52 protein-coding genes, 1 tRNA gene, 1 other RNA gene and 2 pseudogenes (1 of these 56 running past the window's edge) are annotated in these 56558 nt (G+C 69.6%); 24 read left to right on the top strand and 32 right to left on the bottom strand.

The window, feature by feature from the left end; translation table 11 throughout:
- The 3 genes from pulA to ffs all read right to left on the bottom strand — a co-directional run.
- A protein-coding gene (gene pulA, locus K340_RS0113550) for a pullulanase-type alpha-1,6-glucosidase (protein WP_084614420.1) crosses the window boundary here: on the bottom strand, nt 1–2562 show its start. It extends 3297 nt beyond the left edge of the window; only the first 2562 of its 5859 coding nucleotides appear in the window; it begins with the start codon at nt 2560–2562; its stop codon lies off the left edge, out of view.
- A gap of 159 nt (nt 2563–2721) precedes the next feature.
- Complete coding sequence (locus K340_RS0113545; RefSeq protein WP_029137114.1) at nt 2722–3393, bottom strand: hypothetical protein; 672 nt, start codon at nt 3391–3393, stop codon at nt 2722–2724.
- Nucleotides 3394–3431: 38 nt separating this feature from the next.
- Nucleotides 3432–3528: signal recognition particle sRNA small type (ffs, locus tag K340_RS35170), an RNA gene on the bottom strand.
- A gap of 96 nt (nt 3529–3624) precedes the next feature.
- Between ffs and K340_RS0113540 the strand changes: the two genes are divergently transcribed.
- The 4 genes from K340_RS0113540 to K340_RS0113525 all read left to right on the top strand — a co-directional run bounded on the left by K340_RS0113540 (nt 3625) and on the right by K340_RS0113525 (nt 10441).
- Nucleotides 3625–3714, top strand: a tRNA-Ser gene (locus tag K340_RS0113540).
- A 225-nt stretch (nt 3715–3939) separates the two neighbouring features.
- Nucleotides 3940–8652 (top strand): beta strand repeat-containing protein, encoded by a 4713-nt coding sequence (locus tag K340_RS0113535; RefSeq protein ID WP_029137113.1) that lies wholly within the window; start codon nt 3940–3942, stop codon nt 8650–8652.
- Between the two features lie 43 nt (nt 8653–8695).
- Complete coding sequence (gene gluQRS / locus K340_RS0113530; protein WP_029137112.1) at nt 8696–9664, top strand: tRNA glutamyl-Q(34) synthetase GluQRS; 969 nt, start codon at nt 8696–8698, stop codon at nt 9662–9664.
- A gap of 51 nt (nt 9665–9715) precedes the next feature.
- Entirely contained in the window at nt 9716–10441 is a 726-nt protein-coding gene (locus tag K340_RS0113525) for a queuosine precursor transporter (protein ID WP_029137111.1), read from the top strand.
- 33 nt (nt 10442–10474) lie between these two features.
- Here K340_RS0113525 and tgt read toward each other — a convergent pair whose 3' ends face one another.
- Nucleotides 10475–11722, bottom strand: coding sequence for a tRNA guanosine(34) transglycosylase Tgt (gene tgt / locus K340_RS0113520; protein ID WP_029137110.1), 1248 nt, complete (start codon nt 11720–11722; stop codon nt 10475–10477).
- A gap of 50 nt (nt 11723–11772) precedes the next feature.
- Between tgt and K340_RS0113515 the strand changes: the two genes are divergently transcribed.
- The gene (locus K340_RS0113515; RefSeq protein WP_029137109.1) at nt 11773–12276 is read left to right on the top strand and encodes a DUF6328 family protein; all 504 of its coding nucleotides are present in this window, start codon (nt 11773–11775) and stop codon (nt 12274–12276) included.
- A gap of 9 nt (nt 12277–12285) precedes the next feature.
- Here the strand turns inward: K340_RS0113515 and K340_RS0113510 are convergent, their stop codons facing one another.
- The 7 genes from K340_RS0113510 to K340_RS29925 form a co-directional block, all read right to left on the bottom strand.
- Nucleotides 12286–13146, bottom strand: coding sequence for an SMP-30/gluconolactonase/LRE family protein (locus K340_RS0113510; protein ID WP_084614416.1), 861 nt, complete (start codon nt 13144–13146; stop codon nt 12286–12288).
- Between the two features lie 17 nt (nt 13147–13163).
- The gene (locus tag K340_RS0113505) at nt 13164–15308 is read right to left on the bottom strand and encodes a glucosidase family protein (RefSeq protein WP_037364642.1); all 2145 of its coding nucleotides are present in this window, start codon (nt 15306–15308) and stop codon (nt 13164–13166) included.
- Between the two features lie 22 nt (nt 15309–15330).
- Nucleotides 15331–16302 (bottom strand): acetylxylan esterase, encoded by a 972-nt coding sequence (locus K340_RS0113500; protein WP_029137106.1) that lies wholly within the window; start codon nt 16300–16302, stop codon nt 15331–15333.
- 88 nt (nt 16303–16390) lie between these two features.
- Nucleotides 16391–17680 carry an enolase C-terminal domain-like protein gene (locus K340_RS29930; RefSeq protein WP_051266225.1) on the bottom strand — a complete coding sequence of 430 codons (1290 nt, stop codon included), beginning with the start codon at nt 17678–17680 and terminating at the stop codon, nt 16391–16393.
- Between the two features lie 72 nt (nt 17681–17752).
- Nucleotides 17753–18583 carry a carbohydrate ABC transporter permease gene (locus K340_RS0113490; RefSeq protein WP_029137105.1) on the bottom strand — a complete coding sequence of 277 codons (831 nt, stop codon included), beginning with the start codon at nt 18581–18583 and terminating at the stop codon, nt 17753–17755.
- The gene (locus K340_RS0113485) at nt 18584–19501 is read right to left on the bottom strand and encodes a carbohydrate ABC transporter permease (protein ID WP_029137104.1); all 918 of its coding nucleotides are present in this window, start codon (nt 19499–19501) and stop codon (nt 18584–18586) included.
- 89 nt (nt 19502–19590) lie between these two features.
- On the bottom strand, nt 19591–20691 hold the full coding sequence (locus K340_RS29925; protein WP_154674252.1) for an ABC transporter substrate-binding protein: 1101 nt from the start codon (nt 20689–20691) through the stop codon (nt 19591–19593).
- Here K340_RS29925 and K340_RS35900 point away from each other — a divergent pair.
- Nucleotides 20675–21061, top strand: a complete 387-nt coding sequence (locus K340_RS35900; RefSeq protein WP_154674251.1) for a hypothetical protein — start codon at nt 20675–20677, stop codon at nt 21059–21061. The genes K340_RS29925 and K340_RS35900 overlap by 17 nt on opposite strands.
- 72 nt (nt 21062–21133) lie before the next feature.
- Here the strand turns inward: K340_RS35900 and K340_RS29920 are convergent, their stop codons facing one another.
- Together K340_RS29920 and K340_RS29915 are read right to left on the bottom strand one after the other, a co-directional pair.
- Entirely contained in the window at nt 21134–22453 is a 1320-nt protein-coding gene (locus K340_RS29920; protein WP_154674250.1) for a DUF4185 domain-containing protein, read from the bottom strand.
- Nucleotides 22454–22484: 31 nt separating this feature from the next.
- Nucleotides 22485–23264, bottom strand: coding sequence for a FadR/GntR family transcriptional regulator (locus K340_RS29915; protein ID WP_084614415.1), 780 nt, complete (start codon nt 23262–23264; stop codon nt 22485–22487).
- 220 nt (nt 23265–23484) lie between these two features.
- Between K340_RS29915 and K340_RS0113465 the strand changes: the two genes are divergently transcribed.
- On the top strand, nt 23485–24183 hold the full coding sequence (locus K340_RS0113465) for an EcsC family protein (RefSeq protein ID WP_029137103.1): 699 nt from the start codon (nt 23485–23487) through the stop codon (nt 24181–24183).
- Nucleotides 24184–24258: 75 nt separating this feature from the next.
- Here K340_RS0113465 and K340_RS0113460 read toward each other — a convergent pair whose 3' ends face one another.
- Nucleotides 24259–24474 carry a KTSC domain-containing protein gene (locus K340_RS0113460; RefSeq protein ID WP_029137102.1) on the bottom strand — a complete coding sequence of 72 codons (216 nt, stop codon included), beginning with the start codon at nt 24472–24474 and terminating at the stop codon, nt 24259–24261.
- The gene (locus K340_RS0113455; RefSeq protein ID WP_029137101.1) at nt 24464–24874 is read right to left on the bottom strand and encodes a nitroreductase family deazaflavin-dependent oxidoreductase; all 411 of its coding nucleotides are present in this window, start codon (nt 24872–24874) and stop codon (nt 24464–24466) included. Before K340_RS0113455 ends, K340_RS0113460 begins: the two co-directional genes overlap by 11 nt.
- A gap of 53 nt (nt 24875–24927) precedes the next feature.
- Between K340_RS0113455 and K340_RS29910 the strand changes: the two are divergent.
- The 3 genes and pseudogenes from K340_RS29910 to K340_RS0113440 form a co-directional block, all read left to right on the top strand.
- Nucleotides 24928–25830 (top strand): annotated as a pseudogene (locus K340_RS29910) (amidohydrolase family protein); the annotation flags it as partial.
- A 104-nt stretch (nt 25831–25934) separates the two neighbouring features.
- Nucleotides 25935–26357, top strand: coding sequence for a GNAT family N-acetyltransferase (locus tag K340_RS35895; RefSeq protein WP_154674248.1), 423 nt, complete (start codon nt 25935–25937; stop codon nt 26355–26357).
- Between the two features lie 60 nt (nt 26358–26417).
- Nucleotides 26418–27056: a hypothetical protein gene (locus K340_RS0113440; RefSeq protein ID WP_029137100.1), complete on the top strand. Its 639-nt coding sequence runs from the start codon at nt 26418–26420 to the stop codon at nt 27054–27056.
- Here the strand turns inward: K340_RS0113440 and K340_RS29900 are convergent.
- A complete protein-coding gene (locus tag K340_RS29900; RefSeq protein WP_084614410.1) occupies nt 27038–29551 on the bottom strand; it encodes a HelD family protein in 2514 nt (837 codons plus the stop codon). The two genes, K340_RS0113440 and K340_RS29900, sit on opposite strands and share 19 nt — an antisense overlap.
- Nucleotides 29552–29739: 188 nt before the next feature.
- Here K340_RS29900 and K340_RS0113430 point away from each other — a divergent pair, with 188 nt between their 5' ends.
- Nucleotides 29740–30273 (top strand): DedA family protein, encoded by a 534-nt coding sequence (locus K340_RS0113430; RefSeq protein WP_029137099.1) that lies wholly within the window; start codon nt 29740–29742, stop codon nt 30271–30273.
- Here K340_RS0113430 and K340_RS0113425 read toward each other — a convergent pair.
- Nucleotides 30211–32178 (bottom strand): ABC1 kinase family protein, encoded by a 1968-nt coding sequence (locus K340_RS0113425; RefSeq protein ID WP_029137098.1) that lies wholly within the window; start codon nt 32176–32178, stop codon nt 30211–30213. The genes K340_RS0113430 and K340_RS0113425 overlap by 63 nt on opposite strands.
- 103 nt (nt 32179–32281) lie before the next feature.
- On the opposite strand from K340_RS0113425, the gene K340_RS0113420 reads away from it, so the two are divergent.
- A complete protein-coding gene (locus tag K340_RS0113420; protein ID WP_029137097.1) occupies nt 32282–33352 on the top strand; it encodes a hypothetical protein in 1071 nt (356 codons plus the stop codon).
- A gap of 23 nt (nt 33353–33375) precedes the next feature.
- Here the strand turns inward: K340_RS0113420 and K340_RS0113415 are convergent, their stop codons facing one another.
- The 3 genes from K340_RS0113415 to K340_RS0113405 form a co-directional block, all read right to left on the bottom strand.
- Nucleotides 33376–34638: an RNA polymerase sigma factor gene (locus K340_RS0113415; protein ID WP_029137096.1), complete on the bottom strand. Its 1263-nt coding sequence runs from the start codon at nt 34636–34638 to the stop codon at nt 33376–33378.
- 44 nt (nt 34639–34682) lie between these two features.
- Entirely contained in the window at nt 34683–35075 is a 393-nt protein-coding gene (locus K340_RS0113410; protein WP_029137095.1) for a YciI family protein, read from the bottom strand.
- Nucleotides 35076–35187: 112 nt separating this feature from the next.
- Entirely contained in the window at nt 35188–35886 is a 699-nt protein-coding gene (locus K340_RS0113405) for an HAD family hydrolase (RefSeq protein WP_029137094.1), read from the bottom strand.
- Nucleotides 35887–35950: 64 nt separating this feature from the next.
- Here K340_RS0113405 and K340_RS0113400 point away from each other — a divergent pair, with 64 nt between their 5' ends.
- Complete coding sequence (locus K340_RS0113400) at nt 35951–36577, top strand: IMPACT family protein (RefSeq protein WP_029137093.1); 627 nt, start codon at nt 35951–35953, stop codon at nt 36575–36577.
- Nucleotides 36578–36685: 108 nt separating this feature from the next.
- Entirely contained in the window at nt 36686–36910 is a 225-nt protein-coding gene (locus K340_RS0113395) for a hypothetical protein (RefSeq protein ID WP_037364639.1), read from the top strand.
- 19 nt (nt 36911–36929) lie between these two features.
- Here K340_RS0113395 and K340_RS29895 read toward each other — a convergent pair whose 3' ends face one another.
- Nucleotides 36930–38288 (bottom strand): MFS transporter, encoded by a 1359-nt coding sequence (locus tag K340_RS29895; protein WP_051266222.1) that lies wholly within the window; start codon nt 38286–38288, stop codon nt 36930–36932.
- A 72-nt stretch (nt 38289–38360) separates the two neighbouring features.
- On the opposite strand from K340_RS29895, the gene K340_RS0113385 reads away from it, so the two are divergent.
- From K340_RS0113385 to K340_RS0113375, 3 genes are read left to right on the top strand one after another with little or no spacing between them, the layout of a single operon-like run.
- Nucleotides 38361–38822 (top strand): PPOX class F420-dependent oxidoreductase, encoded by a 462-nt coding sequence (locus K340_RS0113385; RefSeq protein WP_029137091.1) that lies wholly within the window; start codon nt 38361–38363, stop codon nt 38820–38822.
- Nucleotides 38823–38833: 11 nt separating this feature from the next.
- Entirely contained in the window at nt 38834–40048 is a 1215-nt protein-coding gene (locus tag K340_RS0113380; RefSeq protein ID WP_051266340.1) for a sensor histidine kinase, read from the top strand.
- Entirely contained in the window at nt 40035–40682 is a 648-nt protein-coding gene (locus K340_RS0113375; RefSeq protein WP_029137089.1) for a response regulator, read from the top strand. The genes K340_RS0113380 and K340_RS0113375 overlap by 14 nt, the downstream gene beginning before the upstream one ends.
- Before the next feature lie 10 nt (nt 40683–40692).
- Here K340_RS0113375 and K340_RS0113370 read toward each other — a convergent pair whose 3' ends face one another.
- Entirely contained in the window at nt 40693–41619 is a 927-nt protein-coding gene (locus K340_RS0113370; protein WP_029137088.1) for an AEC family transporter, read from the bottom strand.
- 80 nt (nt 41620–41699) lie between these two features.
- On the opposite strand from K340_RS0113370, the gene K340_RS29890 reads away from it, so the two are divergent.
- The 3 genes from K340_RS29890 to K340_RS35890 all read left to right on the top strand — a co-directional run bounded on the left by K340_RS29890 (nt 41700) and on the right by K340_RS35890 (nt 44638).
- Complete coding sequence (locus tag K340_RS29890; RefSeq protein ID WP_051266219.1) at nt 41700–42950, top strand: lysylphosphatidylglycerol synthase transmembrane domain-containing protein; 1251 nt, start codon at nt 41700–41702, stop codon at nt 42948–42950.
- Between the two features lie 120 nt (nt 42951–43070).
- Complete coding sequence (locus tag K340_RS0113360) at nt 43071–44450, top strand: MFS transporter (RefSeq protein ID WP_029137087.1); 1380 nt, start codon at nt 43071–43073, stop codon at nt 44448–44450.
- 50 nt (nt 44451–44500) lie between these two features.
- The gene (locus K340_RS35890) at nt 44501–44638 is read left to right on the top strand and encodes a hypothetical protein (RefSeq protein WP_154674247.1); all 138 of its coding nucleotides are present in this window, start codon (nt 44501–44503) and stop codon (nt 44636–44638) included.
- A 96-nt stretch (nt 44639–44734) separates the two neighbouring features.
- Here K340_RS35890 and K340_RS0113350 read toward each other — a convergent pair whose 3' ends face one another.
- Together K340_RS0113350 and K340_RS29885 are read right to left on the bottom strand one after the other, a co-directional pair.
- Complete coding sequence (locus tag K340_RS0113350; protein ID WP_029137086.1) at nt 44735–45250, bottom strand: gluconokinase; 516 nt, start codon at nt 45248–45250, stop codon at nt 44735–44737.
- Complete coding sequence (locus K340_RS29885; RefSeq protein ID WP_051266217.1) at nt 45247–46119, bottom strand: TetR/AcrR family transcriptional regulator; 873 nt, start codon at nt 46117–46119, stop codon at nt 45247–45249. Before K340_RS29885 ends, K340_RS0113350 begins: the two co-directional genes overlap by 4 nt.
- 123 nt (nt 46120–46242) lie before the next feature.
- Between K340_RS29885 and K340_RS0113340 the strand changes: the two genes are divergently transcribed.
- Complete coding sequence (locus K340_RS0113340) at nt 46243–47805, top strand: MFS transporter (protein ID WP_029137085.1); 1563 nt, start codon at nt 46243–46245, stop codon at nt 47803–47805.
- A 98-nt stretch (nt 47806–47903) separates the two neighbouring features.
- Here the strand turns inward: K340_RS0113340 and K340_RS0113335 are convergent, their stop codons facing one another.
- The 7 genes and pseudogenes from K340_RS0113335 to K340_RS29875 all read right to left on the bottom strand — a co-directional run bounded on the left by K340_RS0113335 (nt 47904) and on the right by K340_RS29875 (nt 53587).
- Nucleotides 47904–48908 (bottom strand): sugar phosphate isomerase/epimerase family protein, encoded by a 1005-nt coding sequence (locus K340_RS0113335; protein ID WP_029137084.1) that lies wholly within the window; start codon nt 48906–48908, stop codon nt 47904–47906.
- Between the two features lie 25 nt (nt 48909–48933).
- Nucleotides 48934–50121: a Gfo/Idh/MocA family protein gene (locus tag K340_RS0113330; protein WP_029137083.1), complete on the bottom strand. Its 1188-nt coding sequence runs from the start codon at nt 50119–50121 to the stop codon at nt 48934–48936.
- A gap of 104 nt (nt 50122–50225) precedes the next feature.
- Nucleotides 50226–50945 (bottom strand): hypothetical protein, encoded by a 720-nt coding sequence (locus K340_RS0113325; protein WP_029137082.1) that lies wholly within the window; start codon nt 50943–50945, stop codon nt 50226–50228.
- Between the two features lie 51 nt (nt 50946–50996).
- On the bottom strand, nt 50997–52094 hold the full coding sequence (locus K340_RS29880) for an LLM class flavin-dependent oxidoreductase (protein ID WP_211229425.1): 1098 nt from the start codon (nt 52092–52094) through the stop codon (nt 50997–50999).
- An 18-nt stretch (nt 52095–52112) separates the two neighbouring features.
- Nucleotides 52113–52435, bottom strand: a pseudogene (locus K340_RS36680) (AAA family ATPase); the annotation flags it as partial.
- Between the two features lie 104 nt (nt 52436–52539).
- Nucleotides 52540–53169, bottom strand: coding sequence for an LUD domain-containing protein (locus tag K340_RS0113315; RefSeq protein WP_029137081.1), 630 nt, complete (start codon nt 53167–53169; stop codon nt 52540–52542).
- Between the two features lie 121 nt (nt 53170–53290).
- Nucleotides 53291–53587 (bottom strand): hypothetical protein, encoded by a 297-nt coding sequence (locus K340_RS29875; RefSeq protein WP_084614408.1) that lies wholly within the window; start codon nt 53585–53587, stop codon nt 53291–53293.
- Between the two features lie 191 nt (nt 53588–53778).
- Here K340_RS29875 and K340_RS0113305 point away from each other — a divergent pair, with 191 nt between their 5' ends.
- From K340_RS0113305 to K340_RS0113295, 3 genes are read left to right on the top strand one after another with little or no spacing between them, the layout of a single operon-like run.
- Nucleotides 53779–54120, top strand: a complete 342-nt coding sequence (locus K340_RS0113305; RefSeq protein WP_029137079.1) for an ArsR/SmtB family transcription factor — start codon at nt 53779–53781, stop codon at nt 54118–54120.
- A 3-nt stretch (nt 54121–54123) separates the two neighbouring features.
- Nucleotides 54124–54639: an SRPBCC family protein gene (locus K340_RS0113300; protein WP_084614406.1), complete on the top strand. Its 516-nt coding sequence runs from the start codon at nt 54124–54126 to the stop codon at nt 54637–54639.
- Nucleotides 54639–55259: a dihydrofolate reductase family protein gene (locus tag K340_RS0113295; RefSeq protein WP_029137077.1), complete on the top strand. Its 621-nt coding sequence runs from the start codon at nt 54639–54641 to the stop codon at nt 55257–55259. Before K340_RS0113300 ends, K340_RS0113295 begins: the two co-directional genes overlap by 1 nt.
- A 442-nt stretch (nt 55260–55701) precedes the next feature.
- Here K340_RS0113295 and K340_RS0113290 read toward each other — a convergent pair whose 3' ends face one another.
- Nucleotides 55702–56028 carry a hypothetical protein gene (locus tag K340_RS0113290; protein WP_029137076.1) on the bottom strand — a complete coding sequence of 109 codons (327 nt, stop codon included), beginning with the start codon at nt 56026–56028 and terminating at the stop codon, nt 55702–55704.
- Nucleotides 56029–56558: the final 530 nt, after the last annotated feature.

Below are 56558 nucleotides of genomic sequence, written 5' to 3'. Positions count from 1 at the left end.
GCCACCGGTGGACGACGCTGCGGGATCGCCGACCACCGCACTGGTCGACACGGCGGACATGTTGCCGGAGTTGTCCCTCACCAAGGCACGGTATTCCAGCAGGCTGCCCTTCGGCATCGCGGCGACGTCCTGGTAGACCCGATAGGGCGGGTTGTCGTCGGTGCCCAGGGTGTGCCAGCTGCCGGTCCCGGCGGCCCGCCAGGCGAACGTCACCTGGTTGAAACCGCCGCCCGGAACAGCCACCGAGATCGGCGCCCGGCCGCCAACGGTGCCCTCGGATCCGAGACCACCGGGGCTGACGAACACCGGCTGCGGCGCCGCCTTCGAGTGCTTCAACCTGGTGTCGGCCTTCCACACCAACGACGACAGCGCCGGAACGGTGACGGTGATCCGGCCGTCCTTGGCCGTGGTCGCCGACTGCGCGCCGCCGTAGATGCCCCGGTACCGGGTGTTGGCATTGAAGGTATCGAAGCTGACGGTCTTCGGCTCGGTCGCGTTGTTGCTCGCCACCAGGTACTCGACCTGCTGATTCGCGTCGATCCGGCTGACGGCGAAAACCCCTGCGGCATTGGAGGAGTACCGCGGGATCTGGGCTCCGTCGGCCAGCGCCGGATTGTTCGCCCGGAGCTTCGACAGCTCGGCGATCTTGCGGTACAGCGGCTGCCCGGTGTTGTAGTTGTCCACCGCCGTGCTACTGCTGGAGCCGATCAGGGTGTCGTCGTTGTAGCTGGCCACCTTGCTGGCGAACATGTCCTGCCGGGCGTCCTTGTCCCCGCCGTCACCGACGAAGCCCTGCTCGTCGCCGTAGTAGGTGACCGGCTGGCCCCGGGTGAGGAACATCAGCTCCTGGGTCAGCTCGTCCCGCTGCAACAGGTCGGCACCGCTGTGCCCGCCGGAGGACAGGAAGTAGCCGATGCGACCCATGTCGTGATTGCCGAGGAAAGTCGGCGAGGAGTAGGCGTTGGAGTCCGGGTCGGTGTAGTAGTCGTCGGCGGCGTACAGCTTCGCCAGGTCCCCGGTCGGCTGCCCCAGACCGAAACCGGTTGCCCTGGCCTGGAATCCGAAGTCCAGGGTAGCGGGCAGGGTGCCGGCGGTCGTCCAGTAGGACATGTTCGCCGGGTCGGCGTCGTAGACCTCGCCGAACTGGAAGAACTTCTTCTTCCCGACGGTCGCCGCCGCCTGCTGCATTGCCGGGATGAACTTCTGCCAGAACTCCACGTTGACGTGTTTGACGGTGTCGATGCGGAAGCCGTCGATACCGAATTTGGCCCAATACGCGTAGATGTCGATCAGCCCGTCGCGGACCACCGGCTGCTCGGTGAACAGGTCGTCGAGGCCGGAGAAGTCGCCGTACCGATCCCCCTCGGTGCCGTCGAACGCCGCATTGCCCCGGTTGTGGTAGTACAACGGATCGTTCAGCCAGGCAGGCACTTTCACCGTCTTGTCTGCCTCGGAGCGGAAGTACGGGGTGTACGGGAACGAACTGGTGTTCAGGGTCGGGAAGGTGCTGCCGGCGGCGTAGGCGTGGTCGTCGAAAGCGACGCCGTTCGCATCGACGTACGGCGTGCTGGCCTTGTCGATGTACTTGTAGCTGTTCGCCGGGCCCTGCCGGTAGTCGATCACGTCGGCCGTGTGGTTGGTGATGATGTCGAAGAAGACCTTCATCCCCTTGGCGTGTGCCTTGTCGATCAACGTCTTCAGATCGGCGTTACTGCCCAGGTGCGGGTCGATCTGGGTGAAGTCGGTGATCCAGTAGCCGTGGTAGCCGGCACTGACGTCGGCGCCGGATCCCTGCACCGGCTGGTTCTTGAAGCTCGGCGTCAGCCAGATCGAGGTGGTGCCAAGCCCTTTGATGTAGTCGAGCTTGCCGGTGATGCCCTTGAGATCACCGCCGTGGTAGAAGCCCTTGTCGGTCGGATCCAGGCCGGTGGTCAACCGGTCGCCGGTCAGTCCGCCCGCATCGTTGGCCTTGTCGGCGTTGGCGAACCGGTCGGTCATCACGAAGTAGAAGCGTTCCTTGGTGAGGTTGTCGCGCAGGCTGCTGCCGGCCAGTTGCCGGTCGGCGGAGGTCACCGTCGAGCTCGGGGTGGATTCCGACGACAGCGTGACCAGGTGGGTCTGCGGGTCGTACCTGAAAGCGACGGTCGCCTCGGCCGACAGCACCAGCGGGATGTTCGCGCCGTTCGCCGCGCCACCGAGACCGTAGTTCTCGTCCCAGGAGTGCCCGATAGCGACCTTGAACTCGTAGTTGCCGGCCGGCAGCGACAGCGACCCGGTGTATGCGCCATCCGCCGTCGCCGTCAGATCCGTTGCGGCGCAGGCCGGATCCCAGTCGGCGGCGCAGCCGGCCTCGGTCTGCAACGAGCCGGCCAAGGTGACAGCGGGCGAGGGCGCTGCGGCGACCGTCGCGCCGGCCGCGGGCGACGCCAGCGCTGCGGCTGTCGGAGCCAGCAGCAACGAGCCGACCAGGACACCGGCGGCGGTCGCGGCGACCGCACGGCGGCGGATCCGGGTACGAGAGGCAAGGCGCCGGGGCTGGATTCGAATGCGGGCAGACAACATCACGGACTCCCTGGTGCCGCCGGCCGGCGGCGTTCGACGACGAGACGAACGGCGGATCGATTCAGTGACAGTAGTCACAGTCAGGCGGACCCGGCAACCACCGAATCGACCGATCCCGACGTGGCCGCCGGCCGCACCGACGGCAGCGGCGACGGCGACCTACCGCCGCTCGAGGTCGAACAAGTGCCCGCTGCCGGAACGGTCCATCGCCGCCGCCGCGGCACCTCGGGCCCTGCCCTCCCAATCGAGCAGGACGGCGGCGGTCTCGGCCGGCGTCATCGGGGTGAGCGCCGCGATCCGGACGGTCCCGGCCGGCAGTTCCAGCTCGATCGGCAGTTCGGGCGATCGCTTGCCGATCAACACACCGAGCGTGCCGTCCGGTCCCTGCCATCGCTGCGGCAGGGCGGAAACGGTCACCGACATGGTGTGCAAGCCCCAGCGCCGATGCCGGTCGGCGATCGACCGGTCCTGCTCGACCATCGCGTCCGCGACCTGGCGCAACGCCTGCACCGCGGGCGTGGCCGCCAGAACGGCCGCCGGTAGGTCGATCGAGTTTCGATCGGCGATCTCGACGAACAGTTCGCCGTCGTGTCCGGTCCGGTACTCCGGTCGCTCGGCGTCGGGGTCGGAGAGCCCGTCGGAGGCGACGATCACCGAGCCGGGGCGGCGGATGATCACCCAGCCGTGCCGGATCGACGGCCAGCGGGGTCCGCCGGCGAAGGCCGGGCCGACCTCGGTGGCGGCGTCGTCGTCGATCAGGCCGAAGTGCCGCCAGAATGCGCGCCGGGCCGCTGCCGCGGCCGTCCGCGCCTGCCCAGCGTGCCCCGCCATGAGCCAACCGTACGGACCGGGGAAGACAACTGACGAAGACATGAGCGGACCCCCGCACCCGTCAGAGCTCCCGGACCCTTGCTGCCTTCCGGCCCTGGGGGAGTTAAGGAGGTGGACGCCGCGGGGGTCCGTCGCCCACTGTACCGAACCGGCGGCCCCGGCCGGCACGCGTGACCGGATCGGCTCCGCACAGGTTCGGGGCACACCGCCCGAGCCGTTACACTTTGCGACGGAGGATTCGACTAGCGGCCTATGTCGCACGCTTGGAAAGCGTGTTGGGTGTCACAGCCCTCACGGGTTCAAATCCCGTATCCTCCGCCACGACGAACACCCGGACCAGAGCGGAACAACGCTCATCGGTCCGGGTGTTCGCATTCAACGACACTCCCCTCACCGCGGCGAACTGGGCCTGGCGTCACGGCCCTCACCGAGCGGATGTGACGGGTCCGTGCCACCATCGGCAGGCCAACGTGACAGCGTTACGGGCAAAAGGTCCATTTCGGGGAAGGATCCGCGACCGCAATGAGGTATCGCGCTAGGCCGACCATGTCCACTTCGACCCCGCGCAGGTCCGGCGCCGCAGTCACGTCCCGGCTGGCGTTCACCGTCGCGCTGGCCGCCCTCGGCCTGATGACACCCGCCGTTCCGGCGATGGCTGCCCCGATTTGCGGGCCATCGGAGGTCGCCGGCGCCTTCAACGGCGCGGCCGACGGCGACACCGTGACCCTCGGCTGCGACGTCACCATCGCGACAGCCGACAACCTGCCGCTGGACGTGCCGTCAGGCCGGTCGATCACGCTCGACCTCAACGGGTTCACGTTGGACGTCACCGCCGGCACCGGTCAAGCGGGCATCGGAGTGGCGGACGGCGCCTCGCTCACCATCGACGACGGCAGCTCGCCCAGCACCGGCGCCCTCATCGCCAAAGCCTCCGCCAACACCGGGGCGGGCATCGGTGGCGACGACGACGGTGACGCCGGCAGCGTCATCATCAACGGCGGCACCGTGACGGGCACCGGCGGCTTTCTCGCGGCGGGCATCGGCGGCGGCAACGGTGGCGACGGCGGGAGCGTGGCCGTCAACGGCGGCACCGTCACGGCCACCGGCGGCAGTCAGGCCGCCGGCATCGGCGGCGGCAGCGCCGCCGACGGAGGAAGCGTCACCATCAACGGCGGCACCGTCACCGCGAAGAGCAATGGCTCCGGCGCCGGCATCGGCGGCGGCAGCGGTGGAAACGGAAGCACCGTCACCATCGGCGGAGGCACCGTTACGGCCACCAGTTCGAGCGGCGCCGGCATCGGTAGCGGAAGCGGGAACGCCGGCGGCCCCGATCTGGCCGGCGGCGACCTCAGCGTCGTGTCGCCGGCCGTGGTGACGGTATCCGGCCGTGCGGGGAACGCCATCGGTAGCCAGAGCGACCTCGGAACGGTCAACAACTCCGGCACGCTGACGCTGCCGGCGGGCGAGTCCATCGACCTGAAGGACGGCACTCTCACCAACAGCGGAACGCTGACCAACGCCGGAACCATCAGCGGCACCGGCACTCTCGCCGGCACGGGAACGATCGCGAACACCGGAGCGATCTCCCACACCGTCACCGTCGGCAGCGGCCAGACGGTCACCGACCACCACTACGGGCTGAGTTTCGAGACCATCGACGGCGAGGTGAACTGGAACGGTGCGACGCCCTGGAGCATCGTCGACGGGCCGACGCTCGAATCGGTGGGCCGCACCACTGCCGACTTCCCGACAGCCACCAAGGCCGGCTACACCTTCACCGGCTGGTTCCTCGACACCGGCGGGACGGCATCTCTCGTCACCGACACCACAACGTTGCCCGGCACCAGCGACGGCAGCCCTGTCCCGATCACCCTGCATGCCGGCTGGAGCAGCGACGGCCCCGCATGTACCTCGGCCGGCTTCGCCGCCGACTTCAACGCCGCCGCCGACGGCGACACCGTCACCCTCTGCGGCGATCTCACTATCGCCCCCGACGACGATCTGTCCCTCGCCGTGGCGGCCGACGCGTCCATCAGCCTCGACCTCAACGGGCACACGCTGAACGTGACGGGATCCATCGATCACGCAGGCATCACAGTTCCGGCAACCACGTCGTTGACCATCGGTGACGCCAGCGAATCCGGTACCGGCGAGCTCGTGGCCGCGGCCGGACCGACCACCTTCCCAGGCCAGACCGGCAACGCCGGCATCGGTGGGGGCAGCAGCGGCGCCATCACGATCAACAGCGGAACCGTGACCGCGACCGGTGGCCTTGCCGCTGCAGGCATCGGCGCCGCCTACCGGGAATCCAGCGGACCCATCACCATCAACGGTGGAACCGTCATCGCCACCGGTGGCTGGAACGGTGCCGGCATCGGCAGCGCCGATTACGGGCAGGTCGGCCCCGTCGTGATCAACGGCGGCACCGTGACCGCCACCGGCGGCGCGCCCGACCAGGAGATGGGCGCCGGCATCGGCGGCGGCAGTCGCGGTCAGGGCGTGGACCTGACGATCAGCAGCCCCGCGGTGGTGACCGTCGCCGGCGCCGACGGTTACGCCATCGGCGGCAGCCTCGGGCTCGGAACGGTGACGAATGGGGGCACGCTGATCCTTCCGGCCGGCGAATCCATCGATCTGATGGACGGCACGCTCACCAACAACGGCACCATCAGCAATGCCGGAACCTTCAGCGGCACCGGCACTCTCACCGGCACCGGCGACATCGACAACGCCGGCGCGATCACCCATACCGTCACCGTCGGCGACGGCCAGACGGTGACCGACCACCACTACACACTGACCTTCGACGCCAACAATGGCGAGCTGGACTGGGCCGACGCGACGCTGTGGAGCATCGTCGACGGGCCGACGCTCGAATCGGTGGACCGCACCACTGCCGACTTTCCGATGGCCACCAGGGCCGGCTACACCTTCACCGGCTGGTACCTGACCACCGGCGGCAGCTCGGCTCGGGTCACCGACAGCACCACCTGGCCCGGCACCAGCGAAGACGGCACTCCGGTCGCGCTGACCCTCAAGGCCGGCTGGGACCGGCCGTGCACTGCGGCAGGCTTCGCCGCCGACTTCAACGGCGCCGCCGACGGCGACACCGTCACTCTCTGCGGCGACCTCACCATTGCGGCCGGCGACAACCTGCCGCTCGCCGTCGCGTCCGGCAAGGCCGTCACCCTCGACCTCAACGGGCACGCGCTGAACGTCGCCGGCGGCGACAACCAGGCAGGCATCGCCGTGCCCGTCGGTGCGTCGCTGACGATCAAGGACACCAGCTCTCCCGCCACCGGCTCGCTCACCGCCTCCGGCGGTTTCCTCGGCGCCGGGATCGGCGGCGCCAACAGCAGCAGCGGCACGATCACCATCGACGGTGGCACCGTCGTCGCCGAGGGCGGAATGGACAGCGCCGGAATCGGCGGCAGCAACGGCGATGCGGGCACCATCACGATCAACGGCGGCGTGGTCACCGCGACCGGCTACGTCGACTGCGACCGGGCCGGATTCGAAAACTGCTCCGGCGCCGGGATCGGCGGGGCGGGTACCGGTCGAAGTGGCACCATCACGATCAACGGCGGCACGATCGTCGCGTTGGGTCAGGGCTGGAGCGCGGGAATCGGCGGCGGCGGCGCCAGCGGCGGCTCGAACGGCGGCACCATCCTGATCACCGGAGGCGACGTCACCGCGACGGGTGGGGACAACGCCACCATCGCCGGTGCCGGCATCGGCTCCGCCGGGAGCCGCACCGCCGGCCCGGTGACGATCACCGGAGGCACCGTGCACGCCACCGGCGGTCGGGGCAATTCCCACAATTCCGGCGGAGCCGGAATCGGATCGGGCGGGCAGGCCGGGGCAGCCACCGGCGATATCACCATCAGCGGCGGGAACGTCACCGCTGTCGGTGGCTCGATCGATGGCTCAGATCCTGTCGGCGGCGGCGCCGGCATCGGCGGCGGTGGCAACTCTGCCGGCCCGACAGTCACCATCAGCGGTGCGGGGACAACAGTGTCGGCCGCTGGCAGCAAGGGCGGCGCCGGCATCGGCGGCGGCGGCTGCGGTGCCGACGAGTCGCACGGCAACGGCGGCGACCTGACGGTCGGCGCGGGTGCGACGGTCACTGTCACGTCGCACGGCGGCAACCCGGTCGGCAACGGCTACGGATCCACCGGATTCGGGACGCTCGACAATGAAGGCACCATCTTCGTGAACAGCCTGCAGATCATTCCGGCGGACGTCACGGTGACCAACGACGGGACGATCACTGCGAGCGGATCGTTCATCAACCGCGGCACCATCAAGGGCAACGGCGCCCTGAACGGGACCGGCACCATGGTGAACCCCGGTGCGATCTGGCACACCCTCACCGTCGGCGATGCCCTGACCGTGCAGGATCACCACTACCAGCTGAACTTCGACGCCAACGATGGGGTGGAACCAAACGGGGCGCAGCCCCTCCGGATGGCCGGCGCGGCAACGGCACTTCGCATCGTCAACGGGCCCACCTTGGGTTCCGTCGGCCTGACCATCACGGACCTGCCCGCCGCCACTCGCGCCGGCTACACCTTCATCGGCTGGTTCCTCGACGCGGACGGAGCCACCGCCCTCACCGACACCACGACGTTGCCCGGCTCCAGCAGCGACGGCACCCCGGTCCCGATCACGCTCTACGCCGGGTGGGAGCTGGCGTCACCGCCGACCACCCCCACCACCACGTCCACCACGTCCACCACCTCCACCACGACGCCAACAACCCGCAGCACGCCCAGCCCGCAGCCGACGACTCTCACCGTGACCACGACCGACCTTCCGGACGGGACGGTCGGCGCCGGCTACCGGGCTGCCGTGACGGCAACCGGCGCCGCCGACGGCATCTACCACTGGTCGGTGACCGGCGGCGCGCTGCCGGACGGGTTGCAGCTGTCCGACGACGGCGTCATCTCCGGCATCCCGACCAAGCCGGGCACCTTCACCTTCACCGTGTCGGTGAACGATCCGGCGACCGCCGAGCTGACGATCGTGGTGAGGCCGGCAACCGACGCCTCATCGACGGGATCGCCGTCCTCCAGCGCGGGGCCGTCCTGGACCGCTCCGCCCAGCACAACGGTCCCGCCGGCCGGCGGCGAGCTACCGGTGACGGGCGTTTCCGGCGCGCTGCTGCAGACGGGCATCGCCGGACTGTTGCTGGCGCTGGCCGGGGCGCTCTTCCTGATGTTGGCATCGCGTCGGCGCAGCACCGGGAGTCACCGCTGACCTTTCTCCGGCAGGTCCCAGCTGTCCGCCATCATGGTGGGTGATGACCACCCGCCCCGAACAGCCCACCGGCTCCGCACCGCACAGCAGTTCCGGTGCCGGGCGCTATGCGCCCAGCCCGTCCGGCGACCTGCACCTGGGAAACCTGCGCACCGCGCTGCTGGCCTGGCTGTTCGCCAGGGCGCAGGGCCGCGAGTTCCTGGTCCGGATCGAGGACCTCGATGAGCGAACCCGGCCCGGTGCGGCGCAGCGGCAGCTCGACGATCTCGCTTCGCTCGGCCTCGACTGGGATGCCCCACCGCTGAGGCAATCGGAGCACCGCGACCGGTACCGGGCGGTGGTCGACGGGCTCGCCGATGCCGAACGCAGCTACGAGTGTTACTGCTCCCGCAAGGACATCCTGGCGGCGCCCACCGCGCCGCACGCGCCGCCCGGCGCCTACCCGGGAACCTGCCGCAACCTGCCACGGACGGAACGGGAGCGGCGACGCAACGAGATCGGCCGTCCGCCGTCGATCCGGCTGCGCAGCGACACCGGCTCGTTCACCGTCACTGACGGACTGCACGGCGCATACACCGGCGCAGTGGACGACTTCGTACTCGAGCGCTTCGACGGCACCCCCGCCTACAACCTGGTGTCGGTGGTCGACGACGCGTTCCAGGGCGTCGGCCAGGTGGTCCGCGGCGACGACCTGCTGCCGTCCACTCCGCGGCAGGCCTACCTGGCCACCGTGCTCGGACACCCGGTGCCCGCGTACGCACACGTCCCGCTGGTGCTCAACGACCGCCGGGAACGGCTGGCCAAGCGGGACGGCGCCGTCACCCTCGCCGAGTTGGCCGGGCTGGGCCGGAGCCCGGCCGACGCGCTGTCGATGCTGGCGCACTCGGTGGGGCTGGCCGAGCCGGGCGAGCCCGTCAGCCCCGCGCTGTTGCTGTCGCGGTTCGACCCGGCGCGGCTGCCGCGCGAGCCGTGGGTACTCCCCGACGAGCCGTGGGTACGCGCCGGCAGGTAGGCACGCCCGGATGTGGGGCACAGGAAGGGCCGGTGGTGAGAGAATCCCGCGGTGACAAGCACCCGTTCCTCCGACACCCGCCGACCGAGGGCGGCATTCGCCAGCACCGGCCCCGGGTTCTACCCGATGATCGCCGCCGTGTTCTGTTGCCTGCTGCTGATCAGCAACATCGGCGCCACCAAGGGCATCCAGTTCGGTCCGGTGCTCACCGACGGTGGGGTGTTCCTGTTCCCGCTGACGTACGTCCTCGGCGACGTGATGAGCGAGGTCTACGGGATGCGGGCGGCCCGCCGGGTGATCGTGCTCGGCTTCGGCATCCAGGTACTCGCGTCGCTGACGTTCTGGCTGGTCAGCATCTCCCCCGCGGCTCCCGGCTACACCGGGCAGGACGCCTTCGACACGATCGTCGGCGTGGTGCCGCGGATCCTGCTGGCCAGCGTCTCCGGCTACCTGATCGGCGAGTTCCTCAACTCCTACGTGCTGGTCAAACTCAAGGAACGCACCTCCGAACGCAAGCTGTGGCTGCGGCTGATCACCTCGACCCTGGTCGGCGAGTTCTTCGACACCCTGGCGTTCTGCCTGATCGCCGGCCCGGCCATCGGCATCACCGGATTCGCCGACCTGGCCAACTACACGATTCTCGGGTTCGTCATCAAGGTCGGGGTGGAGATCCTGCTGCTGCCGATCACCTACCGGGTGATCGCCGCGGTCAAGAAGCGCGAGCCGAGCTATGCCGAGGCCCTCGCCGCCGTCCCCCAGGACGTTCGCGGGTCCTAGCGCGGTTTTGGCCGTCGAAATGCCGCGTGGTTATCAGACCCGAGCGGTGTAGTAGCGGTCGCGGAACGCGCCGCCGTACTCGTCGAAGGTGCCCGCGGAGATACTCGCCCGCAGGTTGTCGACCAGCGAGATGACGAAACGCTCGTTGTGGATGGTGGCCAGGGTGGCGAAGGTGCGTTCCTTGGCCTTGAACAGGTGGTGCAGGTACGCCCGGGTGTAGTGCGCGCAGGTATAGCAGTCGCACTCGGCGTCCAACGGGGTGAAGTCCCGGCGGAACCGGGCGCCGGTCACGTTGTACCGGCCGTCGCGGGAGTAGATGGCGCCGTTGCGGGCGACCCGCGACGGCGAGACGCAGTCGAAGGTGTCGGCGCCGGCCTCGATCGCCACGATGATGTCGTCCGGTTCCGAAATACCCAGCAGGTGACGGGGTTTGGCCTCCGGCAGCTCGTCGCTGCACCAGCCGACGATGGTGCCGAGGTTCTCCTTCTCCAGCGCCCCGCCGATGCCGTAGCCGTCGAACCCGCCGTGCGCAGAGTCGAGAGCCACCAGGCCCCTGCAGGCCTCCCGCCGCAGATCCTCGTACTGTGCTCCCTGCACCACTCCGAACAACGCCTGGTAGGGCTTGCCCGGCCGTTGCGCGGTCAGCCGATCGTGCTCGACCAGGCACCGCTGCGCCCAGCGGCGGGTCCGCTCCACCGAGGCTTCCTGGTAGCCGCGGGTGTTCATCAGGGTGGTCAGCTCGTCGAAGGCGAACATGATGTCGGCGCCCAACTGGTGCTGGATCTGCATCGAGACCTCCGGGGTGAACCGGTGGGTCGAGCCGTCGATGTGCGACTTGAAGGTGACGCCCTCCTCGTCGACCACCGCCATCCTGGTCTTGCCCGGGGCGATGACGTCGTCGGACTGCATGCCGTCGGTGGACATCGCCAGCACCTTCTTGAAGCCGGCACCCAGACTCATCACCTGGAAGCCGCCGGAGTCGGTGAACGTCGGTCCTGGCCAGTTCATGAAGGCGCCGAGCCCGCCGGCCTCGTCGACGATGTCCGGTCCCGGCTGCAGGTAGAGGTGATAAGCGTTGGCCAGCACCGCTTGTGCGCCGGCCTGCTCGATCTGTTCCGGCAGCAGCGCCTTGACCGTTGCCTTGGTACCGACCGCGACGAACGCCGGGGTGGCGATGCTGCCGTGCGGGGTACTGATCACGCCGGTGCGCGCGTGCCGGCCCTGGATGCGGGCGCCGACACTGAATCCGAAATCGCTGGGTTGGTTCACCCTCGCATCCAACCAAACATCCAGCAGTTGTCCGGCCGGGTGAGTTCGGCGAGGATCGATCGATGCCCAACGACAAGGACGACCCGCCCGGCGGCTACACCCGGCACGAGACCGAGTCGCAACGGCTGGACCGCAATTTCAACGAGTTGCTGCAGGAGCTGCGGGTGGCGCAGGCCGGGGTGCAGATCCTGTTCGCGTTCCTGCTCTCGTTGGCGTTCCAGGCGAGGTTCGAGACATTGGACCAGTTCCAGCTCGACGTCTACATCGTCACCCTGATCGCCGCGACTCTCGCCGTGGTGTTCTTCACCGGCCCGGTGGCCGCGCACCGGCTGTTGTTCCGCCGCGGCGTGAAGGACTTCCTGGTGCGCTACACCGCCCGGCTGGCCGTTTTCGGGCTGATATTCCTGTCGATCGCGGTGGTCGGCGGAGTGGTGCTGGTGATCGACGTGCTGCTCAGTCGCGGCCCGTCGCTCGGCATCGGCGCCGCCCTGGTCGTCGTCGGTCTGGTCCTGTGGATCCTGATTCCCCTGCGGGTGCGCAACGCTGCCGGCGACCCGGAACGTTGACCCGGGATGTCACCCGGCGCCGAACGCGGCGGTGACCGGGGCGGAGACGTCGCAGGGCAGCACCAGGGTGGCACCGTCCAGTTCGCCGGGGTCGGTGAGGCCGTTGGACGCGGAGGTGACGAGCATCCGCCCGGGCAGGATGGTCACCGAGGTGGGCTGACGGACCGGCACCGAGATCAGGTCGGCCCAGCCGCCTTCGGGATCGAACCTGGCCACCGCCGCGCCGCCCCAGATGGCCACCCAGAGGTGGCCGTCGTCGTCAACCGTCATCCCGTCGGGCTTGCCGAAATCCTCGTCGAGGGTGACGAAATCCGTTCCGGCGCCCAGGGAACCGTCAACGGCCAGCGGATAACGACGGATGACGAAGGCCGACGAGTCGGCCAGATACAACGTCCGGCCGTCGGGGCTGACGGCCGGCCCGTTCGGGCAGCCGAGTCCGCCCAGCAGGTGGGTGACGGTGCGGTCGGGATCGGCCCGCCACAGGTCGCCGTTGCCGATCTCGCCGGGGAAATCCATGGTGCCGAAGAACATCCGCCCGCCGCTGACCGCGGCGTCGTTCACCCGGCGCGGCGGCTGCCGGCCGTCCACCGGGCGGTCGAACCAGTCCAGCGTGCCGGCGTCCCCGACCGCGGCGAACCCGGTGCCGGCGATCACCACGTGCCCGCCGCCGGTGGTCGGCGCCATCGCACCCAGCGGCAGGTCCAGGTCCAGCACCCGGTGCAGCTCGGCGGTGCCGCCGGCACTGCGCCACAGGTCCCCGTCCAGCAGGTCCACCTGCCAGAAGTCGGTGCCGTCCCAGCGACCACCTTCGCCGAGCCGGAACCGGTGCGAGTCCAGCGGTTGCACATCGACGGACCGGGCTTGCATCATCGGCTCTCCTCGCCTGCTCACGACTCGAGGGTGGCACCCTCGGCCGTCACGGTATAGCTCCTACCCTGCACCCGCAGGCCTGCCAGCCGGGCCGCCGGGTCGAAATGTGACAGCACACCGTTCGCGGTCACCCCGCCGTCGAGCGCGATGTCGACCCCGAAGATCCCGGAGATCACCAGTTCGCACCAGGCGCCGGCCGACGAGCAGGCCCAGTCGATCAGATACGGGTACTGCGGCGGCGACTTGCGGGCACCACCGTCGATCGCCGGCACCGCCTCGTCGACGAAGTGCGCCTGCCCGGGCGGCCCCTGGTTGGTGCTGCGGGCCAGTCCGCCGATCCAGTCGGCCACCACCTCCGGGTGACCGAGCGCGATCGCCGAGCGCGCCGAGTCCGGCGGCCAGGCCGGATAGGCGCCGTTCCACTGATGGTCGGACCGCACCGAGAAGGCCGCGTCCCGGTCGTAGGGCGACAACGCACGCATCCAGTTCGGGGTGCGCAGCTCGCGGACGAAGAAGTCGACCATCTCGTCGCCGGCGCCGGCCGGCAGATCGCCGGGGATGGTGGTGCCGATGGTGGCGAAGTCGTAACAGTGCCTGGTCTCCACCAGGGTGCCGTCCGGCATCGCGGTGTGGAAGATGCCCTTGCCCGGGATGTACCGCGACGCAACCAGTTTCGCCAGATCATCCGCTTCGGAACGGAGGGCGAGCGCGTCGTCGGCCCGGCCCCGGTGCTCGGCGATGTCCGCCGCCCGGCGCAGGCACCAGACGTTGGCGCCGTTCAGACTGGCCACCTCGTGCACGTAGGTGGACACGCACTCGAGCAGATTGTCGATGCCGCCGTAATCGGCCAGGCCGGTGGCCGAACGGATCCGGTGCCAGGCCCGCGACCAGTCCTGGACGTGCTCGGCGATCGGCTTCTCGGCGCCGTCGGCGGCCGCCAGTTGCTCGTCCAGGAACGCGAGATCGCCGGTGTGCCGCAGATAGTCGTCGACCAGCCGGGTCATCGCGTAGTGGTTCACCGAGTACCAGTAGCCGACCGGGCCACCCGTGAGCCACTCGGTTCCGAAGTGCGAGTCGATGTCCAGTCCGACCCAGTGCGAGATCTGCCGGCGCATCACCTCGGGGTCCAGCAGCGCGTGCACCTGGGACGACAGGCTGTAGTCCCAGATGAAGGTGGTGGTCTGCCAGTGCTTGGGCATCAGGGTGTCGTAGGTGCGGCCGAGCACGCTGGCCGGGTTGTCCCGGCGGAAGTAGAGCACGCCCATCGCCCCCCACCAATAGAGCGTGCGCAGCGCCTCGTTGTCGGTGTGCAGCACCGGCAGGCTGCCGGAGAACTCGTCGTTGCCGGGGGTGAACAGCGCCGTCAGGCTGGTGTTCCACTGCGCTTCGGAGGCACCGACGGTGCTATCCACGTCGGCGGTGATCCGGTCGAAGGCGCTGCGCGCCAACGCCTCCCCTGCATCCTCGGAGTTGCGGCCGGAGGCGATGGTGTAGCCGTAGCCGAGGATCACGGTATCGCCGGCTTCGACCGTGGTGCCGGCCCGCAACAGCCCGGGCGGGCCGTCGAACTGCCAGTCGCCGGCGACCGGCACCAGGCCCTGGACCGCGCTGGCCGAGTCGTCGGCCGGCGTGCCGATGCGCAGCGGACCGTCGGCGGTCACGGCGTTCGGCTTGCTCGGCGGGTACGGGTCGCTCCACGGCTCGTCGATCTGCTCGACCCACGGGTGTCCGGCGTGCACCACCGCCGATTCCACGGCCAGCCCGAGCTCCAGGTACCGGGCCCGGACATCGGTGTTCGTCACCGCGATCCGCACCAGCACCGCCGCCTCCCCCGGCGGGCAGACGGAGATCGTCTCGACCAGCCAACCGTCGATCGCGGTCCGCCGCAGCACCCGGTCCGGCCGCCAGACACATTCGACGGGTGACCCGTACGACTGGGCCAGACGCCCGCCCAGGAACAGCTTTCCGGTGACGGTGTCGCCGGTGGACACCGGCGGCACGTTCAGGCTGCGGACCGCCACCACATCGTGATCGACCTGGACGACGGCGAGGTGGTTCGTCAGCCCCGGGGGGTTGATCATGTCGTCGTAGTGGTCGACCACCGTTGCACTGGTGAAGTCCTCGACGTTCGGGATGAGCCGGGCAGCGGCGGCGCTGGTCATGTTGGTCCTCTCGGATCGGGTGTCAGTCGGCAAGCAGTCGGGCGGCGAACCAGGACGCGAGGTCGGCCTCGTCGAACGGGCCGCCACCCTCGTGCCCGTTGAACGGTCGGACGACGACCTCCGGTCGCACCGTCATGTTGTTGATCGCGCCATAGATCCCCGACGGCGGGCACACCCCGTCCATCAGCGCGACACAGACCCAGACCGGGGACCGGATCCACGGTGCCAGCAGGGCAACGTCGATGTAGTCCAGGTTCGCGGCAGCCCGCTCGGCCAGATCCCGGTGCGCGGCCTGGTACTGAACCACCTCGACGAACGGTCCGGCCGAGCTGACCTGCGCACTGCGCTGGATCCCGCACAGGAACGGGGTCCGGGCCGCGCAGGCCGTCACGTCGGGCACCAGGGCCGCGGCCGCCAGCGCCAGTCCACCACCCTGACTGTGCCCCCAGACCGCCACCCGGTCGGCGCGTACCCCCGGTAGCGTCCGCACCGCGTCGATGGCCCGGGCGGCGTCGGTGTAAAGCCTGCGGTAGTAAAGGTTTTCCGGCGCATCGATGCCACGGGTGAAGTAACCGTTGGCGGCCGGTCCGCTGCCGTGCGGATCGGGGGTGTCGCCCACCATGCCTATGCTGCCCTGGCCACGGGAGTCGACCACCAGATGGTGGTATCCGTGGGCGGCCCACAGCATCCGCTCGTGCGGCAGGCCGCGGCCGCCGCCGTAGCCGATGTACTCCACCACCACCGGCAGGTCGTCGGTGATGTTCTTCGGCCGGGTCCACCAGGCGCGGATCGGCTCGCCGGCGAACCCGGGAAAGGTGAGGTCGGAGATGTCGAACGCGGTGACCCCGGTGTCGGCCGGGGTCACCGTCACCTCGCCACCGGCGGCCCTGGCCGCCGCCAGGGTGTCTGTCCAGAATTGCTGCAGCCCGGCGGGGGCGGCTCGCGGGTAGCGGTAGGTCTGCAACTGCTCGAGGGGAAGATCGGACAACGGCATGCGGGCTGGACCTCTCGGGTTCGGGTGCGGGACACGGCCGGCGCTCGGGACTGACGAAGTCGGGGTGACGGTTCAGGACAACGAGAGATCAGTTCCGGGCGTTCGGATACGAATCGTATGCAGCCTGCAGTGCGGGCGGGACGCCGGCCGCGTCCGGGTCGGCGAAATCGGTGTTGGGCAGCAACGGGTACCAGTCCGGCCGGCCGGGATCCCGGTCGTAGGGGTAGCCCCCCAGCTCGCGATACAGCTCCGCGTACTCGGCGAGTTTGTCCCGGTCCAGCTCGACGCCGAGTCCCGGGCCGGACGGGACAGCGATCTTCCCACCCGAATAGCGCAGCTTCCCGCCGACGATCACGTCGTCGGCCAGGTGGTGGTAGTGCGCATCGGCGGCCAGGTTCAGGTTCGGCAGCACCGCGCCCAGGTGCAGCATGGTGGCCAGTTGAATGCCGAGCTCGCCGGACGAGTGCACGGCGATCCCGAGTTGGAAGGTCTCGCAGACGCCCGCCGCCTTGATGCAGGGCCGGATCCCGCCCCAGAACGTGGTGTCCAGCAGAATGACGTCGACCGCCGGGTCGAGGACGTTGGCCGCCAGCTGTTCGAAGTTCACCACGACGGTGTTGGTGGCCAACGGGATCCGGGTGTTCTGCCGGACCCGGCGCATGCCGTTCAGCCCCCAGGTCGGATCCTCCAGATAGTCGTTGTCCAGGTCCTCGATGGCGGCGGCGAAGGCGATCGACTCCTCGACCCCGAGCGCGCCGTTCGGATCGAAGCGCAGCTTGTCGCCCGGTAGTGCGGCGGCCAATTGTCGGTAGCACTCCAGCTCGTACGCGGTCGGGAAGACACCGCTCTTGAGTTTGTGCACCCGGAAGCCGTTCAACCGCTTGAGCTCCAGTGCGTGCTCGACCAACTGCTCGGGGGTGCGCACCTCACCGGCGCCGTCCCGACCCGGATAGCGGAAGAACAAGTAGGAGGCGAACTCCACCTCGTCCCGCACCTTCCCACCCAGCAGGTCGTGCACCGGCAGCCCGGCCCGCTTGCCGACCAGGTCCAGGCAGGCGAACTCGAGGGCGGCCAGCAACTGGGTGCGGTTGTTGTACAGGCTGGCCGTCGGGTTGGCGATCATGAACCGCAGTGCCTCGGTGCGCGCCGGATCGTGCCCGACCAGGTAGGGCTTGAGCGAGCGGATCGCCTCCTCGGCGCTCGCCCCGCCGCCCCCCAGCTCTCCGAGCCCGACCAGCCCGTCACCGGTCTCCACCTCGACAACGGTGCGGACGAACCGCCCCCAGTGCGCGCCGTTGCTGTGCCGCAACGGCGCCTGCAGCGGCACCGTCACCGTCGTGGCCCGGATATCGACGATCCGAGAATTGTTGTTGGACACCACATACCCCTGTCATTGATTCACTCTCGACTGCCCCGCCGGCGGGCGGGCACTACCGCGAACCGGCCCGGCTCAGAACTGGCCAAGGGCCATTCCGCGGGTGAAGGTGCGCTGGGTCAGCAGGAACAGCACCACCGTCGGCAGCGACACCAGCAGACCACCCGCCAGCACCACCTGCATGGTGGATCCGCCGTAGGTGCTCTGCATCGCGACCAGAGCCGTCATCACCGGCCGGACATCGCTGGAGCGGGTCAGCGTCAGCCCGATCAGCAAGTCGTTCCAGATCAGCGTCGCCTGCAGGATGAAGACCGCGACCAACGCGCTGGTCGACATCGGCAGGTAGATCCGGAAGAAGACCCGCAGGCTGCTCGCACCATCGACGGTGGCCGCCTCGAACACCTCGCGGGCGATGCCGGAGAAGAAGTTGCGCATCACGAACGCGGCAAACGGAATGGTCAGCACCGTGTAGACGATGATCATCCCGATCCTGGTGTCGTACAGGTCGAACTTCACGTAGCCGCGGAACAGCGGCATCAGGATCATCTGCACCGGCACCACGGTGGACGAGAAGATCACCACGAACCAGGCGAAGCCGTGCCGCAGGCGCAGCGCGACGATCGCGAACCCGACCGCTGCGCCGATGAGCACCGCGATGGCCGGCGACAGGATGCTGTAGATCGCCGTCGACAGCACACCGGCGCCGAGGTTGCCCTTCTCCCACGCCTGACCCATGTTCTCGAACAGCCCGCTCATGCCAACCGGCTGCCAGACGTCGATGAAGCCGTACTGGTCGCTGGTCTTGGCGGCATTGGCCAGCAGCAGGTAGACCGGGACCAGCCAGAGCAGGCCCATCGCCACCAGCACCACCCGGCGGATCACCGAGCCGACGGTCGGAGAATTCATTCAGACCACCGACTTCGACTCGGAGAGCTGGCGCCGCAGGTACAGGCCGGCGGCCAACACCGTGATCACCGTCAGGAAGACCGCGATGGCAGCGCCGGTCCCCCACTGGTTCTCCTGGAAGGTCGCCTTCCACATCCGCAGGGCCAGGGTCTCGGACTGTTTACCGGGGCCGCCCTTGGTCATCGCCCAGACCACGTCGAAGGTCTTCAGGCTGCCGACGATCGCCAACCCGACCACCACCGTGGTCAGCGGCCGCAGCATCGGCCAGTAGATGTGCCGGAACATGCTCCAACCGGACGCGCCGTCGATCCTGGCGGCCTCCACCGGCCCGTGGGGTATGGACGCCAGCCCGATACCGAACAGCAGCGCGTTGACGCCGGCCCCCTGCCAGGTGGTGGCGATGATCATCACCCAGGTGTTCAGCGGCGAGTCCAGCAGCCAGCGCAGATCCTGGCCGGGCAGATGCAGGGTCTGCAGCGCCTCGGTGAGCGCACCGTCGGTCTGCAGGATGAAGGTCCAGATGATGCCGACTGCCACCCCGGAGATGGCGTAGGGCAACAGGAACGGCAACCGGTACCAGAACGAGCCCTTGAGCCCGTGGGAGAGCAGCGCGATCGCCAGCCCGAGCCCGACCGGCAGCGCGATGGTGCCGACCACCCAGTACAGGGTGTTGACCGCCGCGTTGATCAGGTCCGGGTTGCCGAACATGTCGCGGTAGTTGTCCAGGCCCACCCAGGTGGCGGCACCGACGCCGGTGTACTTGGTGAAGCTCAGATAGCCGGTCCACAGGAACGGCAGGTACAGCACGATTGCCACCAGCACCAGCGCCGGTGCGGCGAAACCCTTGGCCTGCCAACCGTATCGATCATCCGCCCGTTTCGGCCGGGCCGCCGGCCGCGCGGCGAGAGCCACCGCCATCGTGGTGTTCCTTCCGGTTCCGTCCCCGGTCGGCGCCGCAGTTCGAGGCGCGGCGCCGACCGGTGGATCAGCGGGTCAGCGGTCAGGCGCTACTTGCCGGCCCAGTACTTGTCGGCGGCTTCCTGGATCTTGGTGAGCATCGGCATCGGATCGGCCACCGGGTTGGTGACGAACTCACCGAAGGCCGGCGAGGCGACCGTGTAGATCGGGTTCGGAGTGGCCTCCAGCCAACGCTTCTGGATCTCCCAGTCGCCCTGGCCCTTCAGGAACTCGGCCAGCGCCGGGTCCTTCACCGTGACCTTCGGGTTGAACGACACGTCACCCCGCTTGTCCGACCAGGCCTGTTGCGCATCCTGGCCCATCCACCAGGCGCTGTAGGCCAGCGCCGCCTGCTCGTCCTGCGATCCCTTGCCGACGCACAGCGGGCCGGTCTCCAGCACCATCTGCTGCTTCTTCACGTCGGGACTGAAGTTCGGCAACGCGAAGATCCCGTAGTCCTCGTTCGACTTCATCCCGACGCTGGTCAGCTGCCCGGTGAAGAAGGTGCCGAAGTAGGCCATCGCCACCTTGCCGGTCTTCAGCAGCGTCTGCGGATCGGTCTGCACACCCGGATCGATGAAGTACTTCTTGTTCGCCATCTCGTACCAGGCCTTCACCGCGTCGACCACGGCCGGATCGGTGTATTTGGTCTTGCCGGTACCCAGCCCGACGTAGGCCTCGGGGTTACTGCCGACCAGCAGCGCCTGGAACCAGACGAACTCGAAGATGATGTTCATCTGGTGCAGTGGCACGATCCCCTTGGCCACCAGGGTGTCCGCGACCTTGACGAAGTCGGCCCAGGTGGTCGGCACCTGCAGGTTGTTGTCGGCGAAGATCTTCTTGTTGTAGTACATCCCCCAGTACGCCACCAGCAGCGGCACGCAGTACTGCTTGCCGTCGTAGGTGTAGTTGTCGATCAGCCCGGCGGGCACGTCACCGTTGGCCTCGGCGGCCTTCCACAGGTCCGTGGTCTCCGAGATCAGGCCCTGGTCGACGAGTTCCTTGAGCTGGTCGCCGGTGTGCCAGGTGAACAACGTCGGCTTCTGGTTCGTCTGGAACCCCTGCTTGATGAATGCGTCGTACTGCGCGGCGTCCGAGTACCCGGTGAAGTTGATCGACAGTCCGCAGTCCGCGGTGGACTTGTCGTTCATCGACTCGAAGTCCGGCTGCCAGGCGGCCTTGTCGGTGGCAAACTGCAGGGGTCCGGACGCCGGCACCTTGCAGTCCGGTGCGGCACCGCCGGAACCGGCGGACGTCGAGCCTTCGCCGGCGCCGGAGCTCTCGGCGGGCTCGGAACTCGCTGCTGCACTGGAGGTATCGGCCGGGCTCTCGCCCGTCGCCGCGCTCGTGGCGGTGTCGGAGCCGGCGGCGGTCTCGGCTGAACTTGTCGCCGCTGGTGTACTCGCGCCACTTCCGGAATCGCTGCTGCCGCAAGCAGTAGCAGCCAGGACCGGGACCAGCGCCGCGGCCAGGATGGTCGCGAATCTTCGGGACTTCTTCACTTTCGTCACCTCACTGTGAGACCGATGGGCAGGACGGTGATGCTGGGTGTTCGGTTGATGCGGATGGCAGAACTCGTCACGCGCCGGCGGACTAGCGGTGCGGCGTCGATCTGTGCGGCGCAGTCACCGCAAGGTCGACCTTGACGAACCGCGGCCGGTAGATGCTCGCGTCGCGGTACAGGCTCGGGTTGTCCAGGGTGTTGACGTTGTAGGTGAGATAGATCGAGTTGCCACGCCGCAGCTCCGGATGCTCGTGGGCGTTGTAGGCGAACACGTTCGGGTCGCCGTAGCTGCCCGCCGGCCCGGTTTCCGGCATCGAATACAGCGTCCCGATGTCGGTGAACGGGCCTTGCGGGTTGCAGGCGACGTAGCCCCGGATGGTGGCATCGAACGGCACGGTGGTGTCCTGGGTGACAGCGAGATAGCCGTCCCGGAACGGCGTCACGCTCATTTCGTTCGCCACGTGGTCCAGGATCCGGGCCGAGTCGGTCTCGGTGGCCGACCAGTGCGAGCCGTCCCAATAGCGCCATGTCGAGGTCGCCGCCAGGTCGCCACCGATCACCTTCGCCAGGTGCAGATACTTCTGCGCCCCGAGATCCTCGACGCCGTACACCAGCAGATCCCTGCCCTGGCGCTGGATCCACGAGCTCCACTGGATGCCGGCCGACGACGGCAGCGGAAGGATCGCCGACCGCTGCCAGGTTCGGGTGTCGAAGCGCACCAGGCTGTTCGAACTCCACGACCAGTCCCAGATGCCGGGCCCGAACTTGGCGAACTTCAGCGCGACCACATCCAACTGCCGGCCGGAGCGGTCGGCGATGCCGTCGCCGAACCAGTACCAGCTGTCCGGGTCGTCCGGCGGCACCAACGCGGTCGGATCGGTGGCGGTCCCGCCGTGCACGGTCGTCAGCGTGCCGTTCTTCTCGATGACGATCGAGTTGTTGAGGAACGGGCTGCTGGTCGGCCGGCTACCGTCCGCGGCGACCGGGCCGAGGAACGTGTCGGAGAAGATCCAGGCCAGCCGGCCCCCGGAGATCGGCGCCGAATAGGTCGAATCGGCGCCCGACCAGCCGTCACCGTCGGCGCCGCCACCGGCGTTGCCGAACGCGGTGAAGCGGTCCGTCCTGACGGTGTCGACACCGGCAGTGGCGGTGATGGTCGACCGCGCCAGTGAGCAGGAGTTGCCGGTGCCGTGGCCCACCGGGGCCGCCGCGGGCCGAATCGAAATCCCGGGGCCGACGGGAGTGGCCTGCGCACCGACCGGTGCCAGTAACGGCCCGGCGATGCCGAGCAGCAGTGCGGTGGCCGCACCGACCAGTTGCCGGCGGCTGCGGCGGGGCGGCCGTCGGTCGGCGCGCGATCGGATCGGAGCGGTGACCGCCCCGATCAGGGGGACCTGCAGTGTCGCCATGGCTGCTCTCCTCGTTGAGAGTCGGTCGGGTTCAGGTGCCGCGATGGGAGGTCGCGGTGTGATCACGGGGGTTGCGGTCTGCTTCCTGCTGCGGGTCGACCACCGCGAGCACGCCGGCCAGATGCCGGTGCATGGCCAGCCGGGCGGCCTCCGCGTCGCCGGCCACCAAGTACCCGACGATGTCGGCGTGCTCGGTGTAGTCCTTTTCCGGATTGCCGTGCAGCACCAGGATTTCGGCCTGTTCGTCGGCGTGCACCTCGGCCAGCGAGTCGAGCGTTTCGGCGAGCACCGCGTTGCCGGTAGCGGCGGCGATCGCCCGGTGGATGCCCAGATTGGCCTCGACCAACCGCGGGTCGTTGTCCGCGAGGTAGCGCTGGGCCAGCGCCAGGGCGTCGGCGAGCGCGGCCTGCGACTCGGCGGTCCGGGCACCGGCAGCAAGCGCCGCGATTCCGGGTTCGATCACCAGCCGCGCCTGCAACAGGTCGGCCAGCTGCTGCCGTGTCGGTTGTGGCGCAAGGGCATTGGCCAACACCCGGCGGTTGGAGTTGGGTCCGACGTAGATGCCCGAACCGTGCCGGAACTCGAGGATCCCCAACCCCTCCAACCGGCGCAGTGCCTCCCGCATGGTCGGCACCGCCACCCCGAACTGCTGGGCCAGTGGCCGCAGGGCCGGGATCGCCTGCCCGGTGGCGAGCGCCTGGTCGCTGATCATCTGCACCACCGCAGCAGCCAGATCGGTCGACAGGGTGGACCGTCGGAGCCCGGCCGGCGCGGATACCGCCGCGTTGGCCACCTTCGACGGCTTGGTCATCAATTGATCAAATCACATGATGACTGCCGTGTGAAGCCCCTCCAGCGGGACCGGCTCCGGAAACCCGCCGCATCTGATGGGATGGATAACGACGCGAGGATCGGGTACTGCACTTGCGACCGTTGGACAACGCCGGCCGTCCCGACCGATGGACGGCGCCGGTCGACCGGGCCGACGCAGGCCGCCGGGACCGAGGTGCACGAACGAGGGAGTCGATCAGATGGGCGTCATCGGGGATGTGACCGGCCGGGCGGCCTGGGCATTCGGCAGAAAGCTGGCTCCTGCCCAGGCCGCCGGGTTCGTCCGGTCCGTACTGGATCGCGCGATCGACGGTGTCGGGCCGCTCGGCAGCGCCGCGAAGTCGGCCGACAAGCAGCTGCGGGCCTCCGGCGGTGCGGTGGAGGTGGCGATCCGGGAACTGATCGACGGTCACGTCAAGCTGGCCGGCGCCGAGGGGTTCATCACCAACCTCGGCGGCTTCATCACGGCGGCGGTGACGATCCCGGCCAATATCACCGGGCTGGCCCTGATCCAGTGCCATCTGGTCGCCGGCATCGCTCATCTGCGCGGCTACGACCTGCGTCATCCCAACGTGCGCAGTGCTGTGCTCGCCTGCCTGCTCGGCAAGTCCGGCGTCCGGCGGATGGTCCGTGACGGAACCCTGCCGGCCGGTCCGGCGGAGCTGGCGACGGCAACCACGGTGGATCCCGAACTCAACGCGCGGGTCTCCAGAATGATCACCGGCGACCTGATCACCGCCGTCGGCGGGAAGCGGGTGGCGATCTTCATCGGGAAGCGGATCCCACTGGCCGGCGGGGCGATCGGCGGTGCGGCCGACGGGTACGGCACCTGGCAGATCGGCCGGTTCGCCGCCAAGGAACTCCGGCCAGCTCCCCGGGCGCCCTACGCCGCACGCTGACCCGGCCACTGCTGGCGAACTGCACCGAGGATGACGCCACCGAACACTCCGGTTGCCCCGGCGGGTCGGGCCGGGTCACTCCACCCAGACCGCGCGGTACCGCGGCTTGATCTGCTCGTTCACGAAACGGCCCGCGCTTTCGGCCGTCAGCAGCGCTGCCGCGACGCTCGGCGGGACGGCGAAGTACTGGTAGATCCCGCCGTCGCCGGCGAATTCGATCTCCAGCACGTTGGTCGCGCGGTCGTAGCCGACACCGACGATCGCCCTTGAGCGGACCCGTTCACGCTTCATCGTCGGGCGGTGCCGTCGGGGTGGCGATGTCGAGCTGGAGATAGTCGTGGACCTTGGTCAGCCGAAGAACGGTCCGGACGAACCACGGCAGTTCCGGCAGAGATTCCTGGTGGTGCTCGGGTTGCGGGTTCGTCAGCCGATAGGTCCGGCGCCGGGTGAGCAGTACGCACTCGCCCGCTGCCCGGACGTTGCGCACCCAGTCCGCGTCTTTGCCGTAGGTCAGGCAGAACAGGAATCCGCCGTGGCGCCGGAACACATTGACCGGAATCCGGTACTCGGTACCGGATTTGCGGCCGCGGTGGGTCACTACCCCGAACCCTGGCATCCAGGGCGCGATCTTGATCGTCAGCCGGTTCAGGCCGACCTTGTTGAGCCGGGCGATCCGCTTCGACAGAGGCACCCTGCCGATGCTAGTGCGCTGCAGCCCGTCAGGCGCCCCGATACGGTGCGGGGATGACGGTTCTCACCGACGACGACGTGCCCGGCTACTGGCGGTCCCTCGGCCTGCCGGGGTTGGCCGACATCCATGTGCATTTCCTGCCGGACCGCATGCTGCGCAAGGTCTGGGCCTTCTTCGACCGTCTCGGCGAAGGCACCGTCGGCAGCGGCACCGCCGGCGACGACTCCGGGCCGGGTGGGCAACCCTGGCCCATCCACTACCGGTATGACGAACAGACCCGGCTCGCCATCGCCCGCCGGCTCGGGCTGGTGGCCATCCCGGCCCTGGCCTACCCGCACAAGCCCGGGATGGCCGGCTGGCTCAACGATTGGTGCGCCGAGTTCGCGGCCCGGATCCCCGACGCCGTCCATTGCGGCACCCTGTACGCCGAAGGCGGCGTCGGCGACTACGTACGGACCGCCGTCCGGTCCGGTGCCCGGCTGTTCAAGGTGCATGTCCAAGTGGGCGGGTTCGACCCGTCCGACCCGGTGCTCGACCCGGCCTGGCAGGTGTTGCAGGACAACGCGATCCCCGTGGTGATCCACTGCGGATCCGGCCCGCATCCCGGTGCGCACACCGGTCCCGGACCGATTCGGCACCTGCTCGAGAGATTCCCCTTGCTGACCCTGGTGATCGCGCACGGCGGGACGCCCGAATACCTGGCGTTCGCCGACCTGGCGGCTGCGTTCGAGAACGTGCACCTTGACACCACGATGCTCGCGACCGAATACCTGAACACGATCGCCCCGCTGCCGGCGGGCTACCCGGAACGGCTGGCCGGACTGCAACAAAAGGTGGTGCTGGGCAGCGACTTCCCGAACATCCCGTACGCCTACGCGCATCAGATCGAAGCGCTGCGCCGGCTGGATCTCGGTGACGACTGGATGCGATCGGTGCTGTGGCACAACGGCGCCAGGCTGCTCGGCCTGCTGGTCGATCTCGACCGGCTCGGCTCGCTGGACACCGCTCGACTCAGCCTCCGCCCGCTCACGGTCGATGACGCCACCGAGATGGTGAGCGTATTGGCGGACCCACACTGTACGAATACATCGGGGGCAAGGCCCCGGACGAGGCGACTCTGCGCAGGCGCTACCGGGCACAGTCCGTCGGCGCTTCGCCGGACGGGACGCAGGACTGGCTCAACTGGATCGTGCGGCACACGTCGTCCGGCGCCGCCGTGGGGTACACCCAGGCGACCATCGACCGCCGGAGCGCAACCGGTGAGCTCTCCTGGGTGATCGGCGGACGCTGGCAGGGTCGGGGCTACGCGGTCGAGGCGGCGACGGCGATGGCCGAGGCGTTGCGGGACGCCGGTGTCCGGCGACTGATCGCCCACGTGCACCCGGAACACGTTGCTTCGCAAAGGGTCGCCGCCGCTGCTGGGTTGATCGCCACCGACCGCTCGCTGGACGGCGAGACCGAATGGGAGTGGACGCCGAGCTGAGAAATGAGCCGCCCCCGGACTCGCTCGCGCCCGACCCTGCCCGAATGGCAGGGTGGACAGATGTTCTCCCGCCGCCGGCTCTCCGCTCGCGCACTGCGTAACCGCCGCCCCGTCGTTCGGTCGGCCACCCGCTGGACCGCCGGGCTCGCCCGGGCGTCCGCGCTGACGGCGCTGACCGCGCTGACCTTGCTCACCGCCAACGGCTGCACGCTGGCCGACCACGGCACCACCCCACCGACCGTCGAAGGCGGCGGCGCCACCGCCGACGAACTGAACGCAGCCAAGAACGCCGTCACGGCCGCCGGCGTCGCCGCCGCCCAGAGCATCCGCAGCAACACCGTCGACCTGGTGAAGGCCGAGGGGCAATGGGCCAGGTGCGGCAACGGGTCCAACGACCCGGAGGCGGTCTACACCGCGCGGGCGGTGTTCCTGCGCAAGGCCGACAAGGACACACCGCTGCAGAAGGTCGACCCGGTCGCCGCCGCCCTGGTGACAAAGGGCTGGAAGATCACCGACAACGTGAGCGACGCCGATCTCGGAGACGTCTACCTGGCCAACGGCGACCTGACCGCCGAGGTGCTGACCCACGGGATCCAGCAGGTAACGGTCACGGTCAGCAGCAAGTGCCTGGTGTCGAACCTGGTGGGCAGCGAGCCGTTCCGGATCGGCGTCGACACCAATCAGATCAACGTGCCCTGAACCAACCCGTCGGTGTCCCCCGTCCGATCGGCGTCGGCCGCCTCTGTGGGGTCGCCCGCCGGACGGCCGATCGTCAGCCCGGCCGGCAATGCCCGGCTGTGCACCACCCCGAGCCGCTGGGTTGCCCTGGTCAGCGCCACGTACAGGTCGCCCAGCCCGCGCTTGGACTGGCCGACCATGTCGGCCGGCTCGGCCAGCAGCACCGCGTCGAACTCCAGGCCCTTGACCTCCCGCACCGTCAGTACGGTGACCCGGTGCCCCGGCCCGGCCTCGCCGGACGCCCCGGGCAGCCGCGCCGTCACCGCGGCCAGCACCGACGCCCGCAACTCGTCGGGCACCAGCACGGCCAGTTGGCCGGCGCCGTGCTGCGCCACCTCGTCGACCGCTGCCGCGGCCACCGCCGCGGCCAGCTCCCGGCGAGGGACCCGACGAGCCCAGGGGGCGAACCCGCTCTCCCGGACCGAGGTGGGCGGCGCCAGTTCCGGATCGATCCGGGCCAGCACCCCCGCTGCCACGTCCATGATCTCGGCCGGCGTCCGGTAGTTCACCGTCAGCTCCGCGAGCCGCCAGCGGTCGCCGACGTGCGGCCGCAACGACCTGGCCCAGCCGGTCGCGCCGGCCGGGTTCGAGGTCTGCGCGATGTCGCCCACCACGGTCATCGATTTGACCGGGCACCGGCGCATCAGCATCCGCCAGGCCATCTGCGACAGTTCCTGGGCCTCGTCGACGATCACGTGACCGTAGGTCCATTCCCGGTCGGCCGCCGCCCGGTCGGCGGTGGTGAACGCGAACCGGTCCTCGGTGTGCAGCTCGACGAGGTCCTCGGCCGACAGCATGCCGAGGGTGAATCCGATCCCTGACTCGGCCTGCTCCTCGGAGCCGGCACCCATCGCTTCGAGTGATTCCTGGGCGAATCGCAGGTCCTCCGCCTGTTGCTTCGACCAGGCCAGGTCGGCGGCGCCGATGTCGCCGAGCAGCTCAGCTGCCTCGTCCAGCAACGGCACGTCGCCCTCGGTCCAGGCCTGGGGATCGGTGCGCAGCAACGCATCCCGCTGCTTCGCGGTCAGCGACCGGGCAGCGAACTCCAGTCGCCGCTGGTCCGTCAGCAGATCCCCGATCAGCTGCTCCGGGGTGAGCGCCGGCCACAGGTCGGCCAGCGCGGCCACCACGTCGGCGTCCGCGGCCAGCTCCTTGCGGACCGCGGAATGATCGACCTTCGGCGCCTCGTCCAGTTGCCTGACACCGGGCCGGCCGGCGATCTGCCTGGCCAGCCCGTCCAGCACCACCCGCAGGAACACCTGCCGCGCCTTGTTGTGCGGCAACCGCGATCCCCAGGCCTGCCGCTGCGCCTTCGCCAGCATCCCCGGCTCCAGCCGCAGGGTCCCGCGGTCGTAGCCGAACACCCTGGCGCGCTTGGGCATTCGCTGCCGGTCGAGAATCGCATTGTCGATCACGGCGGCCATCATCGGCCGGCCCTTGAGCTCGGCCGCGACCGGCAGATCCGTCGGTCGGCCGACCACCCCGGGAAACAGGGTGCCGATGGTGGACAGCACAACGCTGGACTCACCGAGCGAGGGCAGCACCTGCCCGATGTAGTCCAGGAACGTCGCGTTCGGCCCGACTACCAGTACCCCGTGGCTGCCGAGCCGTTCCCGGTGGGTGTAGAGCAGATACGCCGCACGGTGCAGGGCGACCACGGTCTTGCCGGTGCCGGGGCCGCCCTGGACCACCAGCACGCCCGACCGGTCGGAGCGGATGATCCGGTCCTGTTCACCCTGGATGGTGGCGATGATGTCGAGCATCCGGCCGGTGCGCGGCGCGTTCAGCGCCGCCAGCAGCGCCGAATCGCCGGCCGATCCGAGGGCATCGCCGACGTCGGCCGGATCCACCCCGGGCGCGGCCTGCAGGTACTCGTCGGCCACCGACAGCACCCGACGCCGCCGGGTCTGCAGGTGACGTCGCCGGATCACTCCGTGCGGGGCCAGCGCGGTGGCCGTGTAGAACGGCGCGGCTGACGGCGCCCGCCAGTCGATCAGGATCTGCCGCCGTTCGCGGGTGCCGTCGGTCAGTCCCATCCGGCCGATGTGCAGGATCGCCTCGTCGGCATCGAGCCCATCGGTCCCGGTACCCGGGTCGGCCGGTCCCACGGCCCGGTCCAACCGGCCGAAGCACAACGTGTCCTCGGCCGCTGTCAGCGCCGCGACTTCCTGGGAGTAGCGGTGCTGCAAGGCATCTCGGTTGAACCGGCCGGCCGGCGTGCCGTCGGAGGAGTACCTGGCGTCACCGAGCCGACGAACGGCGTCCGAGCGCATGTCGGCGAGTCGGTCGTACATCACGTCGAGGAACTGCTGCTCCTCGACGACCGCGGCGGCCAGCTCGGCCGGCTCGGCCGGGTCACCCGCCGGGCTGTCGGCAGGGGCACCGGCCGGGCCGTCGGCAGGGGCACCGGCCAGGCGGTCGGTCGGGCGGTCTGGGGTGGCGGACGAGCGGGACATCGAACTCCTGGAGCGCGGCGGGATCGAAAGACGGGGGTCATCAAAGCTACCGCAGTTCTCGGCAGGCGCCGATCGGCGACCAGCCAACGCACCACCGCTCCGGCCGCGGCCCACCCGGTTCGTACACTCGGTCCGCGGGACGCCGGCAAGCGCGAGATCCGCGACCGAGCCGGGGATGGGGACGGCCGATGCCGAACTGGTGGCAGGGCCGGCCGCTGTGGATCGCGGCGATCATCCTGTTCGTCATCGTTTTCGCCCGGGCGCAGGGCACCTACTGGATCGGCCGGGCCGCCAGGTCCGGCTCGTTGCGCACCCGCTGGGCGCCGAAGCTGACCGGGCCACGCGTCAGCTCGGCGGTGCGGAAGCTGAACCGGTGGGGAGCGCCGCTGGTCACCGTCTCGTTCCTCACCGTCGGGTTCCAGACGGTGGTGAACGCCGCCGCCGGGCTCACTGCGATGCGTTGGCCGCGGTACACGCTGGCCATGGTTCCCGGCTGCGTCGCCTGGGCCTTCATCTACGCCACCGTCGGACTCGCCGCGTTCGACGCCTGGCTGGCGCTGGCCGCCCGGTCCGCCTGGTGGGCCTGGCTGGTGGCTGCCCTGCTGGCGGTCGGGGTACTACTGCTGCTCCGCCGGCTGCGCCGCTCCCGCGGACTCGACTCAGGATCTGTCGTGCCGGAAGACCGGAGCCACCGCCCGCAGGCCGAGAATGGCGGCAACTAGCAAGAAGTTGTAGCCGATCAGCTGGTAGAGGCTGACCGACGGCGTCACCTGGGGGCCGCCGGCGATGGACAGCAGGACGACGGCCATCACCCCGGCGGTGGCCGCGATCACGGTGATGATCACCTGGTTCAGCAGGCCGCGGATGAAGGCGCGGTCCCGCTCGTCGGCCAGCGGACGGATGTTGATTCCGAACCTGCCGTGTTCGGCGGCGGCCATCACCCGCTCCACCCGCCGCGGCAGCCGCCGCAGGATCGGCGCCAACGACACCAACTCGTCGACCGCGGCCGACTTCAGCCCGTCGGCGGACACCCGCTCGCCGGCCAGCCCGGCCGCCACCCGCCGTGCCTCGGTCACCAGGTCGAACCGGGGGGCGATCTCGGTGAGGGTGCCCTCGACCGTGCCCAGGGCCCGGAACACCGCCGCCACCTCCGGCGGGATGGCCAGCCGGTGAGCGGCGACCACCCGGAACAACTGACCGAACATCTGCGCACCGCCGGCCGAGCCGAGGGCCCCGCCCACCACGTAGCGGGCCAGGAACCGGCCGAGATCGCGTTCGAGTTCTTCGATGTCGACGTCTTCCGGCCGCGGGATCAGTTCCAGCAGCGCGTCGGTCACCGCGAGCGGGTCTGCTCCGTCGACGCCGAGCAGCAACCGCTGCAGCGCCTCGCGCAGTGCGGCGTCCAGCCGCCCGACGGAGCCGAAGTCCAGCAGCCCGATCCGGCCGTCGGCCAGCATCAGGATGTTCCCGGGATGCGGGTCCGCGTGGAACAGCCCGTCGACGGTGATCTGGTGCAGCAGGAAGTCGAGCACTGTCCGGGCGGTGCCGAGCGGATCGGCGATGTTCGGCGCGTCGGCCAGCCGCACTCCGTCCAGCCGCTCCATCACCAGCACCCGTTCGCCCGACCACTCCGGGTAGACCCGCGGTATCCGGACCGCCTGGCTCGAGCCGGCGGTCGGGGTGCCCGCGACCGCGAGCAGGTTGGCCGCCTCCACCCGGTAGTCGAGCTCCTCGCGGAGCGCGATCGCCATCCCCTCTGCCAGCCGGGCGGCACCTGACGAGGCAGCCCAATCGGTCCAGGCCTCGAGCCGATCGGCCAACCGGAACGCGATGTCCAGGTCCCGCTCGACCGTGGCCGAGATGCCAGGGCGTTGGACCTTGACCACCACCCGCCGGCCGTCCAGCAGCGTCGCCGCGTGCACCTGACCGACCGAGGCGGCGGCCAACGGCCGCTCGTCGATGTCGGCGAACACCTGCGACAGCGGCGCGTCGAACTCGGCCTCCAGCACGGCTTTCGCCTCGTCCCAACCGATCGGCGCCGCGTCGTCCTGCAGCTTCTTGAGCTCGTCGACCACTTCCCCGGCGACCAGGTCGCGGCGGGTGGCCAGCAGCTGCCCGAGTTTGACGAACGTCACCCCGGCGTCGTTGAGGGCCGCCGTCAGCGCCGCACCGAACCTGGCCCGGCCGGCCGGCGTGCCGAGCGCCCGTCGCCGGCCACCCCGGACGTAGGGCCACAGCCCGTGCCGGAACAGGATGCGGACGATCTGGAAGTAGCGCCGGGACCGGCGCAGCCGGCCGCGCAAGCCAGCACCCCACTCCCGGGCGGGCGGCACGCTGCCGTACGGCACGAACGCCTCGGCGACCACCAGGAAGAGCATCGAGGTGAACAGCACGGCCAGCGCGGCCAGCAGCCAGAACCAGCCGACCTGGCCCCGGTAGCCGTCGTTCCAGGTCTTGAGGACCAGGCCGGCCATGATCGGCTGGGTGACGATCACCGCCAACCCGCCGCCGAGCAGCAGCCGGATCAGCCCCAACCGCAGGCCGAGCATCCGCTGCACCAGATAGCCGAAAACGAACGACACCAGCAGGGTGAAGATCACCCAGAGCAGGGCGTTCAGCACGTTCATCGATCTGCCTTCCCTCGCCGCCCGACCACCCGAGCGGGCCCGGACCCACCGTCAACCATCCGAAACGTCGGATTTGGCAGGCGCGCCGACCTACCATCGGCGAATGACCACCTTCCGGCGCGCCATACTCCACGCTGTCACCGCTACGGCAGCAGCCGTCGTCACCCTGAGCAGCTGCAGCACCACCGACCCCGGCACGCCAGCACCGGCCGCCGGTCCGTCCACCATCCAACAGGCCCTGGCCGTGGTCCCGGCCTCGGTGACCCAGGTCGAGATCGTCGACCAGGCTGCGGCCAAGAAGCGCTGGGGGCTGGCCGAACTGACCGGATCGGCGTGGACCGACAAGGCACAGGCGGACAAGCTCAAGGAGTTCATCAAGCACTCGCAAACCTCGCCGGCAGCCGCCGACCTACAGACCAACTCGGCGCTGATGGGCGACTGGGGTTGGAACGGAATGGACGTCGACTGGGAGGTCCGTTACGTCGGCAAGGACGGCCCGCCGGTGACGATCAGCAAGCTGCGGGACGACCTGGACATGAAGGAGGTCACCGACTCGCTGACCGAGCACAAGTTCAAGCAGAGCGGGTCCGGTGACGAACTGCGGTTCGACACCGACATGTCCAACCCGAGTTTCCGGATCTTCATGCGGGGGTTGACGGTGATTCCGTCTCGGCACCTGGTGATCTCGGCGACCGCGGACCTCGCGGAGCTGCCGGCGGCGGAATCGAGCCTGGCCGGCAACGAGACCGCGAAGGCCCTGACGGCCGGGCTGAGCCCCGCCGACTACCTGGCGCTGTCCGTCGGCCCGGACGCCTGCGTCGATCCGATCGCCGCCTTCGCCGTGAAGGCCACTCCCGCCCAGATCGAAGAGGCGAAGGCGAAGCTCGGCGACCTCGGCGCGATCGGCGGCGCCGCCGCCGCGGTGCTCGATGACGAGCGCAGCCGGGTACGCACGGTCTATGCCGACAACGCCGCGGCGACCGCCGATCTCCCGGCCAGGCAGAAACTGCTGACCGACGGGCTGAGCTTCGTCTCGCAGCAGCCGTATTCCGAGCTCTTCCCCGGCACCGTCAAGGCCGAGGACGCCTACCTGCAGTACGACCTCACCCCGGAGCTGTCGGCCAGGGTGGCCCAGGCGTTCCAGCAGCGTGACACGCCCTGGTCGTTCTGCTGACCTGAGGCTCAGTGACCTGAGGCTCAGTGACCGGCCGCGCGGACAGCGGCCGCGCGGGCGTTCAGGTAACGCTGCTCCGGCAGGCTGGTCGTCAACCGGGCGGCATTCAGGTACTCCTCGACCGCCTCGACCGGGCGTCCGGCCAGTTCCAGCAGATGCGCCCGGACCGCGTGCCGCCGGTGGTTGTTCCGCATCACCGGATCGTCGCCGAGCCCGTCGAGCACCGTCAGCCCCGCCTCTGGTCCGTGTGCCATCCCGACGGCGACCGCGAGGTTCAACGTCACCACCGGTCCCGGGGCGACCCGATCGAGCATCCGGTAGAGCATGGTGATCTCCAGCCAATCGGTGTCCTGCCAGGTCGGCGCCTCGGCATGGACCGCGGCGATCGCCGCCTGCAGCTGGAACGGGCCGACCCGGCCGCGCGGCAGTACCTGACCGAGGATCGCCACGCCTTCGCTGATCGGGGCGTGCGCCCAACGGGTCCGGTCCTGCTCGGCCAGCGGGATCAGATCGCCCCGGCCGTCGACCCTGGCGGCGGATCTGGCGTCCGTCAGCAGCATCAACGCGAGCAGGCCGGCGACCTCGTCGTGCGCGTCCAGCTCCGTTGGCAGGCTCAGCCGCAGGTCGCGGGTGAGCCGGATGGCCTCACCGGTCAGCAGGGCGTCGACCAGCCGGTCCCCGCCGCTGGTCGCGTACCCCTCGTTGAACATCAGGTACAGCACGTGCAGCACCGCGTCCAGCCGGCCGGGCAGCTCGGCGGCGGTCGGTGGGGCGAACCGGGCGCCGGCGCCGCGCAAGGTGGACTTCGCCCGGCTGATCCGCTGGCCCATGGTTGCCGACGGAACCAGGAAGGCGGCGGCGACCTGATCGGTGCTCAGCCCGGCGACGGCACGCAGGGTCAGCGCGACCTGCGAGGCCCGGCTCAGCGCCGGGTGGCTGCACAGCAGCAGCAGCTGCAGGGTGTCGTCGGCGGCCCTGGCCACCGGCTCGTCGGCGGCCGGCGCCAGCGCGGCATCGACCGGCTCCCGGGTGGCGGCCAGCTCCTCCCGGTCCACGCGCGCCCGGTCGCTGCGCCGGGCGTCGATGAGGCGCCGGGAGGCGACCCGGACCAGCCAGCCGCGGGGGTTCTCCGGAACCCCGTCGGCCGGCCATTGCCGGGCGGCCGCGGCCAGCGCCTCCTGGACCGCGTCCTCACACCCGTCGAAGTCGCCGTAACGACGGACCAGCGCGGCCAGGACGTGTGGCGTCTCCCGACGCCACACGTCATCGAACTCGCCGGCCGTCATCGATCAGTGCGGTTGCCCGGGGCGCCGGCCTTTCGTTCCGACGGTCACTGGTCGGGCCCGCCGACCAGCATGGCCGGCCGCAGCTCGACGGTGTCCCCCGGCCCGGCGAACTGCACCGCGATCTCCTCGGCGCGCTGCCGGGAATCGACATCGATCAGGAAGAAGCCGGCCAGGTGCTCCTTCGACTCGGAGTACGGTCCGTCGGTCGCCAGTGCTCCCTGGCTGCGCCACCGGTACAGCTTGGAGGTGGCCGGGTCGCCGAGCGCTTCCCCGCCGACCAGCTCACCGGCGGCCGACAACTCGCCGAGCATCGCGTCGAACTCGGCATTCATCTGCTGTCGCTGGGCTGCCGGCAGCGCGAGCGACTCGGCGACGAAGTCGCTGGTCGGGTGACCCCAGGGCTGCGGATTGGAATGGATCAGGATGACGTACTTCACGGTTGCTCCTCGTGGTTGCTGACGTTGCGGCCTTCCGGCCCTTCCACCGGGGACGTCGAATCCGCCGCCGGGATTTCGACGTCGTCGCCATTGTCGATGCCCGGCGGGCCGATCAGAAGTGCCGCAGCAAGTCCGGGAACGATCCGAGGGTGAGTACCCCGTGGTCGTCCGGGTCCAGCTCCGCCTGCTCCAGCACCCAGGTGTCGGAACTCGGGATGTACACCGCGCCCAGCCCGACCGCCCTGGCCGGCAGGATGTCGGACCTGGGCGAGTTGCCGATCATCCAGCTGGATGACGGCGAGAGTCCTTGGGCGGCAACGATACCGGCGTAAACGTCCGGGTTCTTCTCGGGCACGATGTGGATCGAGGAGAACATGGTGCCCAGTCCACTCGCGGCGATCTTGCGGGTCTGCTCATCGGGGTGGCCCTTGGTCATCAGCTTGAGATCGTGCCGGCCGGCGAGCACCTCGAGGGTGTCGGCGACACCGTCGAACAACTGCACCCGGTGTTCGATCAGGTCGACGGCCAGCTCGTTGATCTGCCGCTGCTCGGCGGCATCCAGCGGCCGCGAGTTGAGGGTCCGGAAGCACTCGGCCAGGTTCAGCAGGAACGCCTGGCTGCCGTAGCCGTTGGTGACCGCGTTGGCCCGTTCGATGTCGTCGAGCACCGCGCGGATCTCGGCGTGGCTCAGCTCCGGGTGGGCCAGCCAGTCCAGGAAGTCGGCGATCACCGCCTCGAAGTAGGCGTTGCTGCCCCAGAGCGTGTCGTCGGCATCGAAGATCAGCGTCTGGCGCGCGGCTGTGGAGTGCACCGTGGCAGCGTAGACAGCCGGACCGACATCCCGCTGCCGACTTTCCGCCCGGGATGATGGTCCGATGGGCTACCGGACGCTGGCGGTCGGTCCGGACGCGACCGCCGAGATCGAGGTGAAGCGGTCGAGGTTCCTCGCCGTGCTGCGCCGGGTGGGCTCCGAGGAGGACGCCCGTGCGCTGACCGGCGAGCTGCGTCGCACCCACCACGACGCCCGGCACCACTGTTCGGCGTTCGTCATCGGCCCACGCCAGCAGCTGCAGCGCAGCAACGACGACGGCGAACCCGCCGGCACGGCGGGGATGCCGATGCTCCAGGTGCTGCTGGGCGCCGGCATCAGCGACGTCGCCGCTGTGGTGGTCCGCTGGTTCGGCGGCACCCTGCTCGGCGCCGGCGGGCTGGTCCGGGCCTACGGCGACGCGGTGACGGCGGCGCTGGCCGCCGCGGGCTTCGTCGAGCGCGAGCAGCTCGCGCTCGCCGACCTGGAGCTACCGCACGCCGACGCCGGCCGGGTCGAGTCCGAGCTGCGGGCCAACGGGGTGACGGTGCTCGGGACCGACTATGCCGCCGTGGCAACGCTGCACCTGGCCGTCGCCGACCTGAACAGGCTGCGCGAACTGGTGGCCGTGGCTACCTCGGGTACCGCCGAACTCGTCGAGACCGGCAGCCGGTGGATCGACCTGCCGACCTGACCCCCGAGAAATTCAACCCAGCTGCGACCAGTGGGCGAAAATCGGCCCGCAGCGGCGATATCGGCGTCCTGGTCGCACCTCTGCTGAATCCACCGCTACGGTGTCGGGATGTCTGGACGCCCCGAAGGATTCGACTACACCGAGCGCGATGGCGAGGTACTGATCACCCACTTCGGCCGCCCGGCCACCACTCTGCGCGGTGCCAGGGCGCTGGAGTTCCTGGACGACGTCGAGTCCGGAGATCCGCAGGAATTGATGGCCAGGGTCACCGGCAACTACAAGCACGGCAACGAGCGTCAGGCCCGTCAGCACCCCCGCAACCGCGGGCGCTGAGTCGATCGGGTGCTGAAAGTCAGCCTCCGGGGGCCGGCTCCGCGGTCCGGCCGGGGGTCGGCTCGTCCTGAGGCGGGTCCATCTCCTTGAACACCGGGAAGGCGAACGGCGCCAGGGTCGCCAGCAGCGTCAGCCCACCGAACACCCACAGCGCGGTGTCCACCCCCCAGGCCTGGGCGATGGTGCCGCCGAGCAGCGGCCCGAACGGCACGCCGATCCAGCCGCTGGCCCTGACCACGCCGATCACCCTGGCCAACATGTCGTGCGGGATTCGCCGGTACCAGATGCCGCCCAGGATGGGGTTGAGGGAGCCGGTCAGCAGGCCACTCAGCGCGGCGACGATGCCGGCCAGCAGCACGCTGTCGGTTCCCGCCAGTACGAAGAACAGCGGCGCCCCGCCGAGCAGGAAGCCGAAGGAGAAGGTGACCCAGCGCCGGACCCGGTCACCGATCCAGCCGCCGAGCAGGTTGCCGCCGATCGAACCGAGCGCGAGCGCGCCACCGACCACACCCAACGCCGACGGAAGGTGGCCGCGGTCCAGCACCCAGGTCGGCACCAGCACGTCACCGAGCGCGGCGCTGGACAGGTTGGTGACGGCGATCATCATGCACAGACCCAGCAGCAGCCGGTCGCGGCGGAGGAAGGCGAAGCCGACCCGCAGTTTCGTCAGGTACCTCTCAGGGGGCGGCGCGGCCGCGACCGGTACGGGCGGCGCGGCCGGCGCCGGGCCGTGCTGCGCCGCAATGGGCACCAGCAGCCCCACCAGCACGGCGGCGATCAGGAACGTGACCGCGTCGATCAGCACCACCGACGCCGGATTCAGCAAGCCCAGCAGCACGCCGCCGAGCGGGGCGCCCAGCAACAGCCCGGTCCGGTTCGCCGCGGAGTTCAGCCCGGACACCCGCTCGACCGATACCCCGGCGATCCGTGCCACGCCGGGAACCAGCACCGTGTTCCCGCAGTCGGCCAGGCCACGGGCCGCCCCGGCCGCGCCGGCCAGTACCGCCAGCACCACCAGCGACAGGTCACCGACGGAGTACAGCAATGGAATGGCACCGGTGAACAGTGCGGCCAGCAGGTTCCCCGACCAGAACGTCCGGTGCGGGCCGACGCGGTCCACCCACGGCCCACCCACCGCCTGCGCCAGTACGTAGGGGGTCATCTGGACGAACAGCACCAGGCCGGTGCGACCGGCGCTGCCGGTGGTGGTGAGTACCAGCCAGGGAATGGCGATCGCCGCCATCGAAGAGCCGAGTACCGAGATCAGGTAGGCCGACGACAGAGCGATCAGTGGCCCACGGCGGACGCCGTCCGGACCGCTTTTCGTCATCCCCGCCATCGGCAACGCTCGCTCATCTCCGGCCCGCTCCTCGATCATCGTCCCAGACTCTAGGAACGTCGGCCGCCGGACACCAGCCCCGGGTCCCTCGCCGGATGGCAAGCTGAACTCATGCCACGTACCGCTGCGACCGCCGACCGGGTGGGCCTCGATGCCCTGTTGGCGTTCATCCGGCCCCGCCACCACCTGGTGCTGACCACCTTCCGTCGGGACGGGTCGATGCAGAGCTCGCCCGTCACCGGCGGCCTTGACAGTAGCGGCCGGATCGTGATCGCCAGCTATCCGGAGCGGGCGAAGAGCCGCAACATCGCCCGCACTCCCCGGGCCGACGTCCTGGTGCTGTCCGACGACTTCGGCGGCGCCTACGTCCAGGTGGACGGTCCGGCCGAGGTACTCATGCTGCCCGAGGCGCTGGAGCCGTTGGTCGAGTACTTCCGGGAGATCTCCGGCGAACACCCCGATTGGGACGAGTACCGCCGGGCCATGGTCGAGCAGGGCAAGTGCCTGATCCGGGTGACGCCGAAGCGGTGGGGCCCGATCGCCACCGGCGGTTTCCCGGCTCGGCTGGTCTGACGATTCCCGAGATGCGGGCGACCCCGGCGTCGGCGCCGCCGCTGAGCGTGCCGGTCGCCCTCCGGCTGGCCATGCACCTGCTGGTCGGCGCGCTGCTGATCGTCGCGGTGGTCCGCGAGCAGGCCCGGCCGCTGGTGGTCGGACTGGCCCTGCTCGTCGCGGTGGTCTATGCGGTCGGCCCACTGACGCCGGCGATCGAACGGCGCCGGCGCAATGCCGCATGGTGGCTGGCCGCGCTGCTGCTCGCCTGGCTCGGCCTGCTGATCGTCACCCCCGACGCGATCTGGCTGGCCTTCCCGTGGTTCTTCCTGCTGATGCACCTGTTGCCCCTGTGGCCAGGGCTGGTGAGTGTGGCGGTGGTCGCCGGGCTGGCCATCGGCGGGTTCGCCTGGCATCAGGTCAGCTTCACCGTCGGGATGGTGATCGGGCCGGTGATCGGTGCGGCCGTCGCGGTGGCCGCGGTGCTCGCCTTCCAGGCGCTGCACGCCGAGTCCGAGCGGCGCCGGGAGCTGATCGCCGAACTGGAATCGACCAGGGCCGAACTGGCCGCGGCCGAGCGGCAATCGGGGGTGTTGGGGGAACGCGAGCGACTGGCCAGGGAAATTCACGACACCCTGGCTCAGGGGCTGTCCAGTATCCAGCTGCTGCTCAGCGCCGCCGGCCGTACGCTCGCCGACCCGCGGGCCGACCGGCCGGCGCTGGAGCGCGCGGCCGGCCACGTGGAGCTGGCCCGCCGCTCGGCGGCCGACAATCTGGCCGAGGCGCGGCGCTTCGTCCGGGCCCTTGCCCCCGCCGAGTTGCAGGGCCGGCCGCTGGCCGAGGCGCTGGACCGGTTGTGCCGCACCGTCTCTGCGGAGTCCGGGATCGCCGTCAGATTCGACAGCACCGGCGGAGCCGGCAGCATCCCCACGCCGGTGGAGGTGGCCCTGCTGCGGATCGCGCAGTCCGCACTCGGCAACGCCGTGCAGCACGCCGCCCCGTCGGCCGTGCGGGTCACGTTGAGCCGGCTGGACTCGGTGGTGGCGCTGGACATCGTCGACGACGGAACGGGTTTCGATCCGTCGACCGCGGCGCCGACACCCAACGACAGCGGCGGTTTCGGCCTGGCGTCGATGCGATCCAGGGCCGCCGAACTCGGCGGGACACTCACCGTCGAATCGACCCCAGGCACCGGAACCGCGGTGGCCGCCACGTTCGGCATCGGAGACGGCCATGACCTCGACTGACGCTGCACCGCCGACGATCCGGCTGCTGTTGGCCGACGATCACCCGATCGTCCGGGCCGGACTGCGGGCGGTACTGGAGGCCGAACCGGACCTGCGGGTGGTGGCCGAGGCATCGTCCGGTGACGAGGCGATCGCGGTGGCGCTGGCCGGCGGTATCGACGTGGTGCTGATGGATCTGCAGTTCGGTCGCCGGTTGGACGGGCCGCGGGCGACCAGGGCGATCACCGCGGCCGGCGGGCCGAAGGTGTTGGTGCTGACCACCTACGACACCGAGGCCGACATCCTGGATGCGGTCGAGGCCGGCGCCGCCGGCTATCTGCTCAAGGACGCCCCGGTGCAGGAACTGGCCACCGCGATCCGGACCGCCGCGGCCGGCCGGTCCGCACTGGCGCCCGCCATCGCGCACAAGCTGATGGACCGGATGCGGATCCCCGGGACCGCGCTGTCCCGCCGGGAGTCCGAGGTGCTCGCCCTGGTCGCCGAAGGCCTGTCCAACCAGCAGATCTCCGGCCGGCTGTTCCTGTCCCAGGCGACCGTGAAGACGCACCTGGTGCACATCTTCGGCAAGCTCGGAGTCGATTCCCGGACCGCGGCGGTGGCCGAGGCGACGGCTCGCGGGCTGATCCGCCGTTAGCGGTGCACGGTCACCGGTGGACAAGGGCGACGATGGCGATCAACACCGGGATGCAGGCCAAGGTGGTGCTGACCACCGCGTCCCTGGCCAGCCCGACACCGACCCGGTACCGCATCGCATAGACGAAGATGTTCTGCGCCGTCGGCAGCGCCGCGCACAGCGTGACGGCCAGCAACGGGGTGCCCGCCAGGCCGAAAACCCACCGCCCCACCAGATACGCCACTGCGGGGAGCACTGCCAGCTTCAGCACGCTGATCGCCACCAGGCGCGCTCGGCCACCGCCGCGTCCGGGCAGCGGCGCCCCGTACAGCGACATGCCGAACACGATCAGCGCGCCCGGCACCGCCATGCCGCCGATCATCTCGATCGGCTGCTCGAGCACCTGCGGTAGCCGGCTGCCGGTCACCGCCAGCACCACCCCGAGCGCGGAGGCGAGCACCAGCGGGTTCCGCACGGGTTGCATCAGCACCCGGCGCCACGACGGACGGATACCGGTCTCGGCCAGGTCGAGCGCCACGAACGCCACCGGCGCGAGCACCACCAGCTGGTACATCATCACCGGCGCAACGAACGCGGCGCTGCCGAACAGATACGTGGTGATCGGGATTCCGAGGTTGCCGGCATTGACGTAGCTGGACGCCAGCGCGCCGATCACCTTCTCCCCCAGCGGCCGCCGCCAGAACACCCTGTCCAACAGCAGGTATCCGGCGGCACCGACCGTCGTGGTGATCGCCGTGACGGCCAGCGACCCGGACAGCACGGTGCCCACCGGGGCGCTCGCCAAGGTGTGCAGCAGCAGCGCAGGGGTGGCAACGAAGAAGACCAGTCGGGTCAGCACCTGTTCGGTCCCCTCCGGCAGCGCCCGGAACCGCGCCAACAGGAACCCGACCGCGATCACCAGGAACAACACACCCAGTCCCTGCAGGATCGACAGCACTGGGCAGACGCTACGTGATCCTCACCGCCCCGAGACAAAATGAGGCGTTGGATCGTCAATAAACAGTGCACCATGGACAGATGAGCGTTTCGTCGGGAGCGGCGCCCCCGGACGCGGGCGGGAAGACCCACCCGCACCGATGGCAGCTGGTGCTGCGGATCGCGGCGCTCGTCGTGGTCGCCGTCATCGTCGCCGCAGTGCTCCGGTCGAAGTTTCCCGACCCGGCGCAGTTCTGGGACGCGCTGCGGTCGGCCGACTGGCGGTGGACGGTCGCGGCGTTGGGTCTGCAGATCGCCTCGATCGGCATGATGATCCGTCAGCAGCGCCGGTTGCTGAAGGCGTTCGGGGTGCCGGTCAGCTTCCGGCGGATGGGGGCGATCACCTACTCGGGTTCGGCCATCTCGATGTCGGTACCGGCCGGCAGCGCGGTGTCCGCCGGCTACGTGTACCGCAAGTTCCGCTCCAGCGGCGCATCGTCCGCGACGGCCGCATCGGTGCTGCTGCTGTCCGGCGTCATCTCCGTCGTCGCCCTGGTGCTGCTGTACCTGGCCGGACTGTTGATCACCTCGTGGACCCATCTGCGTCAGCTCGGCTACGAGCACCCGTTCATCACCGTGTGGATCGGCGGCGCCGTGCTGGCCGCCATCATCGGGCTGACCATCTGGCTCACCCGGCAGCGCCGGCGGAGCCTCGTCACCCGGGAGACCCCCCGGTTGGACGCGTTCGAGGTCCGGCATCCCAAGCTCGGCGCCGCCGGCCGGCAGGTACTGGATGCGGTGCACCGCTCGGCCGAGGTCCCCGCCTGGGACTGGAACGTGGTGCTCAGCCATTCGCTGGCCAACTGGTTACTGGACGCTGCGAGCCTGTACGCCGCGGCGATGGCCTTCGACCTGGACATCGACCTGTGGAAGCTCGCGCTGTTGTACCTGGGCATCCAGGTGGTGCGGCAGATCCCGGTCACGCCAGGTGGTATCGGCCTGATCGAGGCCTCGCTGCTGGCCGGCCTGGTGTCCGCCGGTGCCGCCCAGGGGCCGGCCGCCGCGGCCGTCGTCGTCTACCGGCTGTTCTCCTGCTGGCTGCTGATCCCGGTCGGCTTCGGCTTCATGGGTGTGCTGGCGTACAACGACCGCCGCAACGGCGTCACCGAGCCGACAGAGAGCGAGGAAACGATGGCCATTGCGACGCAGGAGCATTGGCCATCGGCCCGCAGCGATCGCGGAGGCGAGAAGTTCAACACCGAGCCGACAGACGAAGAGACGATCGCCACCGAGCCGATAGACGAGCTGCCGAACGACGAGAACGCCGGTACGCCGGATCCCGCGGTGCGCTGACCGCCCGTCGCTGCACGCATCGCCGCCGTCAGCCCCTACGCTTCGGCGCATGAGCGAGCTTGCGAGGGCATCGTCGGTACTGAATGAGGTCAACCCGCGAGGGACGAGCGGAGAGATCTCATGAGTAGCGCAGCCGTCACCCCCGAATCGGTGCAGACGCCGGCCCCGCGCGGTCAGATCGTCGCCTGGGGCCTATGGGACTGGGGATCGGCGGCGTTCAACGCCGTGATCATCACCTTCGTCTTCTCGGTGTACCTGACCGACGCGGTCAGCGGGCTGGACGACGACGGGCACTGCCAGCAAGGCATCGCCTGCGTCAGCGGCGCCGGTTCCTGGTTCGCCTGGTCGCTGGGGATCGCCGGCTTCTTCATCGCGGTGTTGGCCCCGGTGACCGGGCAGCGGGCGGATGACGGCGGGCACCGCAAGCGGGCGTTGGGCATCTGGACCGGCCTGGTGGTGCTCGCCATGCTGGCGCTGTACTTCGTCAAGGACGACGCCTCCTACTTCTGGCTCGGGCTGGTCTTGCTGGGCATCGCGTCCGTCTTCGTCTCGTTCGCCGAGGTCTCCTACAGCGCGATGCTGCGGCAGATCTCCACCCCGGCGACCATCGGCCGGGTGTCAGCCTTCGGCTGGGCGATGGGCTATTTCGGCGGCATCATCCTGCTGCTGATCAGCTACTTCGGCTTCATTTCCGGGGATGACGGCTCCGCCACCAAGGGCTTCCTCGGGGTCAGCAACTCAGGCGGCTTCAACATCCGGCTGGTCGCGGTGATGGCCGCCATCTGGTTCGCCGTGTTCGCCCTGCCGGTGCTGTTCAAGGTGCCGGAGACGCCCGGGTTGCCGAAGGAGAAGCGGGTCGGCTTCATCGCGTCGTACAAGGTGTTGTTCGCCGACCTGCGGGACCTGTGGCGGGCGGATCGGAACTCGGTGTACTTCCTGCTGTCCAGTGCGCTGTTCCGGGACGGCCTGGCGGCGGTCTTCTCGCTCGGCGCGGTGCTGGCCGTCTCGGTGTACGGCATCAGCTCGGCCGACGTGCTGATCTTCGGGGTGGCGGCCAACGTCGTGTCCGCGGGCGGTGCGCTGGTCGCCGGCCGCTTCGACGACCGGATCGGGCCGAAGCGGGTGATCGTCGCGTCGCTGATCGGCCTGGTGATCACCGCGCTGATCCTGTTGGTGGTGTCCGGCCCGATGATGTTCTGGATCTTCGGGCTCATCCTGTGCCTGTTCGTCGGGCCCGCCCAGTCGTCGGCCCGCACCTACCTGGCGCGGATCGCGCCGGTCGGCCGGGAGGGGCAGATGTTCGGGCTGTACACCACCACCGGTCGCGCGGTCTCGTTCCTGGCGCCGTCGCTGTTCGGGCTGTTCGCCGCGGTGTTGGGCGGCGACAGATGGGGCATCATCGGCATCATTCTGGTGCTCGGCGGCGGGCTCGTCGCGATGCTCCCGGTCGCGAACGCGGTCGACAAGGCACTTCTGGGCGAGAAATCGGACGCCGGCTGAATCCTGAACGCCGTTCCGCGCGTCTGTAGGGGCAAGGGAGGCGATGACAGATGACGCACGCACCGCGGTGGGAACCGCCCCGTCCGATCGGTACCCGTTGGGAGCGAGTGGTGGGCAGTGTCCGCCTGATCGCCTCGGTGGCCGGCATCGTCGGCGGCCGCACCACCACCCGCACGCCCCGGCACTGACGGCTGCCGCAACCAAACCTGCCGACTCGGAGAGTTTCTCCCCGTCAGCGGCTCCGTGCCGCAACCAAATCCGCCGACTCGGGGAGTCTGTCCCCGTCAGTCGAGGTCGACCCCGTGCTCCCGGAGCGCCTGGATCGCCCGATCGGCCTCTTCCTGCGGCGTGCCACCCAGTTCCACCACGACGACGTTCTCGTCGTCGCCCGGCTCCTCCAACGTGTCGAACTGCGAGTGCAGCAACGACTCCGGCATGTAGTGGTCCTTGCGGCGCTTCATCCGTTCGTCGATCAGCTCGTAGCTGCCGTGCAGGTACAGGAACACCACTCCGGTGCCGCTGAGCCGGTTCCGGTAGCGGCGACGCAGCGCCGAGCAGGTGATGACGCCGGACCGGCCGGCCGCCAGATGATCGCCGATCCACACCGAGATCCGGTCCAGCCACGGCCATCTGTCCTCGTCGGTCAGCGGGTGGCCGGCCGCCATCTTCTCGACGTTCGCCCGCGGATGCAGGTCGTCACCCTCGCCGTACTCCCAACCGAACTTCTCCGACAGCGTCTTGGCCAAGGTGGTCTTGCCGGACCCGGAAACGCCCATCACCACCAACACCGTCGGGCTCATCGTCGATCCTCCTGTCGTTGGACTGCACCGTCGTGGGACCGCACCGTTGCAGGACCCGCAGCCGTGGCACCACCGGCGGCCGCGCCGTCGAGAATCGCCGTCAGACCGAATTCGAAGTCGCCGCCGGGATCGGAGTCGGCGGCAGCGTCCTCGGTGTCCTCGTCCAGCATTCCGGATGCCAACATCGCCGCTACCCGCGGGAGTGCCTCGGCATCGATCACTGCCGCCAGCCGGCGCTGATAGGAGTCGTGCTCGGCCGTCGCCGCGCGGCGCGCCGTGACGTCCGCGACCAGCTGCGCCTGACCGTGCACGTACACGGTCACGGTGAGCAGGCAGCCGATCTTCTGCCGGTCGGTCAACGGCGCGTCGTCCATGGCGCCGAGGGCGGATTCCATCCAGGCCAGCGAATTCGGCGTCAGCGGTGGCTCCGAGATCGGTGAGTCCAGCACCCACGGATGATCTCGCATCACCGCGAGTTCGGCGCGCGCCCAGGCCGTCATCCGGTCCCGCCAGCCGCCCGGCGGAACCGGCGGCGGCGGCCCATAGGCGACGTCGACCATCGCGGCGATCAGCTGCTCCTTGGAGTCCAGGTAGCGGTAGAGCGCCATCGAGGTGAACCCGAGTGCCGAGGCCACGCTGCGCATCGACACCGCTGCCAGCCCCTTGCGGTCGGCGATGTCGATCGCCACCTCGGCGATGCGACGCAGGTCGACCGCGCGTTTGGGGCCGGGCCGGTCGTCGTCGCGACCGCGCCACAGCTCGGCCAGGTAGCCGGGGATGACGACCTGGTCGTCGACCGGCGGCTGTTCGACCGGCGGCGCCGGCGTGGTCAACGGCGCATGCCCGCTGCTCGGCCGACCGCTACTCATGGCTTCACCCTCTCACGTGCCCGGTCTCGACGGAGAAACTTCTGTTTACGGGGTAGACAGATGCGGCATTGTCTGTTTACAGTGTGCACTGTCTACGGCGTACACACTAGAGAGGCGAACGAAATGACACTCGACACAGAGCTCGGCGCGGGTACCGGTCAACGGGCGGGCCGCAAGGAATGGCTGGCCCTGGCGGTGCTGGCGCTACCGCTGCTCCTGGTCTCGATGGACGTCTCGGTGCTGTACTTCGCCGTCCCGTTCATCGGCGCCGATCTGGCACCGACCGCCGCCCAGCAGCTGTGGATCTTCGATGTCTACGGCTTCGTGCTGGCCGGCCTGCTGCTGGGCATGGGTGCGGTCGGCGACATCTTCGGCCGCCGACGGGTACTGCTGATCGGCGCCGTCGCCTTCTCGGCCGCATCGCTGTTCGCCGCCTACTCCGGCAGCGCCGAACTGTTGATCGCGGCCCGCGCCCTGCAGGGGTTGGCCGGCGCCACCCTGATGCCGTCCACCCTTGGGCTGATCCGCAGCATGTTCCACGACGCGAAGCAGCGCGGCAGGGCGATCGCCATCTGGACCGCGGTGATGACCGGTGGCATCGCACTCGGCCCGGTGCTCAGCGGCATTCTGCTCGAGCACTTCTGGTGGGGATCGGTATTCCTGATCAACGTCCCGGCGATGGTGCTGCTGCTGATCCTCGGCCCGTTCCTGCTGCCGGAGACCCCGCGGGACCGCAGTCGCCGATTCGACCTGCCGGGCGCCGTGTTGGCACTGGCCACCGTGCTGACGGTGATCTGGGGCGTGAAGCAGTGGGCCACCGAGGGTTTCGCGGTGGGGTATCCGGCCGCGATCGTCGCCGGTCTGCTGGCCGGTGGGTTGTTCGTGGTGCGGCAACGAACGGCCGCGGACCCGATGCTGGACCTGTCGCTGTTCCGGTCGCGGTTGTTCTCGGCCGGCGCGATCTCCAACGCGGTCGCGATGTTCGCGCTGGTCGGCAACGCCGTCTTCCTCACCCAGTACCTGCAGGCCGTGCAGGGGTTGAGCCCGTTCGTCGCCGCACTGTGGAGCATCGTTCCGTCGATCCCGGTCTCCGCGGCTGCCCCGATCGCGATGTCGGCGGCGGCGAAAGTCGGTCGGCTGCCGGTGATCTGCGCCGGCTTCCTGGTGGCTGCGGCCGGGTTCGTCACGATGACCCAGGTCGGCGTCGACGGTTCGCTGGCGGTAGTGCTGATCGCCGCCGGCATCCTGGGTGTCGGGACGGTCGTCGTGCTGACCCTGGCCGCCGAGATCGCCATGGGCAGCACCACACCGGAGAAGGCCGGCACGGTCGCCGCGGTCGTCGAGACCTCCGGCGAACTCGGCGGTGCGTTGGGCATCGCGGTGCTCGGTAGTGTCGGCGCCGCGGCCTACGCCCATTCGGTGGCGGCCCACCTTCCGGCCGCGGTCCCTGCGGACGTCGCCGGTCAACTGAAGTCGACGATCGGCGAGGCGGTCGCGGTGGCCACCGGCATCGGCGGTGACGCCGGGGCCGCCCTGTTGCTGGTCTCCCGGTCGGCCTTCACCGATTCGATGACGGTGGTGTCGATCTGCGGCGCGGTGGTGCTGGTACTGGCCGCCGGGATGGCCGCAGTCCTGGCCAGGACGACGCGGCAGGTCCGGCCGGAGCCGGCGGTGCTGACCCCCTGATCCGCCGCTCGACCACCGTCTCCCATCGCTACTTGCCCCCTTCTCGTACCGGCCGACCGTGCGACGTTGGCAGCGACTCCGACCGGCTCAGAGCCGGGTCAGTGGGCAGCGAAGGCGGCGTCGAAGGCGGCGGCCGGCGGCTCGAACTGCTGGCTGCGGACGAATTCCAAGGCCTGCGGCGCACCGGTCAGCCGATCCATCCCGGCGTCCTCCCATTCGATGGAGATCGGTCCGGTGTACCCGATGGTGTTCATCATCCGGAACGAGTCCTCCCACGGCACGTCGCCGTGCCCGGTGGACACGAAGTCCCAGCCGCGCCGCGGATCCGCCCAGGCCAGGTGTGACGACAGCCGGCCATTGCGGCCGTTGCCGACCCGGCGCTTGGCGTCCTTGCAATCGACGTGGTAGATCCGGTCCTTGAAGTCCCACATGAACCCGACCGGGTCGAGGTCCTGCCAGACGAAGTGGCTGGGATCCCAGTTCAGGCCGAACGATTCACGGTGTCCGATCGCCTCCAGGGTGGCGACGGTTGTCCAGTAGTCGTAGGCGATCTCGCTGGGATGCACTTCGTGGGCGAACCGGACGCCGACCTCCTCGAACACGTCGAGGATCGGGTTCCAGCGGTCGGCGAAGTCGCGATAGCCGGCGTCGACCAGGTCCTGGGAGACCGGCGGGAACATCGCCACGTACTTCCAGATCGACGACCCGGTGAAGCCGACAACCGTCTGCACACCGAGTTTCGCGGCGGCCCGCGCGGTCAGCTTCATCTCCTCCGCCGCCCGCTGCCGGACACCCTCCGGATCGCCGTCGCCCCAGATCCGCGGCGAGAGCATGGCGTGGTGCCGCTCGTCGATCGGGTCGTCGCAGACGGCCTGGCCCTTGAGATGGTTGGAGATCGCCCACACCTTGAGCCCGTAGCGATCCAGGATGTCCAGCCGGGTCTGCAGGTAGCCCTCGTCCTCGGCCGCCTGCCAGACGTCCAGATGATCGCCCCAGCAGGCGATCTCCAGTCCGTCGTACCCCCACCCGGAGGCCAGTCTGGCCACCTCCTCGAACGGCAGATCGGCCCACTGGCCGGTGAACAACGTGATCGGGCGCGCCATCGCGAAACTCCTTCGGTCGATCGTCCTAGTCCGGGATCTGTTGCCAGGAACTGGATTTCTCTGCGCTTTCCAGCACGGCCTGCAGCACTCGCTGCACCTGCAGGCCATCGGCGAACGAGGGACGCAGCTCGCCACCGTCGGCGATCGCGGTGACCAGGTCGCGGACCTCGTGCACGAAGCTGTGGTCCCAGCCCAGCAGGTGTCCGGGCGGCCACCAGGCGTGCAGGTAGGGGTGGGTCGGCTCGGTGACCAGGATCTTGCGGAAGCCGGCCGTCTGGTCGGGCTCGGTGCCGTCGTAGAACAGCAACTCGTTCATCGATTCCATGTCGAACACCAGGCTGCCGGCCGAGCCGTTCACCTCGATCCGCAGCTCGTTCTTGCGGCCGGTGGCGAACCGGGTGGCCTCGAAGCTGCCGACCGCGCCGCCGGCGAATCGGGCGGTGAACAGCGTGGCATCGTCCACCGTCACCTCGCCGACCTCGGTACCCCGCGACGATCCGGACAGTCCCGCCGCGCCCGGGGTGGCCTCCGGCAACGGCCTGGTCTTGACGAACGTCTCGGTCAGGCCGGAAACGCCGCTGATCTTCTCACCCAGCATGAACTGGGCGAGATCGATGATGTGCGCACCGATGTCGCCGAGTGCACCGGAGCCGGCGGCATCCTTGCGCAACCGCCAGACCAGTGGGAACTGCGGGTCGACGATCCAGTCCTGCAGGTAGACCGCCCGGACATGTCGGACGGTGCCGAGTCGACCGGCCGCGATCAGCTCCCTGGCCAGCGCCGCGGCCGGCACCCGCCGGTAGTTGAAGCCGACCATCGCGCGCACCCCGGACCGCTCCGCCTCGGCCGCGGCTGCGGCCATCGCCTCGGCTTCCGAAACCGTGTTGGCCAGCGGCTTCTCGCACAGCACGTGCTTGCCGGCGGCCAGCGCTGCGATGGCGATCTCGGCATGGGTGTCGCCCGGTGTGCAGATGTCGATCAGGTCGATGTCGTCGCGATCCAGCAGGGCACGCCAGTCGGTCTCGGTGTCGGCCCAGCCGAGCGCGGCGGCCGCTGCCGCCGTCGCCTGGCTGTTCCGGCCGACCAGCGCCCGCATCTCGGGCCTGACCGGCAGGTCGAAGACGCTGGGGGCGGTGCGCCAGCCGATCGAGTGCGCCCTGCCCATGAAGGCATATCCGACCATGCCGACACCCAGGGTGGGCTTGTCCGTCATCCGTGGTTCTCCACTCCTGGTGCTGATCCGCGATGCTGCCGTGAGGGTGCCGCCCCGAATGCTCTCTCGAGGTTTCCGAGGTCAACCGGATCCTGGCATGACTGCTAATCCTGCTCCGGTGGACGTGGGGCCGGCTGCTGCGCGGACGGCGGCAGCGGCGCCGACGGCAGTCGCCCGGAGGACGGCTGACGCGCTGACGACCCGGGGGGCGGGGAGAACTGGGCGTCCGAATGCCCGGCCCGGTAGGCGGCCTGCTCCGCGGCTGCGGCGGCCGCTGCGGCCGCCTGCTGCTGAGCCGCGTACCGCTGCTGTTCCTCGAACCGCCGCGCGGCTTCCTGCTGGCGGGCGAGTTCCTGTTGTTGGGCGGCAAACTGCTGACGGGCGAAGTCGTACTTCACGGCGTCCGCTGCCTGCCTGGCCTGTTTCGCCTCGTTCTGCTGCTGGACCAGCTTGTTGCCCAACCAGTTCAGCACCGCGTGGATCGCGGCCCCCAGGATCAGGTAGAAGACGATCGCGAACAGCAGCGACGTGTCCAGCACCGAGTACTCGCCCACGTCGTGCGAGCGGAACATGTTGTCGAAGGGACCCAGCGCAGCCGCGCTGCTCCGGTAGACCCATTCGACGAACCCCGCGTCGGGATTTGCCCCGAACAGCCGGAGCAGGAACGCCAAGGTCAGCAGGATCGCGTTGATGACCACCAACACGTAGGCGGCCCACACGACCACCCTGGCGATCTTGAGAATGACCGGGGTCGGCGACTTCTCTGCGCTCTGGGCGCGGCGCTCGTATTCCTCAACTGTGGGGTTCGTCACGGGGTTCGTCATCGCCCTAGTGTGCCCTGAATCGGACTAAACGGCCCGCAGAAAGTTCACGGATCAGCAAAACGCGGCCGGGATCGGTCCGAAGACGGCAAGATCATCCGGGCCGGCCAGGTCGGGCAACGAGACGAATACGGTGCTGACGCCGAGGTCGGCAAGGGCGCGGTAGCGGACGATCTGCTGGGCCGCGGTGCCCGCACTGTGCCGGGCGGCGAAGGCCGCGGCGGCGGTCCGGCCCCGCAATCGTTCCACCCGGCGGGCCACATCGTCGCGATCCGTGCCGACGACGGGCAGGTCCAACACGGTCACCGCCACCTCGCCGGCCGGGCGCCCTACCTCGGCGCAATGTCGGTGCAGCACAGCGATCTTGCGTGCCAGGGTGTCGGCGTCCGCCCGCAGGTTGCAGGCATCGGCGAAGCGGGCCGCGATGCGCAGGGCCGTGCGCTCACCGCCGCCGCCCACCACGATCGGGACGTCGGCCACCGGGCGGGGATAGCAGGTGGTCTCGGGCAGATCGACCAGCCGGCCGGAATACGGTCGGGTCCCCTTGGCCCACAACGCTTTCATCGTCTCGATGGTGACCTCGAGTTGTCGGTACCGCGCCGCCGGAGTCGGGAAGTCCAGGCCGAAGGCCCGGTGCTCCCGTTCCCACCAGCCGATCCCGAGACCGCAGAACGCCCGGCCACCGGACAGCGCGTCCAGCGTCGCGACGGTCTTGGCCAGCACCCCCGGCGACCGGAGGGTGACCGGCGAGACCAGGGTGCCGACCCGCAGGTCCGGGTTCAGGCCGGCGATCATCCCGAGCGTCACCCAGGGCTCCGGGATCGGCTCCCACGCCCGGCCGACCTGCGGAATCTGGATCAGGTGGTCCATCAACGCGATGCCGCGAAAGCCCGCCTCGTCGGCCGCGGCCACTACCCCGGCGAGCCAACCCGCCGGGTCCTCGACCCACGGGAACCGGGAGATCTGTAGCACGAAGTCGACTTCGGCCTCGCGGCCGACCGGTCCGACCGCCGTGCTGTCCTGGCCACCGGTAGCACCGACCGGCGCCGACCCGGCGTCCACCGCGATCACCAGATCCCAACCCTCGCCGGCGATCTCGTCCGGGACGGCACGCATCCGCCGCAGCTGCCCGGCCAGCGCGCTGGCCGGCACCGGGACGTCCCGGACCGCGTTGCGCCGCCGGCAGGTCGCCTCGTCGGTACCCAACAACACCACGACGGCGGGCAATCCGTGACGACGTGCCAGTTCCAGGTATCCGCGGCGGCGATCGGCCGCCATCCCGAGGTGTCGACGACGGTGGTCAAGGCGCGGCCGGCCCTGGCCGCGACGATCCGGTCCAGCAGGTCGAACGCGTCGGCGGAGGCCGCCTGGTCGTACGGGCCGCTGCCGACCACCCCGCGCAGCTGGTCCGAGGAGACGATCTCGACCTGCCGATAGTGCGCAGCGGCCCAGTGGGACTTGCCGGACCCGGCCGGGCCGACCAGCACCACCATCGCCGGGTCGGGGATGTCCTGGTCGGCGTGCTGGGCGTGACCGGACATGCCGGCCAGTCTGCCAGCGACGCGCCGCCGGAGGTGGCCGGGGCGGCCGGCAGCGGTCAGAATCCGATGGCTTCCCGCAACAGCAGCACCGTGCCGCGCTCGGGTTCGTACTCGGCATTGAGGATGAGCATCCGGTTGATCGCACTCGGGTACCCGTAGACCGCCTGCGAGCGGGCGCTTTCCAGCGGAAAGGCGTGCTCCTGGACGCGCCGCAGCGCGGTGTCCAGGTCGGGCACGATCTTCTGCGACCCGACGATCCAGATGGCCCGGGCGGCGCCGCCCGCGTAGGCGGGGAGCTGACTCCCACTGCCCGAGGCGGCCACCAGGGATCCGGATTCGGTGACGGCGGCGACGCTGCCCAGCACCACGTCGGGGACGGATCGCAGCCGCCGGATGTCGTCGGCCTCGGTGGCGCGGTCCATCGCCAGCAGCCGTGGCTTCACCGCCCGGTATCGCCCGCCGGCGTTGATGTCGTCATCGATGCCGGACAGCCGGAGGGTTTCGCTCGCACCCGTGAAGACCGACGCCCCTTCAGGTATCAGGTCTTTGAGGCGTTCGCGCGCGTCGGCAACGGTGCCAAGGATCTCGACGGCGAAGCCGTGCGCGGCGAGTGCGGCAGCGGTGCGCTCGAGGCGGTCCGCGGACGCCGGGTCGGCGAATGCGGGGGCCGGTAATGAGGTGGTCATGGATCTCCTTGCTGACGATGAGTGGGCAACTCGTACCGTCAGTGACGACGACGCACGACCGTCGGATGTGAGCCGACGCGCGGATCCACGTACTGCGCACCCGGCCGGGGTGCACCCTCCGTCAGCCCCGGCGGTGACCGCCCACCGCGCGGCGGGACTGGCTGGACAGCACCGACAGATCCGACTGGTGCGAGAGCACCGAGAGCCTGGACTGGTGGGAGAACAACGACAGCAGGCTCATCGAGGAGCCGATGGAACCCAGCGACGCGAACGACCCGGCGCCGCCGATCGACAGCACCGACCCGACGCTGCCGATCGACAACACGGAGCCGACGCTGCCGATGGAGAGCACCGACCCGATCGAGCGGATGGACAGGATCGACCGGTCGCGGCCGGCGGACCGGATGACGGAGCGCATGCCTGACAGTAACGCCCGATGCTTCCGCAGTCTCGTTACCCCACAACGGGTGCACCGGCCACCGCCGTCTCGGTCCCCAGCGTGCTGACGCCCGGCCGGGGTCGCGCCGGGGACCCGGTCGGGCACACCGCGCCCTCCGGGGGCCTTCCGTCCTGCTTGACGCATGCCAATATGGGCATATGATGGTCGGCATGGCACGGGCAGCGACGACGTCGGACGTCTTCAACGCGATCGCCGAGCCGCAACGCCGGCAGATCCTGGTGCTGCTGCGAGCGGGTGAGCGGCCGGTGACCGAGCTGGCCCAGGAACTGGGGATGACCCAGCCGGGGGCATCCAAACACCTGCGGGTGCTCAGGGAGGTCGGGCTGGTCCGGGACCGCAAGGCAGGCAGGCAGCGCCTGTACGGCCTTGACGCCCGCGGGCTGCAACCGGTCCACGAGTGGACCGGCGGGTTCGAGCAGTTCTGGAACGCGAGCTTCGACCGGCTCGATGCGTACGTGCAGGACCTCAAGCAGACAAGGCAGAAGGAGTAACTGATGGGTGCGCCGGAGCGAGAAGAGATGACCCAGCCAGTGCGGCCGGGGACGGCCGACCGCGAAATCGTGATCGTCCGGAGCATCAGTGCCCCGCCGGAGCTGGTGTTCGAGGCGTTCACCGAGGTGCGGCACCTGTCGCGGTGGTGGGGACCGGAGGGTTTCACCACCACCACGCGGGCGTTCGAGTTCCGCGCCGGCGGGGAGTGGGAATTCGTGATGCACGGACCGGACGGCACCGACTACACCGAGTGGATCTGCTGGACCGAGATCGCTCCGCCGGAGCGAATCGCGTTGCGGCACGGCGAGTTCCGGGGCGACCCGAACGCCTTCGAATCTGTCCTCACCTTCGCGCCCGAGGGTGCGACGACCCGGGTCGAGATGCGCACGGTGTTCCCCACCAAGGAGCTGCGAGACGAGGCCGCCGAGAAGTACCACGCGATCGAAGGCGGCCGGCAGACGTTGGGCAAGCTGGCTGCCTACGTCACCGAGATCGTTTCGACGGGAGCTGAGCGCTGATGGCCGGGAAGGTGTTCTTCAGCGTGACGATGTCGCTGGACGGTTTCATCGCGCCCGAGTCATCCGAGGAGTTGATGGGGCGGCAGTGGGTGGAACTACAGCGGTGGGTGTTCCCGCAGCGGTTCTTCCGGGAGAACCTGAAGCTCGGCGGCGGCGGCGAACAAGGGCGGGACAACGACATCCTGCGGGAGACGCATCTGCGGACCGGCGCGAGCGTGATGGGCAAGCGCATGTTCGACGCCGGTGAGCAGGCGTGGCCGGAAGACGCGCCGTTCCACACCCCGGTGTTCGTCGTGACGCACGAGCAGCGCGACCCATGGGAGCGGCCGGGCGGCACCACCTTCCACTTCGTCAACGACGGGATCGAGTCGGCGCTCGACCGGGCCCGCGGGGCCGCCGGCGACCGGGACGTCCGCATCGCGGGCGGCGGCGCGACGATCCTGGAGTACCTCAATGCCGGCCTGATCGACGAGTTCACGATCGCGCTGTCCCCCGTGCTGTTCGGCTCCGGAATCCGCCTGTTCGAGGGCGTGGACGCGGGCCGGGTGGCCCTGGAACCGGTCCGGGCGGAGCCAACGCAGCGGGTGACCCACCTGACCTACGCAGTCCGCGAGCGGTAGGTTCCCCGACCCCCGGCCTTGACCTCGACACCGACCGCGGCCCTGGCCGACGATGTGGCAGCGGTCACCGATGACGAAAACCCCCGGCCGGCGCGGTAACGCGCCGACCAGGGGTTTCTTGGCGGTAGCGGTGGGATTTGAACCCACGGAACGCTTTCACGCTCACACGCTTTCGAGGCGTGGAGAGCCGAGTCCCCAGAAGTCCCTTCGAGTCCTGACCTGCGGCTTCATGCTGGAGATCCTGCCACGAACGGCCTCGAACGGATAACGAGTGCACCTACGGTGCACCTATTGGGGGTCTCTGCACTGTCGCAGGCCACCTCTACCGTGCGAGGGATGCAGACCGAGTTGCCGTCCTTGGTTGGGCAGCGAGTGGTGATTACTGGCGCTCTCACCGGACCGCTACAGGGGCTCCGTCGCCGCGCCGCGCTGCACATGGTTGTCACGAAGCCGCCCCAGTTTCGGGCTCCGCCGGCCCTTGCAGCTCGGCATCGCTGGCGCCGTGTCGAGCGGCCGGGCCGTACAGGTAGGTGCATCGATCGGACAGCTGGCGGATGCGCGGGAACAGCCCGTTCTCCACCCAGTCCTGGTTGTGCCGTCGCTGCTCGTCAGCATCGGACCGCTGAGCCTCAGCGATCCGTTGCTTCTCCTGGCTCTGCCGATACGACTTCTGTTTGACCACCACGTATCCGGTGGCCGCCAGGGCGAACTTGACATCACCGTTGGCGCCAACGTGCTCCGGCGCTTCGTAGGTCTCGCTGAGATACACGGTCTGGCCGGCCGCTGTGAGTCTCCCCGCCGCTCACTTCGGCACCGGGCGGCGGCCGCTCCCGGTCACACAGTCACTACCGCAAGGCATGGCACGGCGAGCCGGTGGTTCATCACGTCAACTATTGCGCCAGTCGCAGCAGCGACCCAGGGCACTCCTGCAAAGTCGATGCCAACTGGGTCCGGCCTTGGCCGTGCGGGTGGCATGTGGGCGCGGTTGGGAAGCGCGCAGCGACGTTCGAATCCGGGCATGGACACCCCCGCGAACACACACGGGGTTGTGTGCTGAGCATCACAGCCGCTAGCCTCGTGCTTTCGTCGAGGTAGCACCGCTGGTGTGTGTTGATCATGAAGAAAGGTGCTCTGACCTGCAAGGATTGGTCTTGTCTAGGGACCGTCCGTGCTGAAGATCAGGAGCACCTTTCTGGTGTCGAACTCTACCTCGTTGTATCCGCGGGTCCGCGTTGATCAGAGGGCGTCGGGTGTGGTGTCCCACGCCGGCGGGGTGATGTTGACCGAAACCGTGCGGCG

The organism is Nakamurella lactea DSM 19367, from assembly GCF_000426645.1.
GTDB lineage: Bacteria > Actinomycetota > Actinomycetes > Mycobacteriales > Nakamurellaceae > Nakamurella > Nakamurella lactea.
The sequence above is the reverse complement of the archived record's forward strand: the minus strand, read 5'-3'. Positions and strand labels throughout refer to the sequence as shown.

Excerpts from the sequence above, each read along its gene's own strand:
- K340_RS0113545 (WP_029137114.1), bottom strand. The coding sequence starts at position 3,393 with ATGGCGGGGCACGCTGGGCAGGCGCGGACGGCCGCGGCAGCGGCCCGG.
- K340_RS0113535 (WP_029137113.1), top strand. The coding sequence starts at position 3,940 with ATGTCCACTTCGACCCCGCGCAGGTCCGGCGCCGCAGTCACGTCCCGG.
- gluQRS (WP_029137112.1), top strand. The coding sequence starts at position 8,696 with ATGACCACCCGCCCCGAACAGCCCACCGGCTCCGCACCGCACAGCAGT.
- K340_RS0113515 (WP_029137109.1), top strand. The coding sequence starts at position 11,773 with ATGCCCAACGACAAGGACGACCCGCCCGGCGGCTACACCCGGCACGAG.
- K340_RS0113510 (WP_084614416.1), bottom strand. The coding sequence starts at position 13,146 with ATGATGCAAGCCCGGTCCGTCGATGTGCAACCGCTGGACTCGCACCGG.
- K340_RS0113505 (WP_037364642.1), bottom strand. The coding sequence starts at position 15,308 with ATGACCAGCGCCGCCGCTGCCCGGCTCATCCCGAACGTCGAGGACTTC.
- K340_RS0113500 (WP_029137106.1), bottom strand. The coding sequence starts at position 16,302 with ATGCCGTTGTCCGATCTTCCCCTCGAGCAGTTGCAGACCTACCGCTAC.
- K340_RS0113490 (WP_029137105.1), bottom strand. The coding sequence starts at position 18,583 with ATGAATTCTCCGACCGTCGGCTCGGTGATCCGCCGGGTGGTGCTGGTG.
- K340_RS0113485 (WP_029137104.1), bottom strand. The coding sequence starts at position 19,501 with ATGGCGGTGGCTCTCGCCGCGCGGCCGGCGGCCCGGCCGAAACGGGCG.
- K340_RS29925 (WP_154674252.1), bottom strand. The coding sequence starts at position 20,691 with ATGAACGACAAGTCCACCGCGGACTGCGGACTGTCGATCAACTTCACC.
- K340_RS29920 (WP_154674250.1), bottom strand. The coding sequence starts at position 22,453 with ATGGCGACACTGCAGGTCCCCCTGATCGGGGCGGTCACCGCTCCGATC.
- K340_RS29915 (WP_084614415.1), bottom strand. The coding sequence starts at position 23,264 with ATGACCAAGCCGTCGAAGGTGGCCAACGCGGCGGTATCCGCGCCGGCC.
- K340_RS0113465 (WP_029137103.1), top strand. The coding sequence starts at position 23,485 with ATGGGCGTCATCGGGGATGTGACCGGCCGGGCGGCCTGGGCATTCGGC.
- K340_RS0113460 (WP_029137102.1), bottom strand. The coding sequence starts at position 24,474 with ATGAAGCGTGAACGGGTCCGCTCAAGGGCGATCGTCGGTGTCGGCTAC.
- K340_RS0113440 (WP_029137100.1), top strand. The coding sequence starts at position 26,418 with ATGTTCTCCCGCCGCCGGCTCTCCGCTCGCGCACTGCGTAACCGCCGC.
- K340_RS29900 (WP_084614410.1), bottom strand. The coding sequence starts at position 29,551 with ATGTCCCGCTCGTCCGCCACCCCAGACCGCCCGACCGACCGCCTGGCC.
- K340_RS0113430 (WP_029137099.1), top strand. The coding sequence starts at position 29,740 with ATGCCGAACTGGTGGCAGGGCCGGCCGCTGTGGATCGCGGCGATCATC.
- K340_RS0113425 (WP_029137098.1), bottom strand. The coding sequence starts at position 32,178 with ATGAACGTGCTGAACGCCCTGCTCTGGGTGATCTTCACCCTGCTGGTG.
- K340_RS0113420 (WP_029137097.1), top strand. The coding sequence starts at position 32,282 with ATGACCACCTTCCGGCGCGCCATACTCCACGCTGTCACCGCTACGGCA.
- K340_RS0113415 (WP_029137096.1), bottom strand. The coding sequence starts at position 34,638 with ATGACGGCCGGCGAGTTCGATGACGTGTGGCGTCGGGAGACGCCACAC.
- K340_RS0113400 (WP_029137093.1), top strand. The coding sequence starts at position 35,951 with ATGGGCTACCGGACGCTGGCGGTCGGTCCGGACGCGACCGCCGAGATC.
- K340_RS0113395 (WP_037364639.1), top strand. The coding sequence starts at position 36,686 with ATGTCTGGACGCCCCGAAGGATTCGACTACACCGAGCGCGATGGCGAG.
- K340_RS29895 (WP_051266222.1), bottom strand. The coding sequence starts at position 38,288 with ATGATCGAGGAGCGGGCCGGAGATGAGCGAGCGTTGCCGATGGCGGGG.
- K340_RS0113385 (WP_029137091.1), top strand. The coding sequence starts at position 38,361 with ATGCCACGTACCGCTGCGACCGCCGACCGGGTGGGCCTCGATGCCCTG.
- K340_RS0113380 (WP_051266340.1), top strand. The coding sequence starts at position 38,834 with ATGCGGGCGACCCCGGCGTCGGCGCCGCCGCTGAGCGTGCCGGTCGCC.
- K340_RS0113375 (WP_029137089.1), top strand. The coding sequence starts at position 40,035 with ATGACCTCGACTGACGCTGCACCGCCGACGATCCGGCTGCTGTTGGCC.
- K340_RS29890 (WP_051266219.1), top strand. The coding sequence starts at position 41,700 with ATGAGCGTTTCGTCGGGAGCGGCGCCCCCGGACGCGGGCGGGAAGACC.
- K340_RS0113360 (WP_029137087.1), top strand. The coding sequence starts at position 43,071 with ATGAGTAGCGCAGCCGTCACCCCCGAATCGGTGCAGACGCCGGCCCCG.
- K340_RS35890 (WP_154674247.1), top strand. The coding sequence starts at position 44,501 with ATGACGCACGCACCGCGGTGGGAACCGCCCCGTCCGATCGGTACCCGT.
- K340_RS0113350 (WP_029137086.1), bottom strand. The coding sequence starts at position 45,250 with ATGAGCCCGACGGTGTTGGTGGTGATGGGCGTTTCCGGGTCCGGCAAG.
- K340_RS29885 (WP_051266217.1), bottom strand. The coding sequence starts at position 46,119 with ATGAGTAGCGGTCGGCCGAGCAGCGGGCATGCGCCGTTGACCACGCCG.
- K340_RS0113340 (WP_029137085.1), top strand. The coding sequence starts at position 46,243 with ATGACACTCGACACAGAGCTCGGCGCGGGTACCGGTCAACGGGCGGGC.
- K340_RS0113335 (WP_029137084.1), bottom strand. The coding sequence starts at position 48,908 with ATGGCGCGCCCGATCACGTTGTTCACCGGCCAGTGGGCCGATCTGCCG.
- K340_RS0113330 (WP_029137083.1), bottom strand. The coding sequence starts at position 50,121 with ATGACGGACAAGCCCACCCTGGGTGTCGGCATGGTCGGATATGCCTTC.
- K340_RS0113325 (WP_029137082.1), bottom strand. The coding sequence starts at position 50,945 with ATGACGAACCCCGTGACGAACCCCACAGTTGAGGAATACGAGCGCCGC.
- K340_RS0113315 (WP_029137081.1), bottom strand. The coding sequence starts at position 53,169 with ATGACCACCTCATTACCGGCCCCCGCATTCGCCGACCCGGCGTCCGCG.
- K340_RS29875 (WP_084614408.1), bottom strand. The coding sequence starts at position 53,587 with ATGCGCTCCGTCATCCGGTCCGCCGGCCGCGACCGGTCGATCCTGTCC.
- K340_RS0113305 (WP_029137079.1), top strand. The coding sequence starts at position 53,779 with ATGGCACGGGCAGCGACGACGTCGGACGTCTTCAACGCGATCGCCGAG.
- K340_RS0113300 (WP_084614406.1), top strand. The coding sequence starts at position 54,124 with ATGGGTGCGCCGGAGCGAGAAGAGATGACCCAGCCAGTGCGGCCGGGG.
- K340_RS0113295 (WP_029137077.1), top strand. The coding sequence starts at position 54,639 with ATGGCCGGGAAGGTGTTCTTCAGCGTGACGATGTCGCTGGACGGTTTC.